This is a genomic window from Acinetobacter sp. YH01024 (assembly GCF_013420195.1).
Lineage (GTDB): Bacteria > Pseudomonadota > Gammaproteobacteria > Pseudomonadales > Moraxellaceae > Acinetobacter > Acinetobacter amyesii.
Map to the genome: position 1 here is coordinate 57,672 of NZ_VOYQ01000009.1, position 41,524 is coordinate 99,195.

40 protein-coding genes, 1 rRNA gene and 1 pseudogene (1 of these 42 running past the window's edge) are annotated in these 41,524 nt (G+C 42.2%); 22 read left to right on the forward strand and 20 right to left on the reverse strand.

Going from position 1 to position 41,524, the window contains the following annotated elements:
- The 4 genes in view from FTT88_RS06295 to cysM are tightly spaced (at most 33 nt apart) and all read right to left on the reverse strand, a layout consistent with a single transcriptional unit that may run on beyond the window.
- Positions 1-2,137, reverse strand: partial view of a bifunctional (p)ppGpp synthetase/guanosine-3',5'-bis(diphosphate) 3'-pyrophosphohydrolase gene (locus FTT88_RS06295; RefSeq protein WP_078194183.1) — the 5' portion only. Its footprint begins 170 nt before the window's first position; only the first 2,137 of its 2,307 coding nucleotides appear in the window; its start codon is at positions 2,135-2,137; the stop codon falls past the left edge of the window.
- 33 nt (positions 2,138-2,170) lie between these two features.
- Positions 2,171-3,559, reverse strand: a complete 1,389-nt coding sequence (gene rlmD / locus FTT88_RS06300) for a 23S rRNA (uracil(1939)-C(5))-methyltransferase RlmD (protein WP_168378728.1) — start codon at positions 3,557-3,559, stop codon at positions 2,171-2,173.
- A 6-nt stretch (positions 3,560-3,565) separates the two neighbouring features.
- The gene (locus tag FTT88_RS06305; protein WP_180004601.1) at positions 3,566-4,384 is read right to left on the reverse strand and encodes a 3'-5' exonuclease; all 819 of its coding nucleotides are present in this window, start codon (positions 4,382-4,384) and stop codon (positions 3,566-3,568) included.
- A gap of 32 nt (positions 4,385-4,416) precedes the next feature.
- Positions 4,417-5,337 carry a cysteine synthase CysM gene (gene cysM / locus FTT88_RS06310; RefSeq protein ID WP_078191278.1) on the reverse strand — a complete coding sequence of 307 codons (921 nt, stop codon included), beginning with the start codon at positions 5,335-5,337 and terminating at the stop codon, positions 4,417-4,419.
- A 153-nt stretch (positions 5,338-5,490) separates the two neighbouring features.
- Between cysM and FTT88_RS06315 the strand changes: the two genes are divergently transcribed.
- The 5 genes from FTT88_RS06315 to rsfS all read left to right on the forward strand — a co-directional run bounded on the left by FTT88_RS06315 (position 5,491) and on the right by rsfS (position 11,415).
- The gene (locus FTT88_RS06315) at positions 5,491-8,298 is read left to right on the forward strand and encodes an ATP-binding protein (protein WP_180004602.1); all 2,808 of its coding nucleotides are present in this window, start codon (positions 5,491-5,493) and stop codon (positions 8,296-8,298) included.
- A 111-nt stretch (positions 8,299-8,409) separates the two neighbouring features.
- On the forward strand, positions 8,410-9,198 hold the full coding sequence (locus tag FTT88_RS06320; RefSeq protein ID WP_180004603.1) for a crotonase/enoyl-CoA hydratase family protein: 789 nt from the start codon (positions 8,410-8,412) through the stop codon (positions 9,196-9,198).
- Positions 9,199-9,230: 32 nt separating this feature from the next.
- Entirely contained in the window at positions 9,231-10,100 is an 870-nt protein-coding gene (locus FTT88_RS06325) for an NAD(P)-dependent oxidoreductase (protein WP_180004604.1), read from the forward strand.
- A gap of 42 nt (positions 10,101-10,142) precedes the next feature.
- Complete coding sequence (locus FTT88_RS06330; RefSeq protein ID WP_078191282.1) at positions 10,143-10,940, forward strand: hydroxypyruvate isomerase family protein; 798 nt, start codon at positions 10,143-10,145, stop codon at positions 10,938-10,940.
- Positions 10,941-11,013: 73 nt separating this feature from the next.
- A complete protein-coding gene (rsfS, locus tag FTT88_RS06335; RefSeq protein WP_180004605.1) occupies positions 11,014-11,415 on the forward strand; it encodes a ribosome silencing factor in 402 nt (133 codons plus the stop codon).
- Between the two features lie 92 nt (positions 11,416-11,507).
- Here the strand turns inward: rsfS and FTT88_RS06340 are convergent, their stop codons facing one another.
- The 5 genes from FTT88_RS06340 to FTT88_RS06360 form a co-directional block, all read right to left on the reverse strand.
- Positions 11,508-12,125, reverse strand: a complete 618-nt coding sequence (locus FTT88_RS06340; protein ID WP_180004606.1) for a hypothetical protein — start codon at positions 12,123-12,125, stop codon at positions 11,508-11,510.
- A 13-nt stretch (positions 12,126-12,138) separates the two neighbouring features.
- Positions 12,139-13,452, reverse strand: a complete 1,314-nt coding sequence (locus FTT88_RS06345) for an ammonium transporter (protein ID WP_373683055.1) — start codon at positions 13,450-13,452, stop codon at positions 12,139-12,141.
- 365 nt (positions 13,453-13,817) lie between these two features.
- Positions 13,818-15,272 carry an NAD(P)(+) transhydrogenase (Re/Si-specific) subunit beta gene (locus tag FTT88_RS06350; protein ID WP_180004608.1) on the reverse strand — a complete coding sequence of 485 codons (1,455 nt, stop codon included), beginning with the start codon at positions 15,270-15,272 and terminating at the stop codon, positions 13,818-13,820.
- Between the two features lie 3 nt (positions 15,273-15,275).
- A complete protein-coding gene (locus tag FTT88_RS06355) occupies positions 15,276-15,596 on the reverse strand; it encodes a proton-translocating transhydrogenase family protein (protein WP_078191287.1) in 321 nt (106 codons plus the stop codon).
- Between the two features lie 11 nt (positions 15,597-15,607).
- Positions 15,608-16,735 (reverse strand): Re/Si-specific NAD(P)(+) transhydrogenase subunit alpha, encoded by a 1,128-nt coding sequence (locus FTT88_RS06360; protein ID WP_180004609.1) that lies wholly within the window; start codon positions 16,733-16,735, stop codon positions 15,608-15,610.
- Positions 16,736-17,674: 939 nt separating this feature from the next.
- On the opposite strand from FTT88_RS06360, the gene FTT88_RS06365 reads away from it, so the two are divergent.
- Together FTT88_RS06365 and FTT88_RS06370 are read left to right on the forward strand one after the other, a co-directional pair.
- Positions 17,675-18,592 (forward strand): DMT family transporter, encoded by a 918-nt coding sequence (locus FTT88_RS06365; RefSeq protein WP_180004610.1) that lies wholly within the window; start codon positions 17,675-17,677, stop codon positions 18,590-18,592.
- A 123-nt stretch (positions 18,593-18,715) separates the two neighbouring features.
- Entirely contained in the window at positions 18,716-19,912 is a 1,197-nt protein-coding gene (locus tag FTT88_RS06370; protein WP_180004611.1) for an MFS transporter, read from the forward strand.
- 54 nt (positions 19,913-19,966) lie between these two features.
- Here the strand turns inward: FTT88_RS06370 and FTT88_RS06375 are convergent, their stop codons facing one another.
- The 3 genes from FTT88_RS06375 to FTT88_RS06385 form a co-directional block, all read right to left on the reverse strand.
- Entirely contained in the window at positions 19,967-20,611 is a 645-nt protein-coding gene (locus tag FTT88_RS06375) for a HEPN domain-containing protein (protein WP_180004612.1), read from the reverse strand.
- A 97-nt stretch (positions 20,612-20,708) separates the two neighbouring features.
- Positions 20,709-21,119 carry a hypothetical protein gene (locus FTT88_RS06380; protein ID WP_180004626.1) on the reverse strand — a complete coding sequence of 137 codons (411 nt, stop codon included), beginning with the start codon at positions 21,117-21,119 and terminating at the stop codon, positions 20,709-20,711.
- A 187-nt stretch (positions 21,120-21,306) separates the two neighbouring features.
- A complete protein-coding gene (locus tag FTT88_RS06385; protein WP_180004613.1) occupies positions 21,307-22,722 on the reverse strand; it encodes a methylenetetrahydrofolate reductase C-terminal domain-containing protein in 1,416 nt (471 codons plus the stop codon).
- A 284-nt stretch (positions 22,723-23,006) separates the two neighbouring features.
- On the opposite strand from FTT88_RS06385, the gene dusA reads away from it, so the two are divergent.
- Positions 23,007-24,038 (forward strand): tRNA dihydrouridine(20/20a) synthase DusA, encoded by a 1,032-nt coding sequence (gene dusA / locus FTT88_RS06390; RefSeq protein ID WP_180004614.1) that lies wholly within the window; start codon positions 23,007-23,009, stop codon positions 24,036-24,038.
- 118 nt (positions 24,039-24,156) lie between these two features.
- On the opposite strand, the gene FTT88_RS06395 is transcribed toward dusA, so the two are convergent.
- Both FTT88_RS06395 and coaBC read right to left on the reverse strand, forming a co-directional pair.
- On the reverse strand, positions 24,157-24,675 hold the full coding sequence (locus FTT88_RS06395; RefSeq protein ID WP_180004615.1) for an Asp-tRNA(Asn)/Glu-tRNA(Gln) amidotransferase subunit GatC: 519 nt from the start codon (positions 24,673-24,675) through the stop codon (positions 24,157-24,159).
- A 390-nt stretch (positions 24,676-25,065) separates the two neighbouring features.
- Positions 25,066-26,337, reverse strand: a complete 1,272-nt coding sequence (coaBC, locus tag FTT88_RS06400; RefSeq protein WP_180004616.1) for a bifunctional phosphopantothenoylcysteine decarboxylase/phosphopantothenate--cysteine ligase CoaBC — start codon at positions 26,335-26,337, stop codon at positions 25,066-25,068.
- 112 nt (positions 26,338-26,449) lie between these two features.
- On the opposite strand from coaBC, the gene radC reads away from it, so the two are divergent.
- The 3 genes from radC to FTT88_RS06415 all read left to right on the forward strand — a co-directional run bounded on the left by radC (position 26,450) and on the right by FTT88_RS06415 (position 29,265).
- The gene (gene radC, locus FTT88_RS06405) at positions 26,450-27,151 is read left to right on the forward strand and encodes a DNA repair protein RadC (protein ID WP_180004617.1); all 702 of its coding nucleotides are present in this window, start codon (positions 26,450-26,452) and stop codon (positions 27,149-27,151) included.
- A gap of 75 nt (positions 27,152-27,226) precedes the next feature.
- Entirely contained in the window at positions 27,227-28,138 is a 912-nt protein-coding gene (locus tag FTT88_RS06410) for a bestrophin family protein (protein WP_180004618.1), read from the forward strand.
- A gap of 77 nt (positions 28,139-28,215) precedes the next feature.
- A complete protein-coding gene (locus FTT88_RS06415; protein ID WP_111885438.1) occupies positions 28,216-29,265 on the forward strand; it encodes a hypothetical protein in 1,050 nt (349 codons plus the stop codon).
- Here FTT88_RS06415 and FTT88_RS06420 read toward each other — a convergent pair.
- Complete coding sequence (locus tag FTT88_RS06420) at positions 29,252-30,109, reverse strand: PHP domain-containing protein (RefSeq protein ID WP_111885437.1); 858 nt, start codon at positions 30,107-30,109, stop codon at positions 29,252-29,254. The two genes, FTT88_RS06415 and FTT88_RS06420, sit on opposite strands and share 14 nt — an antisense overlap.
- 44 nt (positions 30,110-30,153) lie before the next feature.
- Between FTT88_RS06420 and FTT88_RS06425 the strand changes: the two genes are divergently transcribed.
- From FTT88_RS06425 to mnmC, 4 genes are read left to right on the forward strand one after another with little or no spacing between them, the layout of a single operon-like run.
- Positions 30,154-30,765: an inner membrane-spanning protein YciB gene (locus FTT88_RS06425; RefSeq protein WP_078191311.1), complete on the forward strand. Its 612-nt coding sequence runs from the start codon at positions 30,154-30,156 to the stop codon at positions 30,763-30,765.
- Positions 30,766-30,793: 28 nt separating this feature from the next.
- Complete coding sequence (locus tag FTT88_RS06430) at positions 30,794-31,096, forward strand: YciI family protein (RefSeq protein ID WP_078191312.1); 303 nt, start codon at positions 30,794-30,796, stop codon at positions 31,094-31,096.
- Positions 31,097-31,101: 5 nt separating this feature from the next.
- Positions 31,102-31,617, forward strand: coding sequence for a hypothetical protein (locus tag FTT88_RS06435; protein WP_078191313.1), 516 nt, complete (start codon positions 31,102-31,104; stop codon positions 31,615-31,617).
- A gap of 37 nt (positions 31,618-31,654) precedes the next feature.
- A complete protein-coding gene (gene mnmC, locus FTT88_RS06440) occupies positions 31,655-33,610 on the forward strand; it encodes an FAD-dependent 5-carboxymethylaminomethyl-2-thiouridine(34) oxidoreductase MnmC (RefSeq protein ID WP_180004619.1) in 1,956 nt (651 codons plus the stop codon).
- Between the two features lie 34 nt (positions 33,611-33,644).
- On the opposite strand, the gene FTT88_RS06445 is transcribed toward mnmC, so the two are convergent.
- Positions 33,645-33,959 carry a rhodanese-like domain-containing protein gene (locus FTT88_RS06445; protein ID WP_078194202.1) on the reverse strand — a complete coding sequence of 105 codons (315 nt, stop codon included), beginning with the start codon at positions 33,957-33,959 and terminating at the stop codon, positions 33,645-33,647.
- Positions 33,960-34,051: 92 nt separating this feature from the next.
- On the opposite strand from FTT88_RS06445, the gene FTT88_RS06450 reads away from it, so the two are divergent.
- The 3 genes from FTT88_RS06450 (at position 34,052) to FTT88_RS06460 (ending at position 35,704) form a co-directional block, all read left to right on the forward strand.
- On the forward strand, positions 34,052-34,540 hold the full coding sequence (locus tag FTT88_RS06450) for a YajQ family cyclic di-GMP-binding protein (RefSeq protein ID WP_078194203.1): 489 nt from the start codon (positions 34,052-34,054) through the stop codon (positions 34,538-34,540).
- 27 nt (positions 34,541-34,567) lie between these two features.
- The gene (locus tag FTT88_RS06455; RefSeq protein ID WP_180004620.1) at positions 34,568-35,071 is read left to right on the forward strand and encodes a DUF4442 domain-containing protein; all 504 of its coding nucleotides are present in this window, start codon (positions 34,568-34,570) and stop codon (positions 35,069-35,071) included.
- Positions 35,072-35,203: 132 nt separating this feature from the next.
- Positions 35,204-35,704 carry an ester cyclase gene (locus FTT88_RS06460; protein WP_180004621.1) on the forward strand — a complete coding sequence of 167 codons (501 nt, stop codon included), beginning with the start codon at positions 35,204-35,206 and terminating at the stop codon, positions 35,702-35,704.
- Positions 35,705-35,769: 65 nt separating this feature from the next.
- Here the strand turns inward: FTT88_RS06460 and FTT88_RS06465 are convergent, their stop codons facing one another.
- From FTT88_RS06465 to FTT88_RS06475, 3 genes are read right to left on the reverse strand one after another with little or no spacing between them, the layout of a single operon-like run.
- Entirely contained in the window at positions 35,770-36,189 is a 420-nt protein-coding gene (locus tag FTT88_RS06465) for an acyl-CoA thioesterase (protein ID WP_078191328.1), read from the reverse strand.
- Positions 36,190-36,210: 21 nt separating this feature from the next.
- Positions 36,211-36,642: a thioredoxin TrxC gene (trxC, locus tag FTT88_RS06470; protein ID WP_078191319.1), complete on the reverse strand. Its 432-nt coding sequence runs from the start codon at positions 36,640-36,642 to the stop codon at positions 36,211-36,213.
- A complete protein-coding gene (locus tag FTT88_RS06475) occupies positions 36,643-37,539 on the reverse strand; it encodes an alpha/beta hydrolase (protein ID WP_180004622.1) in 897 nt (298 codons plus the stop codon).
- 124 nt (positions 37,540-37,663) lie between these two features.
- Here FTT88_RS06475 and FTT88_RS06480 point away from each other — a divergent pair, with 124 nt between their 5' ends.
- The 4 genes and pseudogenes from FTT88_RS06480 to FTT88_RS06495 all read left to right on the forward strand — a co-directional run bounded on the left by FTT88_RS06480 (position 37,664) and on the right by FTT88_RS06495 (position 41,271).
- Positions 37,664-37,999, forward strand: coding sequence for a TIGR01244 family sulfur transferase (locus tag FTT88_RS06480; RefSeq protein WP_078191321.1), 336 nt, complete (start codon positions 37,664-37,666; stop codon positions 37,997-37,999).
- Positions 37,992-38,414, forward strand: coding sequence for a beta-lactamase hydrolase domain-containing protein (locus FTT88_RS06485; RefSeq protein WP_180004623.1), 423 nt, complete (start codon positions 37,992-37,994; stop codon positions 38,412-38,414). The genes FTT88_RS06480 and FTT88_RS06485 overlap by 8 nt, the downstream gene beginning before the upstream one ends.
- A 203-nt stretch (positions 38,415-38,617) precedes the next feature.
- Positions 38,618-39,814: pseudogene (locus FTT88_RS06490) on the forward strand (hypothetical protein).
- An 83-nt stretch (positions 39,815-39,897) separates the two neighbouring features.
- Positions 39,898-41,271, forward strand: coding sequence for a dihydrolipoyl dehydrogenase (locus FTT88_RS06495; protein WP_180004624.1), 1,374 nt, complete (start codon positions 39,898-39,900; stop codon positions 41,269-41,271).
- Positions 41,272-41,409: 138 nt separating this feature from the next.
- Here the strand turns inward: FTT88_RS06495 and rrf are convergent.
- Positions 41,410-41,524, reverse strand: a 5S ribosomal RNA gene (gene rrf / locus FTT88_RS06500).

Here is a 41,524-nt window from a genome sequence, read left to right on the forward strand (position 1 = left end):
AGAAAATCACTTGAGTCAAATCTTTAAGCAAACCCCGACGGTCATAAGCTTCCACCACGATTTGCACACTTTGACCACGGGTTGGCTGCATTTCCCAATCCGCTTCAACCGCACGTTCAGGCTCTTGTCCAATCATACGGATATAATCCGGACATGCGACCTTATGGATACTCACGCCACGATTCAGGGTGATATAACCGGCAATCGATTCACCATGCACAGGCTGACAACACTGAGCAATGTGTAGTTCTACATTGTCCAGACCATCAATCAAAATACCATGCGCCGAAAGCGTATGACTTGCACGAGGGTTCAATGTCGGTTTTAACACCAGTTCAGGCTCATCCTGATCGAGGTGCATATGACGGTTAACCTGATTGATTAAGGCATGCAGGCTAATGTCACCACTCACCAAGCCAATCAAGATATCTTCACCCAATTTCACATTAAAATGATTGCAGTAATCATTCAAATCGATACTTTTCGGGTGAATCGCCAAACGTGACAATTCTTTATTCAGAATCTCACGTCCCACTTCCAAGTTTTTACTACGGTCTTGCTGACGGAACCAATGACGCAACTTATCACGTGCACGAGCCGTCTTGATATAACCCAGCGAGTTTACCAACCAATCTCGGTTAGGCTCACGATCTTTCTTGGTTAAAATCTCGACCTGTTCCCCAGTTTTTAGGGTATAGGTTAAAGGTACATAACGTTGGTTCACCCGTGCTGCATAGCACTTGTTGCCCACTTCAGTATGCACATGATAGGCAAAGTCGAGCACAGTCGAACCGCGTGGTAATTCTTTGATATCACCATCACGACTAAACACATAGATTTTCTCAAAATCTTCAAACTCTTGGATTTGTTCGAAGTTTTCAGAAGCCTCATCTTCTTTATGGGCGCTAGCATCATTTCGTTCTTGATAATGTTCAAGCACTGCACGCAAAGAATGTAAGCGATGATTAAATGAATAATCTGTGGTTTTAGAACCTTCTTTGTAGTTAAAGTGCGAACACACCCCGAGTTCAGCTTCTTCGTGCATATTGTGCGTACGAATTTGCACTTCTAAAGATTTGTTCTCTGCAATCACGGCCGTATGCAGTGAGCGATAACCATTGGCTTTCGGGTTGGTAATATAATCATCGAACTGATGCGGAATATGACGCCAAATCTGATGAACGATCCCCAGTGTGTGATAACACTCAGGTACATTATCCACCAGAACACGAACCGCTCGAATGTCATAAAGCTGATCAAAGCTCAGGTTCTTACTCTTCATTTTTCGATAAATCGAATAAATGTGTTTCACCCGACCATTAATCTCGGCCTCAATGCCATGATCTAATAGTTCTTTACGTAACTTTTCTGTCACGAACTGAATATATTGTTCACGCTCTAAACGTTTTTCATTCAGTAAAGAGGCAATTTCTTTATAGCGTTCAGGTGCTAGATAACGGAAAGCAAGATCTTCAAGCTCCCACTTAAGCTGTGCAATCCCTAAACGGTGCGCAAGCGGCGAGTAAATGGTTAAAATTTCTCGTGCGACACGCTCTTGACGCTCTTTGGTTGAGTGCGCCAACTCACGTAATGCATAGGTACGTTCAGAAAGTTTGATTAATACAACACGTACATCTTCGGTCACCGAAATCAGCATTTTATAAATGCCGGTCAAATGTTCACGTTGGTTATTATTAAAATGATCTTCTAGACGTTTATTTTGCTCAATCAGGTCAGACAACTTACCCATGGCAAGCGTGCCTTTCACCAAAGCATGCACTTGATCGCCAAATTTGCTTTGGACTTCTTCTAAACTGGTTACGCCTTCACGAACACTTCGATACAGCATGGCTGCTGATAACGTATCTTCATCCGCATACAGATGAGCAAGAATATCCGCCATTTCAATACCCGTATAGAAGGTATTCGAGCGATGGTTGACCGTTGTTTCAAGTTCATTCTGTAAGGTCAGATGTGCAACTTCTTCGAGTTGCTTTAGAGGAGCCCCGTCAAACATGCCACTCACACGCTCTAGCCATTCAGCCAAATCATGCTGTGCTTGCTCGGCATGTTCTACAGTCGTTTCCTGAGACAGCTCATTGAGACGTCCAGGTAATTGTTCACGTACTGTGACCATACCCTACTCCTAGTTTTCTACGCTTCATAACTTTTAATCGTTTATCTGATTTTCTTTTTCGAACAAAGCAATCGATTCGACATGCCCTGTATGGGTAAACATGTCCATGACACCCGCTTTTTTCAAACGGTAGCCTTGTTGTACCAGCATTCCAGCATCGCGTGCTAGTGTTGCAGGATTACATGACACATAAACGATTCTTTTTGCACCAAATTTGGGCACATAACGCATTATTTCTTCTGCACCAGAACGTGGTGGGTCTATCAATAATGCATCAAATCCTTGTTTTGCCCAAGAATGATGCGAAAAATCTTTTGTTAAATCTTGTGAATAAAATTTCAGTTGCGAAAGGCCATTGTTTTGTGCATTTTCTGCACCACGCTGAACCATTTCTTCACTCCCTTCAACTGCAACGACTTGACCCGTTGAACCCACACATTGAGCAAGTGGTAAAGAAAAGTTTCCTAAGCCACAAAACAGATCTAGAACTCGCTCACCCTGTTGTAACTGAAGCAATTCACATGCCAGTTTCACCATTTGCGGATTAATCGTGGAATTCACTTGCGTGAAGTCCTGAGGATTAAAGCCAAATTTCACAGCAAAGTCACTTAGACCATAGTGCAGACGCATCGGTGCATCGGGATGATCCACACGATGTAAGCTGTCTGGCCCTTCAGGTTGTAAGTACAGTTGCCACTCTTTATGTAACGCAAATTTTACTAATTGGTTGACATCTTCCGCGCAAAGTTCCGCCGTATGACGAATCAGGAGAGCAATTTCTTGATCTCCCATGGCCAGTTCCATATGCCCAATATCTGCTTTACCTTGCAAACTTTGTAACAATTGTTTGAGTGTGGTGATTGAGCCAAACTCACGATCCAACACCATACAACGGTCAATCGAAGTCAGCTTATTTGACTGGCTCTCACGAAAGCCGACCACGAGCTTATCTTTTGCAGGTAGGTAACGCACACCAATACGTGCTTTGCGACGGTAGTCTTCACGCAATGAACGTAAAGGAGCTAACCATTGATCAGGCTGAATGCCGGCAAAATGTTGCAAATGTGATTGTAAAACATCTTGTTTTAAACGAATTTGCTCGTCGGGATGGATATGTTGCATGCTACAACCACCGCAGACCCCATAATGTGGGCAGGCCGGTTTTACTCGTAGTGTAGACTCTTCGCTCAGCAATTCCAGACTGTCTGCTTCTTCAAGACGCTTAACGACATTGGTAATACGCGCACGCACTGTTTCACCCGGCAAGGCATAACGAATAAATACTTTCTTACCGTGTTTTTCTGTAGGATGATCTGGATGCGTCCCAAAGTGCGCTATGCCTCGCCCCTCATGTGAAAGCGATTCAACCTGAAATGTATAAATGGGTTGTTGGGCTTTTTGGGGTTTGGCTTTGTGTTTCATGCGTACCTAATGTGTGGAAGATGGGAAATCAGATTGAGTGAATTCGGTACGTTGCGAGGTTTGCTGCCATACCGATAAAAAGTCAGCGTGTTGCGGCTGAGTTTGTAAATATTGAATCGTACTTTGAATCAAGTGCTGATGATCATTTAACAATAACTGTCCTTTCAGCAACAGCCAGCGTAAATAAATCAACCATGTATTGAGCACATCACCTTCACAGTAGCTGGTCAGTTCCATCCACTGTTGTTCACGCACATATTCAGGCACATGGTAGCCACCATCACCACGTTTACCGGGGAAACCAAGTAAATGTGCTGCATCGTCGAGCTTTTGAAAATGACGACCATGGAACATGGCCATGACATCCATCAAATCTACATGACGATGATGATAACGATTCTGGTAGTTATTATAGCGCTTTTGCGTATCAATCTCGCCCTGATCGAACAAACTTGGTGCAGATAGTCCGTGATACATGGCACGGAACAAAATCACAGGCAAATCAAACTGTGAACCGTTCCAACTGACCAAGGTCGGATGACGCTTTTCAAAAATAGAAACGAATTTTTTTAAAATTTCAGCTTCGCTATTGTCTTCACGGCTAAATGAAAACAACTTCATGCCCTTTTCATCAATCCATAGTCCAGAGATACAGACAATTTCATGCAAGGCCAAACGCTGAAAATCCGTGCCCGCCTCTTGGCGACGCAGTTTAGTCAGCGCAGCATCTAGATCCACCTCAGGCAGATCCAGTCCATACAAATGCGCACCTGACTTCAAATCTGTCAGTGTTTCGATATCAAAAATTAAAACAGGTAAACGCATAAGTACTCACCAGTGCCGTTCGGCCACTGTAATTATTCAGGATCAACAACAGAGAATAGACCAGTAGACAAGTAACGGTCACCACGGTCACATACGATGCAAACAATCACGGCATCCGGATTTTCTTCAGCCAATTTAACTGAAGCCCATACCGCACCACCCGATGATGTACCTGCACTGATACCTTCTGTACGCGCTAAACGACGAGCCGTTTTTTCCGCTTCAATTTGCGGAATATCCATAATACGATCAACACGTGAAGGGTCAAAAATCGTAGGAAGATATTCTTGTGGCCAACGGCGAATACCAGCAATGTTTGAGCCTTCAGACGGCTGTAAACCGACAATTTGAATATCCGGATTTTGTTCTTTTAAATATTTCGAAATCCCCATAATGGTCCCGGTGGTTCCCATAGAGCTGACGAAATGTGTAATTTTACCGCCCGTTTGTTTCCAAATTTCTGGACCCGTAGTGAGGTAATGTGCTTCTACATTGTCTGGGTTACCAAATTGGTTTAGGACTAAACCTTTGCCGTCTTTTTCCATTTGAAGGGCAAGATCACGTGCTTCTTCCATGTTTTCAGATTCGATCAGTTCAGCACCGTAGGCACGCATGGCATCTTTACGCTCTTGGCTAGAACTTGCAGGCATGATCAAGGTCATTTTATAGCCACGCATTGCAGCAACCATGGCTAAAGCAATCCCTGTATTTCCGCTCGTCGCTTCAATCAACGTATCACCCGGTTTAATCTGACCACGCTTTTCCGCTTGCATAATCATGTTATATGCAGGGCGGTCTTTGACCGAACCCGCTGGGTTATTGCCTTCTAACTTGGCTAATACTGTTGCTTGAGTATGACTTGCCAGACGCTGTAAACGCACTAACGGCGTGTTGCCGACGTAATGGTCTAATAAAAAATCGTCTGCTTGAAAATCAGGGGTTGTATTACTCATTATTCACACCTATATCGAGGTGCGCCTATTGTATGAAAAAATGCCTTTGCCTGCACCCATTTGCCTCGCTTTTTCGCGAAAGTGATTAAAGCACAATCAGTTTTAAATAATCCATGCTAATATTCGGGGCATAAGGAATAAACTGCTTAAACCATGTCAAATATCAACAAAAAGCTTTTTAAACGCCTACACTTAAATCATGCCTATGGTCAGTTGATTGCACTTATTTTCGTGCCGATCACCATTTTGGCTTGTGTCGGTGCGATGTTGGTAATAACAGAAACCTCCAATGCAGCCAAAGCACAACAAAAACAGATGGCTGTCGCGATCCTGACGCGCTATCAACCCACGTCAGAATCTGCCATAGAGTTGCTCAACCATTATCCGTGGCAATTTGATCAAGCTCGTAATGCCATGCAAAGCATGTTGAACGAAAAACATTTGATTCGTGCTGCGATTTTAGATCTTAAAGGCAACAACCGCCTGAGCATTGGCTTTCAAGATCAAGATATTTGGCCTGCTTTTGACAGTAAAGCGTCTTTTATTGGACCGATTGCACATCAGGGCAACCATATTTATGCCCTGAAAATTTCAGATTCAACCCAGACGCCGGCATGGTTAAGCATTGAACTGGACAATCAACCGCTGCAAATTGCCCGCTATCGCGTGTTAATCGTATTGATTGCAACGGGTTTATTGACGCTCTTATTACTTTTGCTGTGTTTGAATTTTTATTCACGTCGTTGGATCGCACCAATGTACGAAATTCGCATGCAGTTACAACGTTTAAATGCCGACACTCTAGATCAGCACATGATCATTAACAGTACTGGCGAACTTCGTTTATTACAGCGTGATATTGCCAATGTGGTTAAACGCTTACATTTCAGTTTCTTAGAGTTACGTGAACATACCGAACAAACGGAAGATGACTTAAGACGCACGCTTGATACTTTAGAGGTGCAAAACATCACCTACCGTCAAGCACGTGACCAAGCGATCCATGCCAATCAGTCGAAGTCGGTGTTCTTGGCCAATATTTCCCATGAACTGCGCACGCCACTCAACAGTATTGATGGCTTTATTCATCTTTTACTGCGCCAAGGCAACCTCAGTAATGAGCAAAATTTATATCTACAAACGATTCGTAAATCTTCTGCGCATTTATTGGCTTTAATTAATGACGTGCTCGATTTCTCCAAAATTGATGCCGGCAAACTAGAACTCGAAACTGCGCAATTTGACTTAGAAGAAGCCGTCTTTGATGTGATGGATATGTTGTCGCCATTGGCAGCACAAAAACACATCGATATGACCTTCTACTATGCGGACAATGTGCCGAAATTTGTGGTTGGTGATGTCCTACGCTTCAAGCAAATTTTGACCAACTTAATTTCAAATGCAATTAAATTCACTCCAGATGGTGAAATTATTGTCCGTGTCCGTATGGAGCATGATGACATCGGTCAATGTCTGCTGCACTTTAGTGTGCAAGACAGTGGTATCGGCCTAAGCGGTACCGACCGTAAGAAACTGTTTGAATCCTTCTCGCAAGGTGATGCATCTGTTACCCGTCAATTTGGTGGTACAGGTTTAGGTCTTGCCATCTCCAAACAATTAGTCAGCCTGATGCATGGACAAATTGGTTTTGAAGATAACCAAGAACGTGCCCCAACAGAAAAAGGTTCAACCTTCTGGTTTACTGCGCGCTTTGTGGTCGATGAAGAAATTGAAATTGTGCATCCACAATTTAGCAATCTACAAGTCGTTTCCTACTTAGCACATCCAGCAACCGCCAATGTCCTGCGTCATTACTTAGAAAATTATGATGTTGAACATATTGAAACGCAGTCGATCCTTGATTTATTTAGTCGACTCAATCAGCTAAAAACCAATGAAAATACCTGGTTGATCGTCGATCACAGTGGTGACTCCGAAGCCTTACTGAAAGAAATTCGTCATCGTTATAGCGGTAACTTAGCGGTTTATGGCTACCAAATGATGCTCGATCCAAGCATGTTGAACGAGTACCGTGCTCGCCCATTGCATCAACCACTCAGCCGTACAGCGCTGATTCAGTTATTGAGTAATGAGCCTTGGTTTGATCAAGAGCAGCATGAAGAATTTAATGGTCAAGGTCTGCACATTTTGGCTGTCGACGACCATTTGCCAAACCTGATTGTGCTTGAAGCCCTGCTCTCTGAGTTAAATGTGAAAACCACCAAGGCTTTGAGTGGACAAGAAGCCATTGAAATCATTCAAGCTCGCCAAGAGCAAGGTTTGGGGGCTTTTGACCTCATCTTTATGGATATTCAAATGCCTGTGATGTCAGGTGTCGATACCACGCGTGCCATTCGTTCTCTTGAGTCGACCTTTGAAAATCATAAGCGCCTTCCAATTATCGCTTTGACGGCACATGCGCTCTCTGATGAAAAACAAAAGCTTCTGCAAAGTGGTATGGATGACTATGTCACAAAGCCCATTCAAATGGATCAAATTATTCAAATCTTGACCCAATGGACTACCGATAACTTTAAGAAAGTGCCGGTTTTAGAGCGCAGTTCAGTGATTGAAGCCCTAGAGCCGAGCATTTTAGATTGGCAACAAAGCTTGCAGTTGGCCGCGAATAAAGAAGACCTTGCAGTCGATTTACTGAAAATGCTCGTCGATAGCTTTGAGCAAGAAATCCATGAAATGGCACAGCTCATCGAAGATGAAGATTTCCCACAATTAGAGCATGTGCTACATCGGCTTTATGGTGCAACCCGCTATGTGGGCGCTCCGACCCTCCAAGAGGTTTCAGGTCAATTTGAGCAATTTGTATCGACCTTACGTAAGGAACGCCGTAAAGCAGATGAAGCTTTTGTTCAAGAAACCCTGAACCGTTTTGATGAGTTAAAAAATGTCATGAGGCAAGTTGAACACGCGGCTCAACAAATCTTAGCCAAACAAAATAATTAAGCGCAGTCCGACTAAAGTCAGTGCCGTCCAGCTTCTGTTGTGACTGCACTGTCATGTATCCTGTCAGGGTGCATGCTATGCTCGGGCGCAGAAACAACAAGAGTAATTACCATGGCTTTATTACGTGTAGAAAAAAATAATGGCATTGCAACGGTTTACTTAAACCGTCCAGAAAAACGTAATGCAATGAGCTTTGCATTGCTCAAAGAATTGGTTAGCACCGCTGAAAAATTAAAAAAAGATCGTAGCTTACGCTGTGTCATTTTAACCGGTGAAGCCAATGTATTTAGTGCTGGCATTGATTTGGCTGACCTCAATGATCCGAAAAATCGTGCCTATGCCGCGTGGGAACTGTTAAAGCCCGGTCAAAGTTTATTTCAAAAAGCCTTTTTGATTTGGCAACAACTTCCTGTGCCGGTGATTGCCGCACTTGAAGGCTTTTGTTTTGGTGCAGGCATGCAACTTGCCTTGGCTGCCGATATCCGTATTGCCCACCCGAAAACGCAAATGTCGATTATGGAAAGTCGTTGGGGCTTAGTCCCTGATATGGGTTTAACCCGCTCGCTCAAAGGTGTGATTGGACTGGATTTAGCCAAAGAATTAACCCTTACAGCACGTATTTTTGACGCAGAATATGCCAAGGATATTGGCTTAGTGACGCATTTAAATGTACAGCCTTTGCTTCAGGCACAGCAGTTAGCCGAAGAATTATCGCAACGTTCACCAGATGCCTTGGCAGCGGCAAAACAAGTGCTAGATGCTATGGAACATAGTCCAAAACGCTCTTTACGCTTAGAAAAAATCTGGCAATTTAAATTACTGCTCGGCAAAAACAGCCAATTGGCACGTAAAAAAGATAAGAACCCAGAGGTTCAGTTTTTACCACGCCAATATAAGTAAAATAGTCACACAGGATAGATTGAGTACAGCACATGGCGTTTGATCGTAATACAAAAATTGCATTTCTAGGTATGGGGCTGATGGGTAGCCGTATGGCCACGCGTCTCATTCAGGCAGGATTTGAAGTTGCGGTATGGAACAGAACTGCCGCTGCGTGTGATGAGTTGATTGCGATTGGCGCGACAGCGCTTCAATTGGACAAGATTGCCCATTATCCTGTGGTTTTATCTTGTCTCGCAGATGATGCTGCTGTTGCCGCGGTGTATGCAAGCATCGAAACCCATTTAGCGGCAGGACAAATTATTGTCGACTTCTCGAGTCTTTCTGTGAATCAATCCCATCAATTGGCTCAAGCTGCAAAGTTGAAACAAGTCACTTGGATTGACTCTCCTGTTTCGGGGGGCACAGCAGGTGCTGAACAAGGCACTTTGGTCATCTTTGCCGGTGGTGATGCTCAAACGATTCAAGATTTGAGTCTGATTTACAATGTTTTATCTCAACGTGTTACCCGCATGGGCGACTCAGGTACAGGTCAAGCCACCAAAATTTGTAATCAGCTGATCGTTGCTGCCAATAGTACGTTAATCGCCGAAGCCGTTGCATTGGCCGAGAAATCAGGTGTAGACACCACGTTATTAGCACCAGCGCTTGCCGGTGGTTTTGCAGACTCAAAACCTTTTCAGATTTTAACTCCACGTATGGCCTCGCATCAGTTCGAACCCGTGCAATGGAAAGTTCAAACTTTATCTAAAGACCTGAATAATGCAGTCCAACTGGCCGCCGAGTTTGAGTTAAGCATCCCTGTTGCCAGCCTTGCTTTATCGCAACTCAAAGCCCATCAGGACAATGGTTTTGCAGAAAAAGATTTAGCCACCATCATTCAACATGTCGAACAAAACTAACGACTTTCACTTTAGAAGTAAATTGCTTCAAGGACGATATACATGACTCAGCTCGCGGTTAATTTATCCATGATTTTTACCGAAGTGCCGTTGTTAGAGCGTTTTGCTTTGGCTCGTGAACATGGTTTTAAGCATGTAGAAATTCAGTTTCCGTATGAGCTGAGTATTGAGCAAATCCAAACCCAGCTCACTATCAATGATTTAAGCCTGTGTTTAATCAATGTCCCTGCGGGTGATTTGATGCAAGGCGGCGATGGTCTTGCGGGAGTTCCGGGGCGTGAAAATCAATTTCATCAGGCCTTAGAGCAATGTATTCGCTATGCCACTGCGTTAAATGTACCGAGTGTCAATATTTTAGCCGGCAAACAGCCCCAAGATGCAGACTTACTCCCATGTTTAAATACCTTGTCGAGCAACCTTAAACTGGCATGCCACATGTTGTCCGAACATCATATTCAACCGGTATTTGAAATGATTAATGGCACTGATATGCCGCGCTTTTTGGTGCAAAATATTGCCCAAGCTCAGGAAATGCTTGAAGCTGTACAACACTCTACTTTGAAGATGCAATATGACTGCTACCACATGGCGATGATGGGTGAAGATATTCTCAGTACTTTGGCAGAAAATATTCAGGATATCGGTCACATACAGTTTGCTGACTGTCCGGGGCGACATGAACCTGACTCAGCGCAGATTCCATTTGCAGAGATTTTTAAATGGTTAGATCAAAGCCAATATACAGGTTACATCGCGGCTGAATACCGACCACGAAGCAACTCATCACATTCTTTTGCGTGGAAAGACAAATACTTCCCTCATTTAGCCAATGGTCAATGACGTGTTGATTTGAAATTCAGCAACAAAACCGCTATATTAGATCATGTAAAATTGTCAGGAAATCATACCCTCTATGAATTTAGAACCATCGCCCAGCGCTTCTAATTCTCTCGATCTCGCAAAATCAACGCAAATCAAAGACGTACAAGCGTGCTTAGCTGTTGTACGTAAAGCACTTGAAGATGTAAAAGCCAAAGATATTATTGAACTTGATATCAGCACTATCAGCAACGTAGCAGATGCGATTGTTATTGCAAGCGGTACTTCAACTCGTCACATTAAGTCTCTTGCAGACAACGTGGCAGAAGAAGCACGTAAAGCTGGATTCCGCCCTATCGGTGTTGAAGGCGAACGTGATGCAGAATGGATCCTGATTGATCTCGGTTTTGTAGTGGTACATGTGATGTTACCTACAGCACGTAAATTCTATGATTTAGAAAGCTTATGGCGTACAGCTCCAGAAACTGTAGCTTAAGCTTCCAGAAAAAAGCGACCTAATTAGGTCGCTTTTTTTATCCCTTCACTTTATACACGGACAATCAGCTTCATGGTGTTTTACCCCCGACACTAAAGCAGTTGGTGTAAATCCACCTCAGGATAATTGGCTTTAATTTTCAGCTTGGTTTGTGCATAAACTTGGTCTGCACGCATCGGGCCATAAAAGTCACAATACACTTCATAAATGCTTGTTAAAACTTTGGCATAACTGGTCAAGGGCAAAAACTCGACAAAACTCGCCGTATTAATTTGTGCATTTGCTGCAATTGCCAGCCCAATTTCTTCTAATTGCTCAATCACATCTTGGATGAAATCAGCTTGATCTTTAGACTTCACCGTCAGCATGACTGACTCGATAAAGCCTAAAAAGGCCTCGCTAATCGTTTCTGCAATGAGCTCGTCTTCTTGTACCTGCTCCTGTGGTTTTTCAACCCTTAACAGTTCCTGCTTTTCTAAGGTAGATAACTCATACAAAACTTGCTTCAGCATATCTTTACGATAAAAGCGAAGCTCCTCGGTGGTACAGATTTCATTTAAGAAGCGATTCAAGACAAATGACGGTTTCATACTGTACTGCTGCTCCCAGTGCCGTAGCGCACTGTCGAGTAAAGTCCCATGAATAAATTGTTGTAAGCCTTTTTCTAAAGCTTCGCGGCGTTGTGCCAAATTCAACAGTTCGGTACTCATTGCTTTACTCCTGTTAATGACGCTTGGTCATATCATCCGTTTCAAAAGTCACATCTTTTTGAAACTCGGGATAAGACAATTCAGCATGTTCGGTATAGTCCAAACCACGTTGTTCATGTTGCTTACTCACCCGTAAGCCACCCAACAATTTGTCCAAGACCTTAAATACAATGAACGCAACGCCAAAGCCCCATAAAAAGGCTGCAATCACTCCAAGCCCTTGTATCGCGATGACATCGCCATTAAACATATTATTTTCAAGGAAGATCCCTGCAGCCAATGTTCCCCATGCGCCACAGAAACCATGTACCGTCACCGCATCCACTACATCATCCAGTTTCATTTTTTCCATGAGCATTGGCAGGAAGGTCACCATAATACCTGCACATAACCCGGTGATGACCGCATACAGTGGAGACATCGTTGCACAGCCTGCCGTAATGGCAACCAAGCCACCCAGTGAGGCATTGATCGTGCTGCGGATCAAAATGGCTTTAGATCGGATGAGGCAGAGCAACATGTATGCAACCGCTGCCGCACACGCTGCAAGATGCGTATTTAAAGCAATACGTCCTACGCTGACATTGGCATTAATGGTCGAGCCTGCATTAAAACCAAACCATGCTAACCATAAAATAAAACCACCTAATGCTACTAATGGTAAGTTATGCCCCGGTAAATAATGGCTTTGCCCATTACGTCCAAATCGCCCCAAACGTGGACCCAGTACGATTATGCCCGCTAAAGCTACCCAGCCACCCATCGAATGCACCACGGTCGAACCTGCAAAATCGATAAACCCGAGTGCTTTTAACCAACCGTCTCCACCAAATAAACTGCCCCATGCCCAACTACCAAAGACAGGATAAATCAGACCTGACACAACGGCAGCACTCACCACATAAGCCACAAAATGAATCCGCTCCGCCATGGCACCACTGGCAATAGTGGTTGCCGTTGCAGCAAACATCATTTGGAAAAATAGAAGGTTCCAGTGCCAATCATCCAGTTGATCGGGTGCAAAATGACTTAAGCCAAACCAGCCCGTGGTATTTACACCAAACATCAGACCAAAACCCACCAACCAAAACACCAGACCACCCAAGCAGGCATCCATGTAGTTTTTCATGAGTACATTCACGGTATTTTTACTGCGAACTGAACCACTTTCGATCATGGCAAATCCGGCTTGCATAAAGAACACCAAGATACCGCCCAGTACCACCCAAATACTGTCGAGCGAGATACGAATTTCTTGAATATTACTGGCGATTTGCGGGTCATCTGCCCATGCAGTCGATGTCAGGACACTCAGAAACAGTGCCATCAAGTATGTTTTTTTCATGATTATTCCCCCAAGAATAACCATGCTGTGCAAAAAGAATACCAAATTTTAGACAATTAATTATTTTTCAATGCATTGCGTCACAAAACCAGTTCGCGACAATGTTGTGAATCACTGAGATCAACTCTAATGAAACAAAACAGCGCATCAATCTGCACCTTGTTTTCAAAATACGCATCAATTTGATTCAAGCACCTGATGCGCTAAATATTTGTGCACTTTTAGTGTGAAGCATCAATTAATCAAAAGCGAAGAAAATAAAAGCAAAGAAAACAAAAAACCACCCGAAGGTGGTTTTAAATCTTCCTCAATCCCGCTTTATCACAGCGGGACTTTGGGAGCATGGATTAATGACCGCCGCCATTAATGGCTTTTGTCATATCTTCCACAACTTTCTTCGCATCACCGAAGATCATCATCGTTTTATCGTTATAGAACAAGTCATTATCTAGACCTGCGTAGCCTGTAGCCATAGAACGTTTGATCACCATAATGGTACGTGCTTTATGCGCTTCAAGGATTGGCATACCGTAAATTGGAGAACTTGGATCGTCTTTTGCCGCTGGGTTCACAACGTCATTCGCACCAATCACCAGTACTACATCTGTTGCTGGGAAGTCTGAGTTGATCTCGTCCATTTCAAGAATGTCTTCGTATGCAACATCAGCTTCAGCTAAAAGTACGTTCATGTGACCCGGCATACGACCTGCCACTGGGTGAATCGCAAAACGAACTTTTACACCTTGTTCTTTTAAGATTTCACACAATTCTTTCACGGCATTTTGTGCACGACCTTGCGCCATACCATAACCCGGTACGATCACCACGCTGTCCGCATTTGACATTAAGAAACCAGCATCGTCTGCAGAACCTGAACGGTGATTACGCTGTGCTTTTTCACCATTATCCGCCGCCGCTACTGCTGTACCACCCATTGCACCACCAAACAAAACGTTGATGATTGAACGGTTCATGGCTTTACACATGATGTAAGACAGAATTGCACCCGATGAACCAACCAGTGAACCTGCAACAATCAGCATGTTGTTTTCAAGCGTGAAACCAATCCCTGCTGCTGCCCAACCTGAGAATGAGTTCAGTAGCGATACCACCACTGGCATATCACCACCGCCTACAGGTGCAATCCATACCCAACCAAATGCAAGTGCAAGAACAGTCATTGCCCAGAAAGCATTCATGTTGCCTGTGGTAAAGAAGTAGATACCACACGCCAACATCGCAAGGAAAACTAAGGCTTGAACAGGTTTTACCCATCCACCTGAAATGGTTTTTGCCCATTTCTTCGCAGCCAATTTACCGTAAGCAAATACCGACGCTGTGAATGTAATCGCACCAACGAAACAGCCTACAAACAATTCAAATAAATGAACTTTGCTCATGTGGGCATGTTCTACACCCGCTGCTGTTAATACCGCTTCATTTTCCGCGAATGCCGCAGTCAATTGGTTGTTATGTAGAATCGCAGCGATCGCAATCAGTACCGCAGCCAAACCGACCAATGAGTGCATCAGTGCCACAGTTTCAGGCATTTGCGTCATCGGAACTGTTTTTGCACGTGCAATACCAACGACCGCACCCAACACCATTGCACCCACAATCATCCAAATCACTGGATGATCTGCGACAAAGAATGTAGTAATTACAGCAATTGCCATTGCGATCATGCCATAACGGTTACCTTGAATCGCAGTTTTTGGACCAGACAAACCACGCAACGTTAAGATAAAAAGAACGGCACCAATCAGGTAGAACCAATCCGCATATTCTTTAATGAATTCCATGGATTAACCCTCTTTTTTCTTTTGCTTAGGTTTGAACATTTCAAGCATACGTGCAGTCACCGCAAAGCCACCAAAAATGTTGATACTTGCAAGGAAAACGGCAATCGCACCTAAAATACTCACCACGTTAATGCTTTGGAACTGTACGCTTGCATCCACAATACCTGGGATACCAACGGTTTGAATCATCGCACCAACGATAATGATCGAGGACAAAGCATTGGTTACAGCCATTAATGGTGTATGTAGTGCAGGTGTTACCCCCCAAACCACGTAGTAACCAACAAAGATTGCCAAGACAAAAATAGTAATCGTTTCAACCATGATGATTCTCCTTAACCACGTTTCAGCAGCACTTGGCCGCCATGAGTGACAAGTAGTGCTTTTTGAATTTCTTCTTCAGGGTTAATTGCGAAGTTCTTTTCGCTATCAAACAGGGTTTCAATGAAATTCAAAACGTTACGTGCATACAGTGCCGACGCTTCAGTCGAAACTGTTGAAGGAATATTTGGAATACCGAGAATTTTCACACCATTGGCAGTCACGACATTTTCGCCGCAAACAGAACCTTCAACGTTACCGCCAGTTTCAACCGCCATATCTAGAATGATTGAGCCCGGTTTCATTTTGGCAATAGTTTCTGCTTTGATTAAACGTGGTGCGTCACGACCCGGCAATAATGCAGTCGTAATCACGATGTCAGCATTCGATACGGCTTTATCAACAATAATCGCTTGGTCGCGAATGTAGTCTTCACCCGGCATCCAGCCATAACCATTTTTCGCAGCATCAGCTGCGTTTTGTTGCTCTTCTGGTGACATTGGTACGTCTAACCATTTACCACCCAAAGATTCAACTTGGTCACGTGCTGTAGGACGTAAGTCAGTGGCTTCAACTACGGCACCTAAACGTTTCGCTGTTGCAATGGCTTGTAAGCCTGCGACACCTACGCCCATGATCACAACACGTGCAGGTTTTACTGTACCTGCTGCTGTCATCAACATTGGGAACATACGTTGATATTCTGCCGCAGCCAAAAGCACAGATTTATAACCTGAAAGGTTGGCTTGAGATGAAAGTACGTCCATGTTTTGCGCACGAGATAAGGTCCGTGGCAAAAGTTCCAATGCAAATGCAGACACGTTTTGTGACGCAAATTGGTCAAGTTCGGTGTTGCGGTAAGGGTCAAACATCCCCACAACGGTGGTACCCGCTGTGAGTTTTTGAATTTCGTCACCTTTAGGTGCACGAACTTTCAAAATCATTTGACTACCGGTATAGGCATCATCCGTAATTTTGGCACCAACTTGTTCATAGGCACTATCGATGTAAGCAGCTTTTACCCCTGCCCCACGTTCAATAACGACGCTATGACCAGCGCTGATCAACTTCTTTACTGTTTCAGGCGTCGCAGCGACGCGATTTTCACCGACAACAGTTTCGGCTGGAATTCCGATCTGCATGAGCGTTCCTCAAGCTAATTTTTCTTAAGTAAACATCGCAATCCGCGATGTCTCCCCTCAGGATGTGTTTTTGTACAATTTTTGGATTCTAATTGAACTTTTTTAAAATACTACCCAATATTTATTTAATAAATACCCATATTTTGAACTCATGATTCATGAAAAGAATAGTGCGATATTTCATTTATTCAGTTTTATTTGTCGATTTATTACTCATTTTTATCCTATTTATAACTTTTTAATATTACTTAAGACCAAAAAAATAAATAATTTCGCTGGTTTTAGTGCTGATTGTTTCAGTGCGTTGATCATTGTGACATTTTCATTCGACAACTAATGACCTGAACGTGTCGTGAAAAATCGACTTAAGTCAGGTAAAGCCGCTATTTCATTCAGACTGCATCAGCTCGTTGACTCATTTGACAGTTTTGACGTGCTGACCTGCATTGAAAACTGACTTTTTTCTGCCACAGTCTCGTCAAATCGGTCAGCTTGAATATCCGATGGATTTTTGCGCACGTTTCGGGTTTATTGAGATCTTGCTCTCCCCACCTGATGCTTCGCCTTAACTTAGAATTGACTTTTTTAGCTAAAAAAATAATTTTTTGAATATTTAGCATCATGATATCGCTACTGACTTTCTATCCCAAAAAAACACTATTGCACCATTTATGTGCAATTTTCACCTTAAATGTTTCAGCCTGATATATTTGACCTGCCGAGTCATGTTGAGATTAAAAAATTCAAAACCAAATTGGTCATTTCTTCCACTGTTTTTCATGTTTGATCTAGCAATCCCTTATGCATAAAGGAATAAGTCCTATTCTTTTTTTGCATTTTTACTCACACGATGCATTTTTTATAATCAGAATGACAGTTCAAACTTGTCGGAACAATGCTGTCGAATTCGTTCAGTCGTCATGAGGCACACCTTAACTTATGTCAAGAAACCTTAGTCCGCACTTCATCGGTGCAATTTTTGCACTGATTGCTGCCTTCTTGTTTAGTACCAAAGCGATTTTTATTAAGCAAGCCTATGCACTTTCTCCTCTTGTCGATGCCACAGTCCTCATGGCTTTACGCATGATGAGTGCATTGCCGTTTTTCTTGGTCATTGCATGGCTGAGTCGACGTTCCTATCAAACGATTCAACGAAAAGATTGGGTGCTCTTGCTCATTTCCGGTCTAATCGGCTATTACTTTTCGAGTTGGCTCGACTTCCGTGGCTTGATGTATATCAGTGCTTCGCTTGAACGAATTATACTTTTCCTGTATCCCACATTAACTGTACTGGCTTCCGCTGTTTTATTCAAAAAGCCACTGAGTTTTAAAACCATCCTTGCCCTGATTTTAAGTTATGGCGGGACAGTGTTAGTGATGCTACAAGAACAAAGTACCACACCACATGATCAGTATTTTTGGCTCGGATGTAGTTTGGTTTTTGCCAGTGCCGTGTTATTTGCAATTTACTTATTACTCACGCCAGGCCTCATGCAAAAGTTTGGTTCTTTACACTTTACTGGTCTAGCCCTGAGCATAGCCTGCGTTGGGACGATTATTCATTTTCTATTTGCAACACCACAGCCTATCGCCTTGCTCCAACAACTCCCGAGTCAAGTCTGGCTGTATGGTTTAGCGCTAGGACTATTGGTAACCGTGCTTCCAACCATTTTGATGATGCAAAGTATCGTCCGACTTGGGGCTGCACAATCGGCTATGATTGCCTCTATCGGGCCCATTTTAACGATTTTACTGGCCGTCGCTTTATTGAATGAACACTTAAACCTATGGCAATGGGTCGGTTGCGGTCTGAATATGCTGGGTGTCTTGATGATCAGTCTCAGTAAGAAATCCTAAACGCGTGCGTGGATACAATTCACAGAGAAACACTTTAAGACCTGTTTGATTTTCCTTATAGTGACCACAACAGCGTGGCAGCAAATTCTTTGCATACGCTTCCGCCCAATATCTGGACAATTTATGAAAGCCTCGATCGACATTAGCCATGATAAAACCCTGTTGTGGCTTATGGCTGCTGCATGTGGTTTATGTGCGGGTGCCAATTATTATTGCCAACCTTTAGTGGCTTCTATCCAACAGAGCTTTCAAATTCCACAATCTGAAGTTGCGCTAACCGTCACCTTTGCGCAAATTTCTTATGCTTTGGGTCTACTGTTTATTGTGCCGATTGGCGATATTGTGAATAAAGCCAAATTTATTCCATTACTCATGCTTGGTGCGACTGTCGGTTTAGCCCTCTGTGCTTTTTCGACCAATCTATACATGCTTTGGGCAGGAACCATTATCACGGGGCTATTTTCAGTGGCTGCTCAGGTTCTTATCCCTTTGGTCACTGTTGCGATACGACCTGAAAAAATTGGGGCAGTTGTTGGCTTTTTAATGAGTGGGTTATTGGTCGGCATTCTGTTATCGACCAGTCTCTCTGGCTTATTGTCCTATCTGTTTCATTGGAAATCGATTTACATCCTCAGTGCGCTCTTGATGTTGGTATTAGCACTCTTACTCAAAAAACGTCTGCCCGTGGTCAGCATCACACGGATGCCCTACAGCCAAGTTTTCCAGTCAATGGGCGCATTACTCAAACATGAGCCACGGTTAATTTTCCGTTCTCTAATTGGAGGCTGTGTCTTTGCCGCGATGAGTATGCTGTTTTCCACCATTGCCATGTTACTGACTGAGCCACCTTTTCAGTTGGCCGATGTTTGGGTTGGTGTTGTGACTTTAGTTGGTGTGTTTGGTGCCCTATCAACACAGTGGATTGGGCGTTGGGCAGATTTAGGCTTTAACCGAAAATTAACCTGGCTCGGTTGCAGCATCTTAGCCCTCAGTTGGGGACTGCTATATTTGGGTGGATCATCTCTTGCTTTTTATATTTTGGGCTATGGTTTAATTAACCTCGGTTTGGCAATGGTGCATAGCTGTAATCAAAATATTATTTTCCAACTCAACCCGATTGCACGCTCTCGAATCAATTCAATTTATATGACTTTTTATTTTGTCGGTGGTGCATGTGGTTCAGCTTTGGGCGTATTTGCATGGCATCATGGCGGCTGGACCACCACCTGCATGACAGGGATTGCTTTAGTCATTGCTGCTGGATTTTTTGTCTTGATCGATCAACTCTATACTGCGCGTCAACTAAAATATCCACAATGAAATGTATGGATCATTACTCTAAAGCCACATTACTGTGGCTTTATGTTTTTGAAATTAACTGACCTGCACCACAGGATAAAAGGGTTTGCCTAAATCCAAGGTTTCTGCATTTTCTAAAAGAATCACCATAAATACTGGTAAGAGTGCCAACAGTATTGTGCAGCCATCTTGAAGTTGTTTGCGATTGACCGAACTTTTATAGGTCGCGCCGCCATGAACCATTTGATTGCGTAGCGTATACATGCGATTGAACAGCACCATTAAAATATCAACGGAATCTTTTTCTTTAAGCGCGCGTAGTACTTTCTGTTTTTCATGCGCCAAGCCCTCTTTGCATGCGTCATGGCTAATTTTTTGATTTTGATAATCCCAAAAGCCCTGATAAACATAGGGATTATCTAAAAACAACCGTATCGGCTGACTAAAACGCTCCCATAAAATATTATAGATTTTATGCTCTGCATCCTTTTGGCAAATCACATATAAAAACTGCCTTAAGCTTTGCTTGTCCTGCGCAATCTGTAAGTCTTGCGCGTATATTGCGTTGAAGGACACCCACAAACTGATAAATTGCAAATCGAGGTCATCTTGAAGATCAATCGACTTTTTCAGCCAACTTAACCCTCGATGAATGCGTAAATTAAATTGGTCGGTATGTTCCGACTTTTTACTTTTAAATATTTCTTCAAGTAGCATCATGCCTGCTAAATTCCAATGGATAATTCGTTTATTTTTCTACCATTTGAACTTAGCGCAATTGTTTACCACCATGCAATCAAAATATCTCTATATTCAACTATTTGGTTTCATCTTGTGTAAGATAGGTATAACGTTCTAACTGATCATTTTCATCAAAAATCAATTCATAAGACATTTTCTTTCCGTTAAAAACGGATTCGGCAGGTGTTCCTAAAAGTTCCCATAACCCCACAGTCGCCACATCTGCCGCACCATGCCAAAACGCACGTCCCACTTTACTGGCAGTCGAATAACCTTGAGTAAAAGTATAAATTTCATGGCGTTTGCCATTTTTATATTCAGAGATGATCGGTGCGCCAAATTCAGCAATTACCAAGTTACGAGACAGCCCTTGTTGAATCATTTCGGTATTTTTCTTGCTCGGCTGCTTGCTTGCCATGACAACTGAACAGCCTGTTGTGCCTGACAATGTGAAAACCAACGCTATTCCTAAGCAGGTCTTTTTCATCATGTGGTATTCCCCAAATTCTTCAAATATCTATTTTTAATTTTTGATTTTCATCTGCTGTTGATCTTAATTGTTTCTTTCATCTTTTTCATTTTTTTATACGACTATTCGTCTGATTTTTAGAATGATTAGCGCCTGAAAGATTCACATTTATAAAGTTTGCAGACTGAATAATGCTTTAAATGAATTAATGTTCTATTGGTGGCGATGTCGGTGGAACGAACCAGTTTTTCCAAGAACTACTGTGCCGAGTTTCAATTGCAACGGTAGGGATGAGCTCTTGCTTCAGCATTTTTTCTTGACCCACGGCTTTCGCCAACCGCGCTTTGACCGAGTGTATACACTCACGGTCTTCAAACTCACAGCGGTCAAGGTTGGAGCCACCACAGGGTCCATTGGCTAATCCTTTGGGACAGGTTTCAGGACAAATATATAAGGTTTCACCTAAACGACATTGTCCGCAATTTTCACAGCCCACGATGCCATGTTTACTGATAAATTCTGTTTTCAGCAAGGCCGCATCAGCTTTCGGTTTTTGCCATAATTTGGCCGAAAAAATATAAGATCCCGTCCCTTTGGCCAGTTTTGAACTAAAAAATAACTCATGCATGACATGCATACTTTTATATTTCAAAACCTGTTCAACTGGAGCCTTATGGTTATTTGCGCCCGTCGGTTGGAAGTTCACCTCAACACTAGAGCGCCAAAGCATTTTCCATTTTGCTAAACATTGTTCAAACGTTAATGTGGCAAATTGCAAAATTGCTTTTTGCAACTTCTCTTGTTCTACTGCTTTATGGCAAGCCGATAAATGAACCCCTGCATAGCCCAGATGCTGACACATTAAAATTTGTAAAGCGCAGCGAGCATAGACATTCTGTTCTGCTTGTATGGCGTCTGTTTGCTGTTCTTGTTGCAAAAAATTTAATACATCTGCTGAAAGCACGATGCCTGCAACTTTTTGCTTGGCCATAAAACGGGCACGGGCAAATGTTAGCGGCATGACACACGCCAATACAGGTACATGTGGATAGTATTGCTGCATATAGTGTTGGTAACTGCTCAACACATCCATGTCAAAGCCCAACTGTGTAATCACATAGTCAGCGCCAGCTTGAATTTTTTTATTCAGTTTAAAATACTGCGCATCCTTTTCTGCTTCTGCATATTTAAACGGATTAAAAGCCACCCCTAAATAAAACCCACCAAAGTCTTTGGCTGCCATGACTTGATTCACAGATTCTAAATAACGGCTCCGTAAACTCGGATCATTTGCCCCATCCTGATGCTGCTTGAGCTTATCGCCACTGAGCAAGAGTAAATTCTCTACCCCATGCTGCTGAGCATCTTTCAGAAAAGTTTGAAAATCTGAGATATCTCGACCTTTCCCCGAATAATGCAGAATTTTTTCAATGCTTTGAGCATAGTCTTGCATCGCTACTAAAGGAGCAATATCCGTGTCACTTTGCACTCGGTCAGCCAATGTCATGCACACAGGAAAGCCCGCAAATGTCGTTGGGACCAAATGCGGTTTTTGCGTCGTTAGATATTCAAACGAGATACAAAATTGGCGTTGCATTAGATATTGGGAAAATAAAGACATAAAGGCAGGCAGTTAAATTTGCTGAGAAACCATACAATAAAGTTTATAAAATTATAGATTAATCACATAAAAATTTAAATTACTTAAGCCACACTTCCAACTCATTCTGGCTTGACTTTGAATAAGCCACACTAGCAAGACCATGCCCCAAACCACAATTTATGCTAATATTGCGCGCGTCTTGAAATGCGGTTTTTTTCATCGTATTTCAGACAGCTTTTGGTATTTCTTCACCATTTTCCATTTCGTTCTTCCATCTTGTTCTTTTAAGGCGTGTTTTTTTAATGACTGATCTCCAACCCATTGAAAATAAACTTCAACCACGAATTAGTGTTGCGCCGATGATGGATTGGACGACTCGTGACTATCGTTTCTTTGCACGCTTGTTTAACCCTAATGTGATTCTCTACACCGAGATGGTCACCACAGGTGCGATATTATTTGGCGGTGCGAATCGTCATTTGGACTATAACAACGAAGAACACCCGATTGTGTTACAGCTTGGTGGTTCAAATCCCAAAGATTTAGCGACCTGTACCAAGATGGCACAGGACTGGGGCTATGATGAAGTAAACCTCAATGTCGGCTGTCCGAGTGACCGCGTTCAGAACAATAAAATTGGCGCATGCTTGATGGCAGAGCCTGATTTGGTTGCAGAATGTATTACTGAAATGCGAAATGCTGTTGATATTCCAGTGACCGTGAAACACCGCATCGGGATTGATGACATGCAGTCTTATGAAGAAATGCTGCATTTTGTTGATACCGTGGCAAAGACTGGCTGTAACAATTTTATCGTGCATGCCCGTATTGCCCTGCTGCAAGGTTTGTCGCCAAAAGAAAACCGTGATGTGCCACCTTTACGTTATGAAGATGTTTATCGTTTGAAACGAGACCGTCCAAATTTATTGATCGAAATTAATGGCGGGGTGAAAACCTTTGCTGAAACACAGCAACATTTACAACATGTTGATGGCGTGATGATTGGCCGTGAGGCTTATCACAACCCGTATTTATTGGCTGAGATTGGTCAGCTTTGGGATCTCGAATTACCCAACCGTTTCGATATTATCGATCAGATGCTACCGTATATTGCTAAACGCATGGAAGAAGGTGCGCCGCTTTCTATCATTACCCGTCATATTTTAGGTTTATTCCAAAATCTACCAGGTGCTCGAAAATGGCGTCAGGCTTTAAGTGGTGGCAATGCCAAAACCTTTGCCGATGTGGAAAATGCCATCCAAAATATTAAAGATGCAATGCAACGTACTGAAGACTATTTACGTGATCATCCTAAAGTCGTTTTAGAAGATTAATCTTCAAAAGGTGAAAGCCTGCTATTTTGCGGGCTTTTTTTATTTTTCATGTTTCTTAAAGTGCTTGCTTGGTAAGATCGACAACTCAGCTAAATCATCTAAACAGTCACATCATCACTCAATGACTATTGACCGTAATGTTCCCCTTGGGAAAAGGCTCATCATAGCCAGTCCATTGATAATCGGATGGATCTTCTTCCTCACGCATACCCACATAACTCTCAGGCGCCGATGTAACAGGTTCAACCTCTTCGGTTGGCTGTTCCAATTCCTCAACCAAATGATTCAACTCTTGATCTAACTGCGCCTGATATTTTGCAATTTCAGCTTCGTCAATGAAGGCAAATTGTTCTTCATCTATTTTCCATGCATAGCCTTGCAGGTCTTTGTAAATATCGACCAAAACAGTATAAGGCTGACCATCGTATTGCAACGTCGCCTGAGCCTTAAAACTTAATCCCTTACGTTCTAATACTTTTATATTTTGAATCCGTAAATGGTACTGCCGATAATCTGGATTCTGATCAAACTCGTGCTGCATCTGCTGCTCAATCTGCCGAGATAATTCATCTGTCGAGACAAAATAACTACAACCAGCCAAACTCAACAGTAAAAAAATGGTGAGCCATCGAAACATATTGCATCCCCCATGATGCATTTATTCTTGATGAAAAAGTCAGACCGATCACAGATTCCGATCCAAACATTCCTCATTGTTTGCTTCATAATAGCCAATAAAACACACAGTACAAGCCAAATTATCAAGATTTCTCAATTTTATATTTAATTTTGATATCAATCACTTAAATTGCATTTTTGCTGTTTTAAAACACTGACAGCCTTGGTCTATTGCTGACATATTTTTGTTGAAAATGACCATTTTGGTAGTGGTTTCCTAACCTTCAAATTTTCAACATGAAACTGAACACCTCGTGATTTATTCAATATAGAGCCTTAAAACAAAACATCATAAAAGCGCCATAAAAAATCCCCGAACATTGCGGGGATTTTGAGGAATCAACTGAAATTATTCATCGTCCGTTTCAGGCTCATGATGTAGCGCATCATGTATAGCTTCCACCAATTGCTGTGCAATTTCTTGTTTTGACGCTTTCTCTAAATCACGCTTTTCCATTTGATATTGATCGGCGAAGAACACGGTCATGGCATTTTCATCAGAAGCAAAGCCAATGTCTTTACGTGAGACATCATTGCACGCAATCATATCGAGTTTTTTCGCCACAAGTTTGCCTGCAGCATACTCCTCGACATTGCGTGTCTCGGCAGCAAATCCAACCATAAATGGACGTTTTGACTGCTGCGCAATCGTTGCAACGATATCTGGGTTTTTAATTAATGCCACATTGAGTTCATCGCCAGCTTTTTTGATTTTATGCTCTGCAACTTCTGCCACGCGATAATCCGCAACGGCTGCTGTTGCAATAAAAATATCACAGCCTTCATCCAGCATTTGCAGACTGGTCTCTAACATTTTAATTGCAGACTGCACATTAATCCGTCGTACACCATTTGGTGTATCTAAACTTACGGGTCCTGCGATCAGCGTTACTTTAGCTCCAGCTGCATAACAAGCCGCTGCCAGTGCAAAACCCATTTTCCCTGTGCTGTGGTTGGAAATATAACGAACAGGATCTATCGACTCGCGTGTTGGACCTGCTGTAATCGCTACATGTTTACCGGCAAGCATGCCAAATTTTTCAGCAATAGCTCGCTGTGCTTGATGAAAATAGGCCGTCACTTGATCCGCTAAATCTTCTGGCTCAGGCATACGCCCTAAGCCCACATCACCACAGGCTTGAGAACCAGCATCGGGCATGATCACATGTACGCCATCTTCAACCAGTGTATTTAAATTACGCTGTGTCGCTTTGGCTGCCCACATTTGCTGATTCATCGCAGGGGCAACCCAGACGGGTGCTTTAGTCGCAAGATAAAGTGTCGAAAGAAGGTCATCTGCTAAACCCACCGCAAATTTTGCCAGCGTGTCGCAACTAGCAGGAGCAACCAATACCAAATCAGCCCAACGCGCCAATTCAATATGCCCCATACCCGCTTCTGCTTCGGGATTGAGTAATTCGGTATGCACAGGGTTGCCTGAAAGCGCCTGAAACGTTAGCGGGGTCACAAAGGCTTGCGCACCTTGAGTCATCACCACGCGCACATCAAATCCGGCATCTTTTAACCGACGGACAAGAATGGCACTTTTATAGGCTGCGATACCACCAGTGACACCTAAAAGAATATTTTTTGTGGGCATTACACTTAAATCAAAGCTCACGAACAGGCTACCTATCTGTTGCAGTGGCGCTCACAATAGCATTAAATATGCACTGACCCAACAATCTGCTGTGAAAAAGCCGATTGACTGATAATAAAAAAGTCTAAGAATAATGAATAATTCAATTAAAAATTGGCCTGAACAAGAGCGCCCACGTGAGCGCCTGATTCATCAAGGCGCACAAAGTTTATCCGATGCTGAGCTACTGGCTATTTTCCTACGCTCTGGTTCCCAGCAGCACTCTGCTGTCGAACTCGCACGACTCTTGATTCAACATTTTGGTCAGTTGCAAGCGCTGATGGATGCGTCACTTGAGGATTTACGCCAGTTTCATGGCATCGGAAACAGTAAATATGCGCAGCTCATGGCGGTAAAAGAACTCGGTAAACGCTATGTGAGTCAACATTTTCAGAATGAAGCCTTGCACATGCAACACTCTGAACAATTACAAAACTTTCTTCGCTTTGAATTTTTAGCGGAACGTCAAGAAGTCTTTGGCGTGCTCTGCCTAGATGCGCATTTAAGAAAAATAAACTTTAAAAAACTTTTTTATGGCAGCCTCAATACCTGTGAAATTTCCATCAATCAACTGCTGCGATACGCCATTTCTGAACACGCCAGCAGTATCGTCATTGCACATAATCATCCTTTCGGTCGTGCAGAACCTTCTGCTGCCGATCTTGAATTGACTCGACTCATTCAGCAGGCTTGTCAGCTGGTGGAAATTCGACTGATCGATCATTGCATTATCTCAACAGAAGGGAGTTTTTCCTTTGCTGAACATGGCTTGCTCCAAGCACACTCATCTGCATGAAACAGTTATTGACAAGTGCTTGAGCAAACCCGAAGATCATCATAATTTTTTAAAACTAGAAATTATCATTCGAACATGATCGTCCGTGACCAACCGAGTATTTTTAAGCTGCTATTTTCTTGGCGAGGAACGATTTTACCTAAGGTTTTACCTCCGCTCGGGATCGTTATGTTGCTGTCTGCCATTGTGGGCGGCTTATCCTATGTCGATATCTTCTATTTTACCGAATTTCCTTTGGTCGGCTTTACCCTGATCGGTGTTGTGCTGTCGATTTTCTTGGGCTTTAAAAACTCAGCCTGCTATGACCGTTGGTGGGAAGCTCGGCGTTTATGGGGCATTTTGATTGCCAACGCGCGACATTTTGACCGTGACTGCCGTTTACTCAGTCAAGGCCGTCGTGAACGTGTGATTCAACATGTAATCGTCTTTGCCAACGTTTTACGTGACCGACTCCGCCATCAAACCGCCAATCCCACTGAACTGGTTGAAACCAGCGGCATGAGTGCGAATGCCATCACCCAGTTATACCAACAGGCCAATGCACCGCAGTACACGTTGAGTTTGATTCAATGGGAGCTAATGCAAGCGCTCAAAGATGGTGAAATTTCAGATATTATTTATACCCAGATGAATCAGCATGTGATGGAACTCAGCACCGTACAAACCGGCTGTGACCGTATTGCCACCACGCCATTACCGTTTGCGTATTCAGTCTTGCTGAATCGAACCGTTTATTTTTTCTGTTTTGTCTTACCCTTTAGCTTGGGTTCTACTTTAGGCCTTGCGACCCCCCTTTTGGTCGGGATTTTGGCCTATACCTTTTTAGGCTTAGATGCGCTGAGTTCTGAGATTGAAGAGCCCTTTGGTACACAAAGTAATGACCTTCCATTGGACTCGATGGTGCGTACTATTGAAATTGAACTTCTTGGAACTTTAGGAAAACCCACCCCACCACCGATTCAAGCTAAAGATCATAATTTATTATAATTGGTATGCGTTTCGCCTGAATGCACGGATCGCATTCAGATCCATGATCCATACAACACCCATAATAAGGAAAAATCATGAAAATAAAAAAACGGATTTTCACTTATAAGCCACAACCGATTCTGCATCCTTGCAAAGCGCTTGCTGTGATTTTCATGTTCGTTGTGTTGCTGTTTAGCATCGCATTACTCCTAGCATGGCAAGGCATATTATTCACATCATGGCAAAGCAATTGGCAATTCTTATTCCTGATGAGTGCTCTATTTGTCATCAGTATATTTCGTGACAAATCGCAAAGAATCAAATTTCCATTTTGGATTCAACAGCATTTGATTGATCCCAAATTGGCTTTGGATTTAAAAGAACACGCCTTACGCAGTTCAGATGCTGTGATTGTGGATTATCGAGAGGTCCGTGAACATTGGTGGCAAGGCAAACAGCAACAATTGCTCTTAAAGCTCAATGAACTTGAAGAGGCGAAATGGTTTAGCGTCGATCTCCATCAAGTCTTTGCGAGTACTTTGTTTTTAAACATTCATGTGCAATTGAATTCTGCCCTCATTGGGCAACAGATTTGGGTGCATTATTTGGCACGTACGCGCACCATCGTGCAGTTATATGCGCATGATCAGCTTGATGATTTTCATCAAATGAAAAACTACTTTGCCATGCCCTATACGGGGAATATCTATTTTGAGCAGATTCCAACACGGCTTACGTTGGATTTACCTTATTTATCGGAAATTCATGCCGTTCGTGAAGAAGATCAACCCGGTTATCTCCTCAAACTGAAAACCAGTTATGGGCAGAGCTATCGTATCAGTTCACAGGCACGGCATTTTGATAAACTCGAATTGGCACTCTCAAGCGCCATTGATTTTATTCCTTATCGCAATTTTAAACATCAACCTACCATGCAATCTGCCTTGCTGACCAAGAGGCATCCTCAACGCGTGACAAGTCTACTGTTGTGCATAATCGCCATCAGTGTTTTTATCATCGCGTTTTTGTTCAAGGCATGGTTCTGGGCATGCGTTGCCGTGGGCTGCCTCTATCTGCTTTACCGTAACATTCAGCATTATCGAACTTCACCGTTTATCGAAGATCCTGATGTCAATGTGACTTAAAACTGTCCCAGATTCCAACTTGCCCTTCTTTCACTCGAGGGATGTTGCCGAGTTTGATCCATGGCATATTGTCACCATGAAAATCACTCCCAACAGAAACTTTTAAGTTAAAGGCAGCAATCATACGATCCACCATTTGACGAGTCGATAATGGCTCAATTGCCGGTGGTAATTCCACTGCATCACCGCCCGCTTCAGCAAAGATTTCAATCAAATAACGAATATTGGTCGCAGATAAATCATAACGCGTTGGATGCGCTAACACTGCAAAGCCACCACTGGCATGAATCACCTCAATGGTCTCAACAAGACTCGGACCTTCAAATTTTACAAAAGCTTTTTTGCCTTCTTTAATATATTTATCAAAAGCTTGTTGTGGACGTGAAACTACCCCCTTTTCCACCAAAGTTTTGGCAATATGGGTACGTGTTACCCGATCTGGAATATGGTCGACTTTGGCAACCACATCGCTATAAATATCTTGACCAATTAACGGTATCAGTAAGTCACAAATCTGCCGAGCACGTTCCGCTCGAATACGCTTTTGATCCATTAATAAGGCTTGTAAGGGCGCAGGATTTTGCATATTTAAAGCGACGATATGCACACCATAACTTTTTTTGGTCGCAGGTCTCGACCACTGGCTAGAAATCTCCACACCAGAGATTAATTGCAGCTTTAATTCATGCGCAACCTGCTCTGCAGCCAACAAACCGTCCATCGTATCGTGATCAGTCAAAGCCAGCGTATGAATTCCAATAGCACTTGCGGCCTGCACCAGAGCCTCTGGTGACAAAGTACCATCAGAAATATTACTGTGTGTATGTAAATCTACGCCTTGCATCTCTATACTATGTCATTTATTTGATCAGATTTAGATACTCTAACATGAAAGCACTTTTAGACTTTGTGCCACTCATTATTTTCTTTTATTTATATAAAACTGTAGATCCAAAAGATACGCAGCACCCATTATTACAATTGATTGGTTCTGCTGGGGGTGTCGATAACAATAACATTCTTGTGGCAACATCAGGTCTCATCATTTCCATGCTTGTGGTTTATGGTGCATTGTTTGTGATGCAAAAATTCCGTCTAGATAAACAGCAATGGATTGTGTTGTTCATGACCGTGATTTTTGGTGGTATTACCCTGATGCTAAGCGATGATTTTTATATTCGCTTAAAAGCCGTTTTACTGAACTTAGTGTTCGCAGGGGCGTTTTTACTTTCACCACTATTTAGTAAAGATAAGAAACCACTCATCGAACGTTTATTTGGTCCAGTCTTAAATTTAACCGCTGTCGGTTGGAAACGATTGAACTATGCATGGGCTGCAATGTTCGTGGTGATGTCATGTTTACACACCTTTTTCGCTTATTTGTTTGCAGACGGAAAATATTGGGGTGAATTCACTGCTTTTGGTGACATGATCGTGATGTTTTCCTTTATCATTATTCAGTTTATTGTATTACGTAAATACTTTAAGACCTCAGAATAATCCATTCGGTCAAAAATCAGGAAAAGTCATGCCATTATTCGTCGTAAGCTGTACAGATAATGAAGGTACAGTGGAAAAGCGCCTTGCGGTTCGTCCTCAACATCTTGAACGTCTACAAAAACTTGATGATGAAGGTCGTCTGATTGTTGCAGGTGCGATGCCTAAAGATCCGGCAAACCCGCAAGCTGGTTTTTATGGCAGTACGATCATTGTCGATTTTGATAGTCGTGAAGCCCTAGACCAATGGTTGGCAGATGAACCTTTCCTCAAAGAAGGGGTTTATGGCCAAATTGATGTCAAACCATTTAACAAAGCATTTCCTAAAGGATAAGGTTCATGCGCGTCGTTGTTTCTAGTTTACTGGGCTTATCTTTAATTTGTTCAACTGCATGGGCTGAAGAACCGGCTCCTGCACCTGCTGTAGCCCCTGCTGCTCAAGCAACGACTGCAACACCTCCTCCCAATCCTGTGCCGCATACCATTCCTGCCAATAAACCAGGCATCATTAAAGTGGCGGCAACCGTCAATCCTAATGGTCAACCTCAAGATGCAAATCCATTGACCATTGAACAATTGGCAAAAAATAAAGCGCTGCAAGATGCCAAAGTCAAAGCGATGGTCAAAGACCAATCTGTACGCTTACAACAGTTAGAAAAAGCTAACCTTGAAGCCTTGGCGCAAAACCAAGAATTACAACTTAAAAATGATAGCTTGGGCGTACAAGTACAAGTGCTACAAAGTGAACGTAGCGCGCAGATGTTTTTATACGGCGGGACCACACTGGGTGTTGGCGTGATTTTAGGTTTCTTGTTGGCCAGTTACGTCTATACCAAACGTCGTCGTCAATGGTAATTCTTTTTTCTACTTCAATTTAAAGGTTGCTTGAGTTTTGTCAGGTGCAATTCAGACTGCCGATCTCGATTGGCAAATGATCGATGGCATTGATATTCCAGTGTCTAAACAGTTTGGTGATGTGTATTTTTCGAAGGACAACGGCCTGCTCGAAACACGTCATGTGTTTTTAAAAGGGAATGACCTCGACACTCGCCTTGCGGCACTGACTGATTTTGAATATTTCAGTGTCGGCGAAACAGGTTTTGGTACAGGCTTAAATATTTTGGCCTTGTGGCAATTATGGCAACAGGTTCGTCCAGATAATCACAGTCATCTGCATGCCATTTCTGTAGAAAAATTCCCTTTATCTAAAGCAGACCTCATTCGTGCATTAAATGCATGGCCTGAATTACAACCTTTGGCACAGCAACTGATTGCGCAATATCCTGAACCCATTGCGGGATGTCATCGACTCAATTTTCCAGAAGAACGTTTTTCAATTGATCTTTGGTTAGGCGATGCACACGACGTTTTTCCCATCATGGCAAAAACTGCTACGGTCAATGCATGGTTCTTGGACGGTTTTGCACCCGCCTGTAATCCTGACATGTGGGAAGAAAACGTACTCAAAAATATCGTGCGTCTATCAGACATTGGGACGACCTTTGCCTCATTTAGTGTGGCAGGTGTACTGAAACGCGGCTTACGTGAGCATGGTATTACCATTACACGACCTCGTGGCTTTGCTCATAAGCGTGAAATGCTCAAAGCTTTTTGGCTCGCACCTGAAAAGTTAGATGATCAATCCGTAGTTGCTAACCTTCCCACTTTAGACGAAAAAAAAAATTCTGAAATCGCTCTAGGACATAAGCCCCGTCAAATCGCGATTATTGGTGCTGGCATCGCCGGTTTAAGCTGTGCTTGGGCATTTGCTCAACGTGGGCATCAAGTGCGTATTTACGAGAAATCAGCACCACTCAGCGGTGGGTCGGGTAATCCTCTTGCCCTACTCAACCCTAAACTCAGTCCAATTGAACAAAGTGCTGAACATTTGATGACCCTGAGTTGGTTATATGCGCTCAAGCATTATCAAAACTTCAAGGCATTTCGTCCCTTACAGATTCACCAATCTATTTTAAAAAATAAAGCAGAGCACCTTGATTTAGCTCAAGCTTATCCTTCAGATGTATTATCTGCTGAAGAAGGCACGCTAAATCAATTAGCCTCAACATATCCAACCCTGCTCCTCAAACAAGCAGGCGCAGTCAGTCCACATCAGCTTCGTGACCAAATCTTGGCGCATCCACACATTGAATTGTTACAAGCAGATATTCAACGCATTGAGCAACAACAAAATGGCGTTGCGCTATTTACACAGGATCAGCAGCTTCCATCTGCCGAGCATGTCATTCTCTGTGCGGCACGTGACAGTATGCAGCTACAAACAGATTATCCAGAGCTGCGTGCCATTCGTGGACAAGTCAGTTGGTTGAACAACCCCGCTCAACAAATGGATATGCATACAGCCTATAGTTATGGGGGCTATTGTATGCAACTGGATGCCGAACAGATGATTATGGGCGCGTCATTTTATCCCGGCCGTGATGACACCGACGTTCTCACAGAAGATCATGTGCATAACTATGAACTTATCCACAGTGTATTCCCCGACTTTGCCAAAACCTTAGCACCGATTGAGCAATGGCAAGGACGTGCCGCAATTCGCGCACAGACAAAAGACTTTTTCCCAGTAATTGGTGCAGTCCATGAAGATCAGCAAATTTATAGCTGTAGTGGACTCGGTTCTAAAGGTTTCCTGTATGCCCCGCTCTGTAGTGAAATCATTGCCGCGCTGGTCTTAAAAGAAGCCTGCCCTATTCCAACACAGCTACTCGATAAAATTCATGCAGCACGTTTTATACGACGCGCCAAAGCCAAACAAAAAACTAAGAAGCCTTATTTTCAGGGTCAGATGCCGTCATCTCCACCTCAAAAAAATAACCTGCAATAAAAAAGCGCCTTTCGGCGCTTTTTTTGATTCGATCTCATTTCCCTTGTTCCAAAGGAAGACCGGCATCACGAGCAGCACGCGTGCCGCCCATTAAGATTACATATTCACGTGAGCTGTCAAAACCCTCTAGTAACTCTGCTGCACGTGGAGCTTTACTTCCGCCACCACATAAAATGTAAATGGGTTGATCCGTTGACACCTGAGTCAGTGCATCTGATGACAATGCGTTGATCGGTCGGTTAACCGCACCTTTCACATGTGCTTCAGCATAAGCACTTGCATCGCGAACATCCCAGATAATCGAGTCTTCTGGGAACTCAAATGTTGTAATTTCTTGTTTACGGATCATTGCACACTCCTTTTGATGTAAACAACACTTGGCAAATGAAGAAAACATCCCTAGCATCTCAGATATTCTTTCCCTTTGTAAAGGTCTAATCTATGCCTTCTTTTGATATTGTTTCCGAATTAGAAGTTTTTGAAGTAAATCATGCAGTTCAAAACACGCAAAAAGAAATAGCGACGCGTTTTGACTTCCGTGGTCAAGACGTTTCAATTGAGTTAAATGAGAAAAATAAGGAAATCAAAATCTCAACAGAAAGCGATTTCCAATGTGAGCAAGTGTATACCATGCTCGAAAATCATTTCTTCAAACGTAAAGTTGACATTCAAGCACTCGATCCACAAAAAATGACCGCTTCTGGTAAAAACGTCATTCAAGTGATCAAACTAAAAGACGGTCTTGACTCTGATACTGCAAAAAAAATCAATAAAGCCATTAAAGAAAGCGGCATTAAAGTGCAATCTTCTATTCAAGGCGACAAAATTCGTGTGACTGACAAGAAACGTGACACTTTGCAACAAGTGATGGCGTTCTTAAAAGAGCAACAGTTTGGTGTGCCGCTTCAATTTAACAACTTTAAAGATTAAGGCAGCACAACTGCCATTGAGGTCAATATGGCACGTCCAAATCGTCTAAATAAACTGGTCAAAGCAAGCTCTAAATTACCCAAAGGTATTCAAAGTCGTTTGCTCAGTCGAGCTTTTGGTCGTGTCGTGCCCATGGTTGGAACAGCTAAAATCCAATATCAACATGTCAGCCCTGAGCGTGTTGAGGTGAGCATCGCCAATCATAAGGCGATGCAAAACCATATTGGGCAAGTACATGCCTGTGCCATGGCACTGATCGCAGAAACAGCCACAGGTTTTGTCACAGCTATGAACGTCCCTGATAGTGCCATTGTCCTGATTAAAAGCTTCAAAGTTGATTTTAAACGTCCAACCCAAGGTGGGATGAAAGCCATCGCAACACTTACCCCTGAACAGCAACGACAAATGCAAAGCACAGAAAAAGGTGAAACCTTAGTACAGGTCTTAGTCACCGATGAATCTGGTGAGCCACCGATTCAATGTGAAATGCTTTGGGCGTGGGTGGCAAAATCCGCTCTGAAAAATAAATAAATGTAAATAAAACTTACTTTTAAGTAAGTATAAGTTTTACCAAATTTCAGCAAAATCAAGACTGTTTTTTACTATTTATACGCCCTAATTCCGCTCAATATGCTTGCACGACACAAATATATTGAGCACTTTATGAAAAAAATCATTCCCCTTTCACTCATCAGCCTGGTGGTGTTTTTAACTGCATGTCAAAGTACTATTCCTGCAACGCCAACGACTCCAACACAAACAGCTGAAAGCAATATTCAAACCAGCCAAGCAGCGGAAAATAAGAAAATCGTGATTGATTTTTATGAAGGTGTCTTTCTTAAACATCAGGTTAAGACATATGCTGACCGATATATTGGCAATCAATATATTCAACATAATCCGCATGTACCTGATGGCAAAGCGCCTTTTGTCGATTATTTCATCCAGTATTTTAAACAAAATCCTGAAGCAAAAAACCAGATCAAACGTGCCGCTGCCGAAGGTGATTTGGTCTATTTACATGTGCACTCTACGCAGAATAATCAAGACCGTGGAGAAGCGATTATTGATATCTTCCGTGTTGAAAATGGCAAGATCGTCGAACATTGGGATGTGCAACAAAGCATTCCTGAAACCAGTGCCAACTCAAACACGATGTTCTAATTTCTCAGTCACTATTCATAAAAAAGCCACTCGATTGAGCGGCTTTTTTTTGCGTCTAACTTTAATTAAGCTTGATCTGCAGCAAATTTAGCTTTTGCATCCGCAGGAATTTGACGCTTAGCACCTTTCACATCCACAGCGACAAATGTAAACACACCTTCGGTTACGCGAATAGGATCTCGTGAGCTGTCATGACTATCCCAAACTTCAATCTGCATTTGGATAGAGGTATTACCCACTTTTAAAATTTTGGTATATACACTGATGACATCCCCGACTTTCACTGGAACGAGGAAGGTCATTTGGTTAATTGAAATCGTTGCACAGCGTCCTTGACTGAAACGCTCTGCGTGAATTGCACCGGCCAAGTCCATTTGTGACACGATCCAACCACCGAAAACATCACCACTCCAGTTGGTGTCTGCAGGCATCGCGATGGTTTGTAGGGAAAGCGTTCCTTCAGGTTTTACATGAGTTTCTGACACTTTAGCTCCTGGCGCTGACATTTATTGAGGTAGATTTAACTGCTGGTTGAGCCATTGTTGTAACTCACCAGCACGCATTGCACCACTTATTCTAGCAATTTCGTTGGTTTTATTCATCAAAACCAGTGTAGGAATACTACGAACATTAAATGCACCGCTCAATCGAGGGTTTGCTTCGGTATCAATTTTGGCAAAAACGACCTTTGGATTCGATTTTGCAACTTGGGCAAAGTGTGGCGCCATCATCTTACATGGTCCACACCATTCAGCCCATAAATCAATCAGCACAGGTAAATCACTATTGCTAATAAAGTTTGCAAAGTTCTTTTCATTCAACTCGATGGGCGCCAATGGAATCAATGCTTGATGACATTGACCACATGCAGGTCCAACTTCGAGTTTTTCTTCAGGTACACGGTTTTTTGCACCACATTCAGGACACACAACGATCATTTAGCTGACTCCAACATGTTGATGTAAAAATTCTAATTGGGTTGCCATGGCTTTTTCAAACCATTGCCCATGATAAATATCAAAATGTTGCATTTCCCACTCATAATATTGCACATACGGTGCAATATTGGTCGCAGTTTCTCGGCTTGATTCGATGGGAATCAAACTATCTTCTTTTGCCGCAATAAAAAGTACAGGTATGCTAATTTTACGGACATCCAAAATTGGGCGATAACGGATTAACTTAAAAAAGGCCCGAGCCGGAATTTCGCCACTCCAATAAAAATCAGAATTTACAATCGATAAGTAGCCCGCATAACTGTCTTCAGACTGTAAAAAACACAATCGATGTGGATGAACTACAGGTAAAGTCGTTGGGCTCATCCCAACTTTAGAACCCATATAGTCCTGACTTGATAATTTTAACGCTTTGGGTAATTGCTGTAAGGGATACAATTTTGCACTTTCAGCGCCGTCGACAAATGGAACTTGTACCATCAGCGCTTTAATATTTTTAAGCTCTGCCGCCAAACTAAGTACATAGCCACCACTCAGCGATGTTCCCCATAATACAATGCGTCTCGAATCAATCGATTTACGCTGCTGTAAATGATCGATCATGGTCCGCCAATCTTCAAGTTGAGCTTTAAGATTCACCAACTCTCTCGGACGCCCTGTGCTGCCCCCCCAATAGCGATAATCAAACAACACGACAGCATAGCCCGCTTGTACAAAGCGCTTTGCATATTGCACTAATTTAAATTGGCGTAATGCCGCTAAACCATGTGCCATGAGAATGACTGCAGGTTTTTCAACAGATTTTGGACGATAAAAGTCAGCAGCTATAACATCTTGTCCGCTTTTGACATACAGTGGTTCGACTGTATAGGCGTGCATACGCGCTCCATTGCGTTATTTTATGGTTGTAATCGCTTATAAAAATTTAAGAACATTCTGCTCAAGTTTGTGCTTAATGCTATCATAAAGCATAAATCTATGAATTAAATTATGGAGTGACTCAATGAGCGAAAATGTTGGTTTTGCAGGTCAAATCGGCCCAGAACATGTAGCGCAAGTGGTTGAAAAAGGCTTTAAATCGATTATCAATAACCGCCCTGACATGGAAGGTGGTCCTGAGCAACCAACCAGTGCTCAAATTGAAGAAGCAGCTCGTAGCGCTGGTTTAGACTATGTTCATCAACCGGTTGTTGCGGGTCAAATTTCTGAGCTAGATGTCCGTAACTTTGCTAATCATTTTAATGAATTGCCAAAGCCAGTACTCATGTTCTGCCGTACAGGTAACCGTTCAAATAACCTATATCAACTAGCAAAACAGATGGATCTTTTGGATGACTAAGGCTTTTATTCAAAAAGCTTTATTGATCGCAACATGCATCTTTTCGGTACCCACATTTGCTGATAATAACAGTCAACCCTTAAATGCAAATTTAAGTGTCTCTGGACAAATGACCACAGATAAGTTTTCAAGTTTACTCAAACAACTTAAATTTAAATCTGTAATTGTGAATCGACCAGATAGTGAGGCGGGCAATGAAGTGACTGTTTTACAGTTACGAGGCATTGCGGAAAAGTCTCATGTGAGTGTTGTGTATCAACCTGTGCAAAGCGGTAAAATTTCTCAAACAGACGTGAAAGAATTTGCCAAATATTATAATGAGCTTCCTAAACCCATTTTGATGATTTGTCGCAGCGGCTCTCGTTCGACATCTCTTTTCAATCAAGCTAAGGCTCAAGGTTTGCTCAATGACTAAATTCGTGTTTACCGTTTTATTTACAACGTTGTTGCTAACAGGGTGTAATTCTATGAATGTACGTCCAACCGTTGGTGTAAGTGTCGGGACTGTACTATAAAATGACGAATATAAAGATGGCGCTATTTGCGCCATTTTTTATGTGTGGTATCTTTACGCAATATAACTTTTTCTATACATAAATAACTATTTTGGGGTACTTCATGAAATTCGTTCAAGGGACACTTGTACTTACTTTAGCCGCTATACTTACAGCTTGTGGTGGTGGTAGTGATGGATATTTTAATAACGAAGGAACAGATTCCTCTAATCAAAACAATAACAGTGGTGGTACAACAACCCCAGCTGAAACTGCAAATGCACAATTAAATATTCTAAAACGTGAAGGGCAATATTTATTCGGTAATTATGATCCTAACGATGCATCAACAGCAAAAGGCTATATTGATCATTCAATGGATACATTTGCACAAGGCCCATTACAATTAAGTTTAGATATTAGGAAAATAAATTTAAACTCATTTAAAATACCTATCACTACAGAGATAAATGTTTCTATTTAAGTAAGACTGACTATAGAGCATGTTATGTTTTTATTGGCGAAGATATTAAAGATATCTTACCGGGTTATGACAACTGGGATTTCGACATTACAGCTAATGATCTAAAAAAACATCAAATTACAGCATGATGAAGTGACACCAAACTTAGAAGAATATGAATCAAATACTCGCATTTACGTATTTGAAAATGAAAATGGAGATAAAAATTTCCATGATGTAACTATTACTGGTGCATTTGCTTATCCATTTCAACAGTCTTGGGGAATACAACAAACTCAACAAAAAAGGTTTGTTTTAATAAATGGTAATACAAGCGACTATAAAATTACCACAACAGCAATAGTTACGGATCCATCAACTGGTGAAGATATTGAACGTGAAGTTACAACAGGTGCAATTAGTATTTACAAAGATCTCTCTTCTCTCGATGGAGATTTATACAATATTCAATCTGGATCAGGATTTAATGTATTAATTAACGATAACCCAAATATTCCTTTTGCAGAACCAATTTCATTCGTATTAAACTCAACACCAGGTACCACAAGTTCAGCAAGTTATCGTGTGAAAGCTTCAGGAGAATAAGAACTAATTTTACCCAGCATCACAACAATTGATGGTACTCGAGTTGAGAATGAAGCCTCTAATTTAAATAGCCAGACATTTACTGGAAGCATTAAATTAACAGGGACAAACATTTTGAAATTTAAGCAAGCTACAAGTGGGAGTCTTAGTTTTGAACATGCTATTAATGGAATTACATTCAAAGGTTCATCTACTAATAATGCAGGAACTGTAAGTACAAGTTTAACATTACCTTCTGCTCTTAAATTTTAAGTGTAAAGAAATGCAATTAAACCCTCTAGACTGAGGGTTTTTTTATATATTTAATTATAATTATTTAAAATGAAATTTAGCAAATGTACGACATCATCATTATCGGTGCAGGAACAGCAGGCATTTCAGCCTATAAAGAAGCAATCAAAAAAACACAGAATATTCTTATCATTAATGATGGTCCTTGGGACACCACCTGTGCACGCGTCGGTTGCATGCCAAGTAAAATACTCATCTCTACTGCCAACCGTATGCACGAAATAAGACATGCAGATAATTTAGGCCTTGATGTCAAAAGTGAAATTGATACATCTAGAGTCATGCAACATGTTCAAACTTTACGTGATCGTTTTACACGAGCCACTTTAAAAGATGTTGAAAGCTGGCCAGATGAACATAAAATCTCCGGTCGCGCAGAGTTTCTGAACGCCAATACCATTATTGTAAATGGTCAAAAACTTCAAGCAAAATCATTTATTCTTGCTGTGGGAACAACTCCCACTATTGACACTACTCAAAAACATATTCTAGGTTCCAAACTACTTACCTCTGATCAAATTTTTGAACTTAATCAGCTACCCGAATCCATTGCTGTGATTGGCAGTGGTGTAATCGCATTAGAACTCGCACAAGCCTTACATCGTTGCGGTGTAAAGACTACTATTTTTGCACGAAGCCGTAGAATTGGCTCATTAACAAGTCCAACACTTCAAAATTTGGCACAAGAAGTACTCAGCAATGAATTAGATATTAAATTCGAAGTATTACCCGAATCTTATGAAGTTCAAAATGATCAGGTTCACTTAAATTTTACAGACTCAAATAAACAACAAAAACTGAATGTGGATTATGTTTTGGCTGCAACGGGGCGTAGTACTTTACTTAATTCATTAAATTTAGAAAATATCGATGAATCATTTAATGACTTAAAAAAGCTACCCATCGATCCTATCAGCAAGCAATTAGGGGAATATCCAATTTTTATTGTCGGTGATGCACATACCAATACCCCTATCCAACACGAAGCAGCTCATGAAGGTAAATTTACAGTACAAAACTGTTTAAACTTTCCACAAATTAAATCCATCAAGACATTAACCCCTCTAGGCATCTTATTTTCTACACCACAAATGGCAACTATTGGTCAAAGCTATAAGCAACTACAAGATAAAAACACAGAATTCGTCATTGGTTTCGTTTCTTACGAAAAACAAGGTCGTGCGATTGTTGCTGCTAAAAATAAAGGGGCTGCCGAAGTATATGTGGATACAATTAACCATACACTATTAGGAGCTGAGCTATTCTGTGCAGAAGCTGAACATTTAGCACATTTGCTAGCTTGGATGATTTCAGAAGAACTAAGCATACATGAAATTTTGGATAAACCTTTCTATCATCCAACTTTAGAAGAAGGGTTAAGAACAGCATTAAAGCATGCACGACGTCAGTTAAGATAATTTTATCGTTCTATGTAAACTTATAGCGTTGGATACCAGCGCTTAATTTCCGTATCCCCCTCTATCTTTTTCCTTTCCCTTTTTCACCACGCATAAAAAAAACCCCCAACGTTTAAGTTGGGGGTTTTTCGAATAATGAGCTGGCGATGACTTACTCTCACATGGGTAACCCCACACTACCATCAGCGCTAAGAGGTTTCACTTCTGAGTTCGGGAAGGGATCAGGTGGTTCACTCTTGCTATTGTCGCCAGC

What these genes read in the sequence shown, in the direction of transcription:
- FTT88_RS06330 (WP_078191282.1), top strand. Translation starts at nt 10,143, where the DNA reads ATGACTCAGCTCGCGGTTAATTTATCCATGATTTTTACCGAAGTGCCG.
- FTT88_RS06475 (WP_180004622.1), bottom strand. Translation starts at nt 37,539, where the DNA reads ATGCACGCCTATACAGTCGAACCACTGTATGTCAAAAGCGGACAAGAT.
- FTT88_RS06445 (WP_078194202.1), bottom strand. Translation starts at nt 33,959, where the DNA reads ATGATCCGTAAACAAGAAATTACAACATTTGAGTTCCCAGAAGACTCG.
- FTT88_RS06410 (WP_180004618.1), top strand. Translation starts at nt 27,227, where the DNA reads ATGATCGTCCGTGACCAACCGAGTATTTTTAAGCTGCTATTTTCTTGG.
- FTT88_RS06360 (WP_180004609.1), bottom strand. Translation starts at nt 16,735, where the DNA reads ATGCAGATCGGAATTCCAGCCGAAACTGTTGTCGGTGAAAATCGCGTC.
- FTT88_RS06375 (WP_180004612.1), bottom strand. Translation starts at nt 20,611, where the DNA reads ATGATGCTACTTGAAGAAATATTTAAAAGTAAAAAGTCGGAACATACC.
- radC (WP_180004617.1), top strand. Translation starts at nt 26,450, where the DNA reads ATGAATAATTCAATTAAAAATTGGCCTGAACAAGAGCGCCCACGTGAG.
- FTT88_RS06320 (WP_180004603.1), top strand. Translation starts at nt 8,410, where the DNA reads ATGGCTTTATTACGTGTAGAAAAAAATAATGGCATTGCAACGGTTTAC.
- FTT88_RS06485 (WP_180004623.1), top strand. Translation starts at nt 37,992, where the DNA reads ATGACTAAGGCTTTTATTCAAAAAGCTTTATTGATCGCAACATGCATC.
- FTT88_RS06415 (WP_111885438.1), top strand. Translation starts at nt 28,216, where the DNA reads ATGAAAATAAAAAAACGGATTTTCACTTATAAGCCACAACCGATTCTG.
- rsfS (WP_180004605.1), top strand. Translation starts at nt 11,014, where the DNA reads ATGAATTTAGAACCATCGCCCAGCGCTTCTAATTCTCTCGATCTCGCA.
- FTT88_RS06365 (WP_180004610.1), top strand. Translation starts at nt 17,675, where the DNA reads ATGTCAAGAAACCTTAGTCCGCACTTCATCGGTGCAATTTTTGCACTG.
- FTT88_RS06455 (WP_180004620.1), top strand. Translation starts at nt 34,568, where the DNA reads ATGGCACGTCCAAATCGTCTAAATAAACTGGTCAAAGCAAGCTCTAAA.
- trxC (WP_078191319.1), bottom strand. Translation starts at nt 36,642, where the DNA reads ATGATCGTTGTGTGTCCTGAATGTGGTGCAAAAAACCGTGTACCTGAA.
- FTT88_RS06460 (WP_180004621.1), top strand. Translation starts at nt 35,204, where the DNA reads ATGAAAAAAATCATTCCCCTTTCACTCATCAGCCTGGTGGTGTTTTTA.
- FTT88_RS06495 (WP_180004624.1), top strand. Translation starts at nt 39,898, where the DNA reads ATGTACGACATCATCATTATCGGTGCAGGAACAGCAGGCATTTCAGCC.
- FTT88_RS06380 (WP_180004626.1), bottom strand. Translation starts at nt 21,119, where the DNA reads ATGAAAAAGACCTGCTTAGGAATAGCGTTGGTTTTCACATTGTCAGGC.
- FTT88_RS06325 (WP_180004604.1), top strand. Translation starts at nt 9,231, where the DNA reads ATGGCGTTTGATCGTAATACAAAAATTGCATTTCTAGGTATGGGGCTG.
- rlmD (WP_168378728.1), bottom strand. Translation starts at nt 3,559, where the DNA reads ATGAAACACAAAGCCAAACCCCAAAAAGCCCAACAACCCATTTATACA.
- FTT88_RS06435 (WP_078191313.1), top strand. Translation starts at nt 31,102, where the DNA reads ATGCGCGTCGTTGTTTCTAGTTTACTGGGCTTATCTTTAATTTGTTCA.
- FTT88_RS06385 (WP_180004613.1), bottom strand. Translation starts at nt 22,722, where the DNA reads ATGTCTTTATTTTCCCAATATCTAATGCAACGCCAATTTTGTATCTCG.
- FTT88_RS06480 (WP_078191321.1), top strand. Translation starts at nt 37,664, where the DNA reads ATGAGCGAAAATGTTGGTTTTGCAGGTCAAATCGGCCCAGAACATGTA.
- FTT88_RS06315 (WP_180004602.1), top strand. Translation starts at nt 5,491, where the DNA reads ATGTCAAATATCAACAAAAAGCTTTTTAAACGCCTACACTTAAATCAT.
- FTT88_RS06450 (WP_078194203.1), top strand. Translation starts at nt 34,052, where the DNA reads ATGCCTTCTTTTGATATTGTTTCCGAATTAGAAGTTTTTGAAGTAAAT.
- FTT88_RS06340 (WP_180004606.1), bottom strand. Translation starts at nt 12,125, where the DNA reads ATGAGTACCGAACTGTTGAATTTGGCACAACGCCGCGAAGCTTTAGAA.
- FTT88_RS06350 (WP_180004608.1), bottom strand. Translation starts at nt 15,272, where the DNA reads ATGGAATTCATTAAAGAATATGCGGATTGGTTCTACCTGATTGGTGCC.
- FTT88_RS06430 (WP_078191312.1), top strand. Translation starts at nt 30,794, where the DNA reads ATGCCATTATTCGTCGTAAGCTGTACAGATAATGAAGGTACAGTGGAA.
- FTT88_RS06425 (WP_078191311.1), top strand. Translation starts at nt 30,154, where the DNA reads ATGAAAGCACTTTTAGACTTTGTGCCACTCATTATTTTCTTTTATTTA.
- cysM (WP_078191278.1), bottom strand. Translation starts at nt 5,337, where the DNA reads ATGAGTAATACAACCCCTGATTTTCAAGCAGACGATTTTTTATTAGAC.
- FTT88_RS06355 (WP_078191287.1), bottom strand. Translation starts at nt 15,596, where the DNA reads ATGGTTGAAACGATTACTATTTTTGTCTTGGCAATCTTTGTTGGTTAC.
- FTT88_RS06370 (WP_180004611.1), top strand. Translation starts at nt 18,716, where the DNA reads ATGAAAGCCTCGATCGACATTAGCCATGATAAAACCCTGTTGTGGCTT.
- FTT88_RS06305 (WP_180004601.1), bottom strand. Translation starts at nt 4,384, where the DNA reads ATGCGTTTACCTGTTTTAATTTTTGATATCGAAACACTGACAGATTTG.
- FTT88_RS06420 (WP_111885437.1), bottom strand. Translation starts at nt 30,109, where the DNA reads ATGCAAGGCGTAGATTTACATACACACAGTAATATTTCTGATGGTACT.
- FTT88_RS06345 (WP_373683055.1), bottom strand. Translation starts at nt 13,452, where the DNA reads ATGGCACTGTTTCTGAGTGTCCTGACATCGACTGCATGGGCAGATGAC.
- FTT88_RS06395 (WP_180004615.1), bottom strand. Translation starts at nt 24,675, where the DNA reads ATGTTTCGATGGCTCACCATTTTTTTACTGTTGAGTTTGGCTGGTTGT.
- dusA (WP_180004614.1), top strand. Translation starts at nt 23,007, where the DNA reads ATGACTGATCTCCAACCCATTGAAAATAAACTTCAACCACGAATTAGT.